Origin of the sequence: Rhodobacter maris (assembly GCF_900217815.1) — a bacterium.
GTDB lineage: Bacteria > Pseudomonadota > Alphaproteobacteria > Rhodobacterales > Rhodobacteraceae > Rhodobacter > Rhodobacter maris.
In genome coordinates this window covers 1-57,121 of the sequence record NZ_OBMT01000009.1, presented here as the reverse complement: position 1 = coordinate 57,121, position 57,121 = coordinate 1, and the positions used below count along the sequence as shown (strand labels likewise).

General features: G+C 64.5%; 51 protein-coding genes and 1 pseudogene (1 of these 52 cut by a window edge). 14 read left to right on the top strand and 38 right to left on the bottom strand.

Going from position 1 to position 57,121, the window contains the following annotated elements:
• Positions 1-79: the end of a single-stranded DNA-binding protein gene (gene ssb / locus CRO22_RS12575; RefSeq protein ID WP_097070508.1), read on the top strand. The gene continues 440 nt to the left of window position 1, outside the view; the window shows 79 of its 519 coding nt (coding positions 441-519); its start codon lies off the left edge, out of view; its stop codon occupies positions 77-79.
• 56 nt (positions 80-135) lie between these two features.
• On the opposite strand, the gene CRO22_RS12570 is transcribed toward ssb, so the two are convergent.
• Entirely contained in the window at positions 136-1,008 is an 873-nt protein-coding gene (locus CRO22_RS12570; RefSeq protein WP_097070507.1) for an NAD(P)-dependent oxidoreductase, read from the bottom strand.
• A 98-nt stretch (positions 1,009-1,106) separates the two neighbouring features.
• Here CRO22_RS12570 and CRO22_RS12565 point away from each other — a divergent pair, with 98 nt between their 5' ends.
• Entirely contained in the window at positions 1,107-3,581 is a 2,475-nt protein-coding gene (locus tag CRO22_RS12565) for a penicillin acylase family protein (protein ID WP_097070506.1), read from the top strand.
• Between the two features lie 54 nt (positions 3,582-3,635).
• Here the strand turns inward: CRO22_RS12565 and hflX are convergent, their stop codons facing one another.
• From hflX to dusB, 9 genes are all read right to left on the bottom strand, one after another.
• Positions 3,636-4,919 carry a GTPase HflX gene (gene hflX / locus CRO22_RS12560; protein WP_097070591.1) on the bottom strand — a complete coding sequence of 428 codons (1,284 nt, stop codon included), beginning with the start codon at positions 4,917-4,919 and terminating at the stop codon, positions 3,636-3,638.
• Complete coding sequence (gene hfq / locus CRO22_RS12555; protein WP_068766904.1) at positions 4,916-5,149, bottom strand: RNA chaperone Hfq; 234 nt, start codon at positions 5,147-5,149, stop codon at positions 4,916-4,918. Before hfq ends, hflX begins: the two co-directional genes overlap by 4 nt.
• A gap of 154 nt (positions 5,150-5,303) precedes the next feature.
• On the bottom strand, positions 5,304-6,830 hold the full coding sequence (locus CRO22_RS12550) for a TrkH family potassium uptake protein (protein WP_176518636.1): 1,527 nt from the start codon (positions 6,828-6,830) through the stop codon (positions 5,304-5,306).
• 8 nt (positions 6,831-6,838) lie between these two features.
• Positions 6,839-8,215, bottom strand: a complete 1,377-nt coding sequence (gene trkA, locus CRO22_RS12545) for a Trk system potassium transporter TrkA (RefSeq protein ID WP_097070505.1) — start codon at positions 8,213-8,215, stop codon at positions 6,839-6,841.
• 82 nt (positions 8,216-8,297) lie between these two features.
• Complete coding sequence (ntrX, locus tag CRO22_RS12540; protein WP_097070504.1) at positions 8,298-9,713, bottom strand: nitrogen assimilation response regulator NtrX; 1,416 nt, start codon at positions 9,711-9,713, stop codon at positions 8,298-8,300.
• Positions 9,710-11,956, bottom strand: coding sequence for a sensor histidine kinase NtrY-like (locus CRO22_RS12535; RefSeq protein ID WP_245860972.1), 2,247 nt, complete (start codon positions 11,954-11,956; stop codon positions 9,710-9,712). The genes ntrX and CRO22_RS12535 overlap by 4 nt, the downstream gene beginning before the upstream one ends.
• A gap of 78 nt (positions 11,957-12,034) precedes the next feature.
• Positions 12,035-13,408, bottom strand: coding sequence for a response regulator (locus tag CRO22_RS12530; protein ID WP_097070503.1), 1,374 nt, complete (start codon positions 13,406-13,408; stop codon positions 12,035-12,037).
• Between the two features lie 3 nt (positions 13,409-13,411).
• Positions 13,412-14,479: a two-component system sensor histidine kinase NtrB gene (locus tag CRO22_RS12525; RefSeq protein WP_097070502.1), complete on the bottom strand. Its 1,068-nt coding sequence runs from the start codon at positions 14,477-14,479 to the stop codon at positions 13,412-13,414.
• Complete coding sequence (dusB, locus tag CRO22_RS12520; RefSeq protein WP_097070501.1) at positions 14,476-15,450, bottom strand: tRNA dihydrouridine synthase DusB; 975 nt, start codon at positions 15,448-15,450, stop codon at positions 14,476-14,478. Before dusB ends, CRO22_RS12525 begins: the two co-directional genes overlap by 4 nt.
• Before the next feature lie 205 nt (positions 15,451-15,655).
• On the opposite strand from dusB, the gene CRO22_RS12515 reads away from it, so the two are divergent.
• From CRO22_RS12515 to CRO22_RS12505, 3 genes are read left to right on the top strand one after another with little or no spacing between them, the layout of a single operon-like run.
• Positions 15,656-16,795 (top strand): bifunctional 2-C-methyl-D-erythritol 4-phosphate cytidylyltransferase/2-C-methyl-D-erythritol 2,4-cyclodiphosphate synthase, encoded by a 1,140-nt coding sequence (locus CRO22_RS12515; RefSeq protein WP_097070500.1) that lies wholly within the window; start codon positions 15,656-15,658, stop codon positions 16,793-16,795.
• Position 16,796: 1 nt separating this feature from the next.
• Positions 16,797-17,387: a phosphatidylglycerophosphatase A family protein gene (locus CRO22_RS12510; protein ID WP_097070499.1), complete on the top strand. Its 591-nt coding sequence runs from the start codon at positions 16,797-16,799 to the stop codon at positions 17,385-17,387.
• Positions 17,384-17,860, top strand: coding sequence for a CinA family protein (locus tag CRO22_RS12505; protein WP_097070498.1), 477 nt, complete (start codon positions 17,384-17,386; stop codon positions 17,858-17,860). Before CRO22_RS12510 ends, CRO22_RS12505 begins: the two co-directional genes overlap by 4 nt.
• Here the strand turns inward: CRO22_RS12505 and CRO22_RS12500 are convergent.
• Positions 17,851-18,303 (bottom strand): type II toxin-antitoxin system RatA family toxin, encoded by a 453-nt coding sequence (locus CRO22_RS12500; protein ID WP_097070497.1) that lies wholly within the window; start codon positions 18,301-18,303, stop codon positions 17,851-17,853. The two genes, CRO22_RS12505 and CRO22_RS12500, sit on opposite strands and share 10 nt — an antisense overlap.
• Positions 18,304-18,392: 89 nt before the next feature.
• Here CRO22_RS12500 and hpt point away from each other — a divergent pair, with 89 nt between their 5' ends.
• Together hpt and CRO22_RS12490 are read left to right on the top strand one after the other, a co-directional pair.
• The gene (gene hpt / locus CRO22_RS12495) at positions 18,393-18,941 is read left to right on the top strand and encodes a hypoxanthine phosphoribosyltransferase (protein ID WP_097070496.1); all 549 of its coding nucleotides are present in this window, start codon (positions 18,393-18,395) and stop codon (positions 18,939-18,941) included.
• Complete coding sequence (locus CRO22_RS12490) at positions 18,938-19,117, top strand: hypothetical protein (RefSeq protein WP_097070495.1); 180 nt, start codon at positions 18,938-18,940, stop codon at positions 19,115-19,117. Before hpt ends, CRO22_RS12490 begins: the two co-directional genes overlap by 4 nt.
• Position 19,118: 1 nt before the next feature.
• Here CRO22_RS12490 and CRO22_RS12485 read toward each other — a convergent pair whose 3' ends face one another.
• From CRO22_RS12485 to CRO22_RS12415, 15 genes are all read right to left on the bottom strand, one after another.
• A complete protein-coding gene (locus CRO22_RS12485; RefSeq protein WP_097070494.1) occupies positions 19,119-19,649 on the bottom strand; it encodes a DsbE family thiol:disulfide interchange protein in 531 nt (176 codons plus the stop codon).
• Positions 19,642-19,800, bottom strand: a complete 159-nt coding sequence (ccmD, locus tag CRO22_RS12480; RefSeq protein ID WP_176518635.1) for a heme exporter protein CcmD — start codon at positions 19,798-19,800, stop codon at positions 19,642-19,644. Before ccmD ends, CRO22_RS12485 begins: the two co-directional genes overlap by 8 nt.
• Positions 19,797-20,525, bottom strand: coding sequence for a heme ABC transporter permease (locus CRO22_RS12475; protein ID WP_097070493.1), 729 nt, complete (start codon positions 20,523-20,525; stop codon positions 19,797-19,799). The genes ccmD and CRO22_RS12475 overlap by 4 nt, the downstream gene beginning before the upstream one ends.
• A gap of 87 nt (positions 20,526-20,612) precedes the next feature.
• Positions 20,613-21,269, bottom strand: a complete 657-nt coding sequence (gene ccmB / locus CRO22_RS12470; protein ID WP_097070492.1) for a heme exporter protein CcmB — start codon at positions 21,267-21,269, stop codon at positions 20,613-20,615.
• Entirely contained in the window at positions 21,266-21,910 is a 645-nt protein-coding gene (ccmA, locus tag CRO22_RS12465) for a heme ABC exporter ATP-binding protein CcmA (protein ID WP_097070491.1), read from the bottom strand. Before ccmA ends, ccmB begins: the two co-directional genes overlap by 4 nt.
• Positions 21,907-22,281 (bottom strand): Mth938-like domain-containing protein, encoded by a 375-nt coding sequence (locus CRO22_RS12460; RefSeq protein ID WP_097070490.1) that lies wholly within the window; start codon positions 22,279-22,281, stop codon positions 21,907-21,909. The genes ccmA and CRO22_RS12460 overlap by 4 nt, the downstream gene beginning before the upstream one ends.
• The gene (gene secF, locus CRO22_RS12455; protein WP_097070489.1) at positions 22,268-23,251 is read right to left on the bottom strand and encodes a protein translocase subunit SecF; all 984 of its coding nucleotides are present in this window, start codon (positions 23,249-23,251) and stop codon (positions 22,268-22,270) included. The genes CRO22_RS12460 and secF overlap by 14 nt, the downstream gene beginning before the upstream one ends.
• Positions 23,252-23,260: 9 nt before the next feature.
• Complete coding sequence (gene secD, locus CRO22_RS12450; RefSeq protein ID WP_097070488.1) at positions 23,261-24,928, bottom strand: protein translocase subunit SecD; 1,668 nt, start codon at positions 24,926-24,928, stop codon at positions 23,261-23,263.
• Between the two features lie 21 nt (positions 24,929-24,949).
• Positions 24,950-25,294 (bottom strand): preprotein translocase subunit YajC, encoded by a 345-nt coding sequence (yajC, locus tag CRO22_RS12445; protein WP_097070487.1) that lies wholly within the window; start codon positions 25,292-25,294, stop codon positions 24,950-24,952.
• A 385-nt stretch (positions 25,295-25,679) separates the two neighbouring features.
• On the bottom strand, positions 25,680-26,480 hold the full coding sequence (locus CRO22_RS12440; protein WP_097070486.1) for an iron ABC transporter ATP-binding protein: 801 nt from the start codon (positions 26,478-26,480) through the stop codon (positions 25,680-25,682).
• Positions 26,477-27,424 (bottom strand): iron chelate uptake ABC transporter family permease subunit, encoded by a 948-nt coding sequence (locus CRO22_RS12435; RefSeq protein ID WP_097070485.1) that lies wholly within the window; start codon positions 27,422-27,424, stop codon positions 26,477-26,479. Before CRO22_RS12435 ends, CRO22_RS12440 begins: the two co-directional genes overlap by 4 nt.
• On the bottom strand, positions 27,414-28,367 hold the full coding sequence (locus CRO22_RS12430) for an ABC transporter permease (protein WP_097070484.1): 954 nt from the start codon (positions 28,365-28,367) through the stop codon (positions 27,414-27,416). Before CRO22_RS12430 ends, CRO22_RS12435 begins: the two co-directional genes overlap by 11 nt.
• 4 nt (positions 28,368-28,371) lie before the next feature.
• Positions 28,372-29,268, bottom strand: coding sequence for a siderophore ABC transporter substrate-binding protein (locus CRO22_RS12425; RefSeq protein ID WP_097070483.1), 897 nt, complete (start codon positions 29,266-29,268; stop codon positions 28,372-28,374).
• 102 nt (positions 29,269-29,370) lie between these two features.
• The gene (locus CRO22_RS12420; RefSeq protein ID WP_097070482.1) at positions 29,371-30,213 is read right to left on the bottom strand and encodes an alpha/beta hydrolase; all 843 of its coding nucleotides are present in this window, start codon (positions 30,211-30,213) and stop codon (positions 29,371-29,373) included.
• Positions 30,213-32,324 (bottom strand): TonB-dependent siderophore receptor, encoded by a 2,112-nt coding sequence (locus CRO22_RS12415; RefSeq protein WP_097070481.1) that lies wholly within the window; start codon positions 32,322-32,324, stop codon positions 30,213-30,215. The genes CRO22_RS12420 and CRO22_RS12415 overlap by 1 nt, the downstream gene beginning before the upstream one ends.
• Before the next feature lie 122 nt (positions 32,325-32,446).
• On the opposite strand from CRO22_RS12415, the gene CRO22_RS12410 reads away from it, so the two are divergent.
• Positions 32,447-33,418: a helix-turn-helix transcriptional regulator gene (locus tag CRO22_RS12410; protein WP_102024757.1), complete on the top strand. Its 972-nt coding sequence runs from the start codon at positions 32,447-32,449 to the stop codon at positions 33,416-33,418.
• 100 nt (positions 33,419-33,518) lie between these two features.
• Here the strand turns inward: CRO22_RS12410 and CRO22_RS12405 are convergent, their stop codons facing one another.
• Entirely contained in the window at positions 33,519-34,835 is a 1,317-nt protein-coding gene (locus tag CRO22_RS12405) for an HlyD family type I secretion periplasmic adaptor subunit (protein ID WP_097070479.1), read from the bottom strand.
• Complete coding sequence (locus CRO22_RS12400; protein ID WP_245860971.1) at positions 34,832-36,952, bottom strand: peptidase domain-containing ABC transporter; 2,121 nt, start codon at positions 36,950-36,952, stop codon at positions 34,832-34,834. The genes CRO22_RS12405 and CRO22_RS12400 overlap by 4 nt, the downstream gene beginning before the upstream one ends.
• 284 nt (positions 36,953-37,236) lie before the next feature.
• Between CRO22_RS12400 and CRO22_RS12395 the strand changes: the two genes are divergently transcribed.
• A complete protein-coding gene (locus CRO22_RS12395) occupies positions 37,237-37,674 on the top strand; it encodes a glycine zipper family protein (protein WP_097070477.1) in 438 nt (145 codons plus the stop codon).
• Positions 37,675-38,209: 535 nt separating this feature from the next.
• The gene (locus CRO22_RS19060; RefSeq protein WP_217991900.1) at positions 38,210-40,084 is read left to right on the top strand and encodes a DUF4209 domain-containing protein; all 1,875 of its coding nucleotides are present in this window, start codon (positions 38,210-38,212) and stop codon (positions 40,082-40,084) included.
• A 21-nt stretch (positions 40,085-40,105) separates the two neighbouring features.
• On the opposite strand, the gene CRO22_RS12385 is transcribed toward CRO22_RS19060, so the two are convergent.
• From CRO22_RS12385 to CRO22_RS12365, 5 genes are all read right to left on the bottom strand, one after another.
• Complete coding sequence (locus tag CRO22_RS12385) at positions 40,106-40,993, bottom strand: HEPN domain-containing protein (protein WP_097070476.1); 888 nt, start codon at positions 40,991-40,993, stop codon at positions 40,106-40,108.
• Positions 40,994-41,003: 10 nt separating this feature from the next.
• Positions 41,004-41,687 carry a PIN domain-containing protein gene (locus CRO22_RS12380; RefSeq protein WP_097070475.1) on the bottom strand — a complete coding sequence of 228 codons (684 nt, stop codon included), beginning with the start codon at positions 41,685-41,687 and terminating at the stop codon, positions 41,004-41,006.
• A 5-nt stretch (positions 41,688-41,692) separates the two neighbouring features.
• The gene (locus CRO22_RS12375) at positions 41,693-42,349 is read right to left on the bottom strand and encodes a hypothetical protein (RefSeq protein WP_217991899.1); all 657 of its coding nucleotides are present in this window, start codon (positions 42,347-42,349) and stop codon (positions 41,693-41,695) included.
• Between the two features lie 31 nt (positions 42,350-42,380).
• Positions 42,381-43,562, bottom strand: coding sequence for a Fic family protein (locus tag CRO22_RS12370; RefSeq protein WP_097070474.1), 1,182 nt, complete (start codon positions 43,560-43,562; stop codon positions 42,381-42,383).
• 202 nt (positions 43,563-43,764) lie between these two features.
• Positions 43,765-44,712, bottom strand: a complete 948-nt coding sequence (locus CRO22_RS12365; RefSeq protein ID WP_097070473.1) for a hypothetical protein — start codon at positions 44,710-44,712, stop codon at positions 43,765-43,767.
• A 230-nt stretch (positions 44,713-44,942) separates the two neighbouring features.
• On the opposite strand from CRO22_RS12365, the gene CRO22_RS12360 reads away from it, so the two are divergent.
• Positions 44,943-45,707, top strand: a complete 765-nt coding sequence (locus CRO22_RS12360) for an autotransporter outer membrane beta-barrel domain-containing protein (RefSeq protein WP_141399446.1) — start codon at positions 44,943-44,945, stop codon at positions 45,705-45,707.
• A 693-nt stretch (positions 45,708-46,400) separates the two neighbouring features.
• Positions 46,401-47,663, top strand: coding sequence for a hypothetical protein (locus tag CRO22_RS12355; RefSeq protein ID WP_097070471.1), 1,263 nt, complete (start codon positions 46,401-46,403; stop codon positions 47,661-47,663).
• A 115-nt stretch (positions 47,664-47,778) separates the two neighbouring features.
• Here CRO22_RS12355 and CRO22_RS12350 read toward each other — a convergent pair whose 3' ends face one another.
• Positions 47,779-48,099, bottom strand: coding sequence for a hypothetical protein (locus tag CRO22_RS12350; protein ID WP_449314198.1), 321 nt, complete (start codon positions 48,097-48,099; stop codon positions 47,779-47,781).
• A 233-nt stretch (positions 48,100-48,332) separates the two neighbouring features.
• On the opposite strand from CRO22_RS12350, the gene CRO22_RS12345 reads away from it, so the two are divergent.
• Positions 48,333-49,877, top strand: a complete 1,545-nt coding sequence (locus CRO22_RS12345) for a Fic family protein (RefSeq protein WP_097070470.1) — start codon at positions 48,333-48,335, stop codon at positions 49,875-49,877.
• A gap of 12 nt (positions 49,878-49,889) precedes the next feature.
• Here CRO22_RS12345 and CRO22_RS19210 read toward each other — a convergent pair.
• From CRO22_RS19210 to CRO22_RS12325, 3 genes and pseudogenes are all read right to left on the bottom strand, one after another.
• Positions 49,890-50,059, bottom strand: a pseudogene (locus CRO22_RS19210) (antitoxin of toxin-antitoxin stability system); the annotation flags it as partial.
• Between the two features lie 751 nt (positions 50,060-50,810).
• Positions 50,811-52,916 (bottom strand): putative bifunctional diguanylate cyclase/phosphodiesterase, encoded by a 2,106-nt coding sequence (locus CRO22_RS12330; protein WP_176518634.1) that lies wholly within the window; start codon positions 52,914-52,916, stop codon positions 50,811-50,813.
• The gene (locus CRO22_RS12325) at positions 52,913-53,758 is read right to left on the bottom strand and encodes an alpha/beta fold hydrolase (protein ID WP_097070468.1); all 846 of its coding nucleotides are present in this window, start codon (positions 53,756-53,758) and stop codon (positions 52,913-52,915) included. Before CRO22_RS12325 ends, CRO22_RS12330 begins: the two co-directional genes overlap by 4 nt.
• A 201-nt stretch (positions 53,759-53,959) precedes the next feature.
• Here CRO22_RS12325 and CRO22_RS12320 point away from each other — a divergent pair, with 201 nt between their 5' ends.
• Positions 53,960-54,355, top strand: a complete 396-nt coding sequence (locus tag CRO22_RS12320) for an ArsC/Spx/MgsR family protein (RefSeq protein WP_097070467.1) — start codon at positions 53,960-53,962, stop codon at positions 54,353-54,355.
• Positions 54,356-55,072: 717 nt separating this feature from the next.
• On the opposite strand, the gene CRO22_RS12315 is transcribed toward CRO22_RS12320, so the two are convergent.
• Positions 55,073-56,821, bottom strand: coding sequence for an AAA family ATPase (locus tag CRO22_RS12315; protein WP_176518633.1), 1,749 nt, complete (start codon positions 56,819-56,821; stop codon positions 55,073-55,075).
• Positions 56,822-57,121: the final 300 nt, after the last annotated feature.

Below are 57,121 nucleotides of genomic sequence, written 5' to 3'. Positions count from 1 at the left end.
CTATGGCGGCCCCTCGGGCGGGGGCGCGGCCCCGGCAGGGGGCGGCCGGTCGGATTTCGACGACGACATCCCGTTTTGACGAAAAGGGGGCCTGACAGGCCCCCTTGGTCTTTGCCGTAACGCGTGCCGTGCGCTTCAGCCGCCCGCTCGCAGCCGCGCGATCAGGCTTGAAGTGTCCCAGCGCCCGCCGCCCATCTTCTGAACATCCTTGTAGAACTGATCGACAAGCGCCGTGACGGGCAGGCTCGCGCCGGTCTCGTTCGCCGTGGCGAGACAGATGCCGAGATCCTTGCGCATCCAGTCGACGGCGAAGCCGAAATCGAACTTGCCCTGTTCCATCGTGCCTGCCCGGTTCGCCATCTGCCAGCTTCCCGCCGCGCCCTGGCTGATCACCTCGACCAGCTCCGGGATCGAAAGCCCCGCCTTCTGCGCGAAATGCAGCGATTCCGCGAGCCCCTGCACGAGACCGGCAATCGCGATCTGGTTGCACATCTTCGCCATTTGCCCCGCGCCGCTCTCGCCCAGCCGTCGGCAGATTTTCGCGTAAGCCGCGATGACCGGTTCCGCCGCGGCATAACAGGCCGCATCGCCACCGCACATCACCGAAAGAGCGCCATTCTCCGCCCCCGCCTGCCCCCCCGAGACCGGCGCGTCGACAAAGCCCAGTCCCCGCGCCGCGGCCTCGGCGGCAAGTTCGCGCGTCACTTTGGCCGAAACCGTGGTGTGATCCACGAAGATCGCGCCGGGTCGCATCCCCGCAAAAGCCCCGGTTTCGCCAAGGCAGACGGCGCGCAGATCATCGTCATTGCCCACACAGGCCATCACGAAGTCCGCCCCCGCGGCGGCCTCGGCCGGGCTCGCGGCCATTGTCCCCCCGTGACGCGCCACCCAAGCTTCGGCCTTGGCAGGGGTGCGATTATAGACCTTGACCGTGTGGCCCTTCGCCGCCAGATGCCCCGCCATTGGAAACCCCATCACGCCGAGCCCCAGAAATGCCAGCCTTGCCATTGCCCCTCCTCGCGCGGTTTGCGCGTTGAAACTTCTGTTCCCCCGATCTAGTAACGCCCTCGCCTGCCCCGTCAACGCCCGGCCTCGCGAGGGTTTCGATGTATCGCCTGTTTCGCTGGATCGTCCGCCTCGTCTCGTTTGCCCTCGCCGCGCTGGGAATCGGGCTTGGTGGCCTTTGGTATTTCGCCGCCCGCTCGCTGCCCGATTACAACGCAAGCTACAGCCTGCCCGGGCTCAGCGCGCCGGTCGAGATCGTGCGCACGACTGAAAACGTTCCCCATATTTTCGGCGCAACCGATACGGATGTGTTTTTTGCCCTCGGCCTCGCCCATGCGCAGGACCGGCTCTGGCAAATGATGATGCTGCGCCGCACCGTGCAGGGGCGGTTGAGCGAAATCTTCGGGGCCAGAACGCTGAAAACCGACGAGCTGATGCGCAGGCTTGATCTTTATGGCGCCGCCGTCGCCTCGGTCCCCGCGCAGGATCCCGCCACCACGGCTGCGCTCGATGCCTATGCCCGCGGCGTGAACGCCTGGATCGAGACGGTGAACCAGGACGCTCTCGGCCGCGGCGCGCCGGAATTCTTCCTGTTCGACGCGCAGATCGCCTATTGGACCCCCGCGGATTCGATCGCCATCCTGAAGCTGATGGCCGCGCAGAGCGCAACCCAGATCGACACCGAGGTGCTGCGGGCCCGGCTCTCGCTGCTGGGTCAGGGCTGGGTCGAAGACCTGATGCCCGACGTGCCGGGCGCGGGCGTGATGGCGCTGCCCGATTACGCGGCGCTTTTCCCTTCTGCTCCGCGCGACAGCCGCGGCGCGAACGCAGATGCCGAAGGCGCGCTCTCACCCTTCGTCGAACCGGCTTTTGCCGCCGCCTCGAATGCCTATGCCGCGGCCCCCGCCCGCTCTGCCGCGGGCGGCGCGCTTTTGGCCAACGACCCGCATTCTCCCCTCACGGCGCCCTCGCTTTGGTATCTCGCCCGGCTCGAGCTGGCCTCGGGCGGTGTGATCGGGGCCACGATCCCCGGTGTGCCGCTGATCCTTTCAGGACGCAGCGCGAAGCTCGGCTGGGGCATCGCCGCGTCTTATGCCGATGACGAGGATCTCTTCGTCGAAGAACTGGATCCGCAAAACCCCGAGCGTTACCGCACGCCCACGGGCTGGGCCGAGTTCCGCACCCGCAAGGTGATCGTCGCGGTCAAGGATGCCACGCCCGTCACCCTCACCCTGCGCTGGAGCGAGAATGGCCCGGTTCTGCCCACGGGCCATTTTGACCTCGCCACCGTCACCCCCCCGGGGCATGTGATGAGCCTGGCCTGGTCGGCGCTTTCGCCCGCCGATACTTCGATGAGCGCCGCGCTTGCGATCATGAAGGCGCAAAGCGTTGACGCGGCAGTGAATGCGGGCGCGGGTTTCATCGCCCCCTCGGTCACGCTCACCCTCGCCGATCAGAAAACCGTCGGCATGGTGACCCTCGGCGCCTTGCCCAAACGCGATGCGGCCCATGCCACACGCGGACGGATGCCCGCACCGGGCTGGATCGCCGCAAACCGCTGGCAGGGGCGGCTGCCCTATGCCGAGAACCCGCGGGTCGAGAACCCCGAGGGCGGCATTGTCATCACGACGAATAACAAGATGATCGACCGCCCCTTCCCCGCGCATGTGAGCTACGACTGGGGCGATACCGAGCGGGTGACCCGGCTCACCCGGCTGATGGGGGAGCGTGAGGTGCATTCGCGCGAGAGCTTCATCGCCGCCCAGCTCGACACTGTTTCGCCCGCCGCGCGGGGGCTGCTGCCGCTGGTGGGGGCCGATCTGTGGTTCACCGGCGCACCCGCGCCCGAGGGCACGCCCGAACGCTTCCGCCAGCGCGCGCTGGAGCTTCTGGCGGCCTGGGACGGAGACATGAACGAGCATCTGCCCGAACCGCTCATTTATGCGGCCTGGATGCGCGAGTTTCAGAACCGGCTCCTGCGCGACGAGCTTGGCCCGGAGCTGGCCGCGAAATTCATCCATCTCCAGCCGCTTTTTCTCGAGCGGGTGCTGCGCAACACCAATGGCGCAGCGCGCTGGTGCGACGTGCTGCAATCCGCCCCGCAAGAGAGCTGCACCGATATCGCGCGGGTTTCGCTCGATGCGGCGCTCCTGAGCCTGAAGGAAAAATACGGCCCCAAGATCGAGAGCTGGCGCTGGGGCGACGCGCATGAGGCGCATCACGATCATACGGTGCTCGGTCACAACCGGCTGCTGGGCTGGATCATGAACATTCGCCAGTCGACCTCGGGGGGCGATTTCACCCTCAACCGTGGCGTGACAGAAGGCGACGGCCCCGAACCCTTCGCCAATGTGAACGGCGCGGGCTACCGCGGCGTATACGATTTTGCCGATCCGGACAGCTCGGTTTTCGTGATCTCGACCGGTCAATCGGGCCATCCGCTCTCGGGTCATTACGACGATCTGGCCGATCTGTGGCGGCGGGGCGAATATGTGCCGATGTCGCTCGACCCGGAGCTGGCGCGCGCTGCCGCCTCGGGCATCACACGGCTCACCCCCGCCGAGCCGGAGCCCTGACCGCCAAGAGCGTCATCTGAACTTTTTCGCCCTTGGCTTTGATATTAAAGGGTTTCAAACCTTTTGAAACTGGGCTTTCTGCGCCTCTGTCCAGCTGACCGAGAGCGTCCATCCCTCCTTGCCTTGCCGCTCATCGCGCACGACGCCCTGCGCATGCAACCAGGCATGGGCCCGGCCATCGGTGAAAGGAAGCGTCAGCTCCTCATCGATCCGTTCTTCGCCGAGCCGCGCCTCGATCGTCGCCAGAAGCGCGGCAAGCCCTTCTCCCGACAGCGCGGAAACCGCCTGCACATCGGCGCGTCGCGCATCTTGCACTAGAAGCGCCGCGCGGGTCTGCTCGGAGAGCGCGTCGATCTTGTTCCAGACCTCGATCAGCGCGACATCTTCCGCGACGCCGAGGCTTTCGAGGATCTCGCCGACATCCTCGGCCTGCTCCTCGGTCTCGGGATGCGAGATGTCGCGAACGTGCAAGATCAGATCCGCCTCAAGCACCTCTTCGAGCGTGGCGCGAAAGGCGGCGACCAGCTCATGGGGCAGATCGGAGATGAACCCCACCGTATCCGAGAGGATCACACGCCGGCCAGAGGGCAGCACGAGGCCGCGCATCGTCGGGTCGAGCGTGGCAAAGAGCATGTCTTTGGCCATCACGTCAGCGCCGGTCATGCGGTTGAAAAGCGTGGATTTTCCGGCGTTCGTATAGCCCACGAGCGCGATGACGGGAAACGGCACCTTGCGCCGCGCCGCGCGGTGCAGCTCGCGCGTTTTCACCACTTTGGAGAGCTGCCGCTTGATGCGGATCACCTGCTCGTCGATCGCGCGCCGGTCCGCCTCGATCTGCGTCTCGCCGGGGCCGCCCACAAAGCCGAAGCCTCCGCGTTGCCGCTCAAGGTGGGTCCAGGCGCGCACCAGCCGCGTGCGCTGATAGCTCAGCGCCGCCAGCTCCACCTGCAACACCCCCTCGCGGGTACGCGCGCGGTCGGCAAAGATTTCGAGAATGAGCCCGGTGCGGTCCAGAAGCTTCACGCCCCAGGCCTTTTCGAGGTTGCGTTGCTGGATCGGCGAAACGGGGCCATCCACCAGCACGAGATCGACCTCGGCCGCTGAGAGGCGCTCCTTCAGTTCGGCCAGTTTGCCGGTGCCGAAGAGATGCCCCGCATGCGGTTTGGGCAGGCGCACCACCTCATGCCCCATGATCTCGAGATCAGGCAGCGCTGCCGCCAGCGAGATTGCCTCAGCCAACCGCAGTTCCGGTTCACGCCGGGTATCAAGCGCCTTTAGATCCGGGTGCAGAACCCAGACCCGGGTCGGGCGCTCTTTCGAGATGACGGGATCGCTCAGTCTTCGCCCTCGTACAGAGAGATCGGCGCGCCGGGCATGATGGTGGAAATCGCATGTTTGTAAACAAGCTGCGACTGGCCATCGCGGCGCAGCAGCACGCAAAAGTTGTCAAACCAGGTGATGACGCCTTGCAGCTTCACCCCGTTGATGAGGAAAATCGTGACCGGAACCTTGGTCTTGCGAACGTGATTGAGGAAGGCGTCCTGAAGGTTCTGTTTGTCGGCAGCCATTTTTATTATGCCTTTTTCTAGTCTTGTATGTCCTGTCGCAGGGCCTCTTGGTCCCCGTAGGCCAGTATGCGCAAGCGCGCGGCAGTTTCCAGCCCTAATGCGGGCGGGGGCGTGCAAACGCAAGAAAATTACTCATCTCTGCGGCAGCTTTGGCTCAGTTGCGCCAGAAATCGGGGTTGAAAAGCGCGATGATCGCGAGCGTCTCGAGCCGTCCGAGCACCATCGCGAGCGCCAGCATCACCTTGGGCGCATCGCCCAGCACCGCCCAGTCGATCGGTGTGTCCACCGCGACCGAGGCGAGCTGGCCGGTGTTCGAGAGGGCCGCGATCGAGAGGATCAGCGCGGGTTCGAAGTCGATGCCGAAGGCGGTGACGGCAAGCATCACCCCCGCGATCGAAAGCGCGAAGAGCATGAAGAAGATCCAGGCGATATAGGCGCCCTCGCGCCGCAGCCGGCGCGCCACCGACCCGCCGCCCGCCACCGATTGCGGATGGACGAGCTTCTCCAGTTCGCGCTGGCCCAACCGAAAGAGCGCATAAACCCGCAACAGCCGCACCCCGCCCGCCGTGGTGGCGATGCCCCCCCCGGTGATGGTGAGCCCGGCCAGGATCACCCCCGGGGTGCCCAGACCGGACCAGGAACGGGCATCGTTCCAGCTCGTGCTCTCGAACCCGGTGGTGGTAAGAAAGGAAAGCGCGGTGAAGAGGCTCCCCCAGAGCGAGCGCAGGATCGCTGGCAACGCCTGTTTCGAGGTCTCGAGATCGAGCGCTGCAATCCAGTGCCGGGCAAAGAGGAACATTGTGACGAGTGTCACCAGCGCCGCGGCCAGCAAGATCTCCGGATCGTCGCGCAGCCGCTCGGTTGCGCGCAGCTCCCCCCCGCCCGGCCAGAGCCGCCGTGACAGCGCCGGGATCAGGAACAGGAAAATCAGCACCTCGCCGATCAGCCCGGAAGGCGCATCGCCGGGCCGGACGAGGCTGGTGATGCCGGAGGTGGAGAGCGTCGAGAAGGCATGGATCAACGCCACCTGCGCCGGATCGCCCGCAAGGATCAGCGCGCCCCAGAGGATCACGGTGAGCCCGCCGTAAGCCGGGCCCAGCACCCTCAGATAATGGGCGATCCGCTCGCCCGGCTCGGAAACTCCGTCGCGCAGAAACGAGGGTGCAACGCCACTTTGCTGGCCGAAACCGCCCGCAAAGAAGATCTCGAAGCCGCCGATGCGCAACGGCGCAAGCACGGCAATCGCCATCACGAGGATGAAAAAGCCGCCCATCCAGCCCACCATTGCACGCCACAGATGCAGGCTCGGCGGCAGCCGTTCGGGGGTATAAAGCGTGGCACCGGTGGTGGTGAAGCTCGACACCATCTCCCACCAGGCATTGAGCAGCCCGGTATCGCGCACGGCCTCGTCAAACGGCACGGCCAGCATCAGCGGCAGCGCGAGGAAGGCGGCGAAAAGCGTGAGCAAAAGCGAGCGCTCGCGGTTTTGCTTCGGGTTCGCGGCCGCCGCGAGCGCGACGATCAGCGAGAGCATGGTGAAGAGGAGCGCGGATTGGAAAAACACCCGCGCCACCCGTGCCTGCCCGTCGATCGCCGCCGAGGCCGCGGGCGCCAGCATCGCCAGCGCGGCAAGCAACATGAGCTGCACCAGAAGGGGAAGCTGACCGAAGCGGCGCAGCATGTGCGGGCTCAGAAGAAGTCGATGGAGACCTGCAACAGCCGCTCCACCTCCGGAATGTCATGCGCGAGCGCGAAGAGCACGATCACGTCGTTCTCTTCCACCTTGGTATCGCCCGCCGGTTTCATCACCTTGTCGCCCTTGCGGATCGCGCCCAGAAGCACACCTTCGGGAAATTCGATCTCGCGCACCGCACGCCCGGCGATGGGCGAGGTGGAAAGCACCACCGCTTCGATCACCTCCGCCTCGGCATCGCCGATCGAATAGACGCCACGCACCTTGCCATGCCGGATATGGCGCAGGATCGAGGAAACGGTGATCGCGCGCGGGTTGATATAGGCGTCGATGTCCAAAGGCCCCATCAGCGGCACCAGCGTCGGATCATTGACGAGCGAGATCGCCATCTTGCACCCCACCTGCTTGGCGCGCACCGAAACAAGAAGGTTCGTCTTGTCGTCATCAGTGACAGCGAGCACGGCGTCGGCGCGCGCCACATTGGCTTCCTCAAGCATTTCGGTACTCATCCCGTCGCCATGCAGCACGATGGTGCGCTCCAGCGCATCGGCCGCAGATTCCGCCGTGCGCCGGTCGCGCTCGATGATCTTCACCCGCACCCGGTCCGAGCGCGCCTCAAGCGCGCGCGCCACGCCAAGGCCAACGATGCCGCCGCCGATGATGGTGATGCGTTCTTGCTTTTTTGTTGCTTTTCCAAAGATTTCGAGCGTTCTGTTGATATCTTTGGACAGCGTGAGCACATAGATCTGATCGCCGGTGAAAAGCTGATCGCCCGGCTCGGGGGCAAACAGCCGCCCCTCGCGGCGTACCCCAACGACCATCGCGCCGAGCGTCGGGAAAAGGTCGTTCAATTGCCGGAGCGGCGTATCAAGCACCGGGCAATCCTCGTCAAGCGCGATGCCCAGAAGCTGCACCGCGCCACTCAGAAAGCTCTCAGTGTCGAAGGTTGCCGGCGCCAGAAGGCGTTGCAGCGCGGCTTCGGCCACCTCGCGTTCGGGCGAGATGATCACATCGATCGGCAAATGATCGCGCCGGTAGAGGTCGGCATATTGCGGCGCCATATAGGTTTGCGCGCGCAGCCGGGCGATCTTGCGGGTGATGCCGAACACCGATTGCGCGACCTGACAGGTGACCATGTTCACCTCGTCGGAATGGGTTGCGGCAATGATCAGGTCGCAGTCGCGCGCGCCTGCACGGTCGAGCACATCGGGATGCGAGGCAAAGCCGACCACGCCTTGCACGTCGAGCAGGTCCGAGGCGCGGCGCACCAGTTCCGGGTTGGTGTCGAGTACGGTCACATCATTGCGTTCCCCGGCCAGATGGCGGGCGATCTGCCAGCCCACCTGCCCCGCGCCGCAGATGATCACCTTCATCGACCGTCCTCCGTTACCATGCCCCCCGTTTTATGCTGCGGCCGCGGCGGGGTCAATCGACCGCCCCGCAGGCCCTCCGGGCTCACGCCTCCTCGGCTTCCTCCTCGCCCTCGTCGAATTGCGCCATCCGCCCGCCCGCCTTGCCCGCAGTCACAACGCCAAGTGATTTCAGCTTGCGATGCAGCGCCGAGCGTTCCATGCCGACAAAGGCCGCCGTGCGCGAGATATTGCCGCCAAAGCGGTTGATCTGGGAGAGCAGATATTCGCGCTCGAAGAGTTCGCGCGCCTCGCGCAAAGGGAGCGCCGCAAGCTGACCGCCGAGCACGATCCGCCCCTCCTCGGGCGCCGCCGCGTTGCTGGCAAATTCGCGCGCCTCGATCGGCCCGGAGCCTTCGCCCAAAATCAGCACCCGCTCGATCACATTGCGCAGCTCGCGAATGTTGCCGGGCCAGTCCATCGTCTGAAGGCTCGCTTCCGCCTCTTCCGAAAGCGCGCGAGCGGGCAGACCCTGTGTGCTGTTGAACACCTCGATGAAATGGCGCGCCAGCAGCGGCACATCCTCGCGCCGCTCGGAAAGCGGCGGCACCGCAATCGGCACCACGTTGAGGCGGTCATAAAGCTCTTGGCGGAACCGTCCGGCGGCGATCTCGGCGGCGAGATTGCGCGTGGTGGACGAAATCACCCGCAGATCGACGCGCACCTTGTCCGTGCCGCCCACGCGGGTGAATTGCTGCTCGGTGAGCACCCGCAGGATCTTGGCCTGTGTTCCCGCCGGCATCTCGGCCACTTCGTCGAAGTATATCACCCCGCCATGCGCTTGTTCCAAAAGGCCTTTTTCAACCCCGCGCTCTGGCGTCTCGCGGCCAAAGAGCACGTCCTCCATGCGGTCTGGCGCAATCGTGGCGGAGGTCACCGTCACAAAGGGCGCGGCAGTGCGGGTCGAATGCTGGTGGATGTAGCGCGCCGCCGATTCCTTGCCCGAGCCCGGCTCGCCCGTCAGCATCACCCGCCCGTTCGATTTCGTCACCTTGTCGAGCTGGTCCTTCAGCCGTTTGAAGGCGACCGAATTGCCGAGCATCTCGCCCACATGCAGATCGCGCCGCCGCAGGCTCGAGTTTTCGCGCCGCAGCCGCGAGGTTTCCATCGCGCGCGAGATCACCACCATCAGCTGATCGATGTTGAAAGGCTTGGCGATGTAATCGTAGGCGCCCTGCTTGATCGCGGCGACGGCGATCTCGATATTGCCATGCCCCGAAATGATGATGATCGGAATATCGGGGTTGTCGCGCTTGACCGTTTTCAGAATGTCGATCCCGTCCATCCGGCTGTCTTTCAGCCAGATGTCGAGGATCACGAGCGCGGGTGGCTCCGTATTGATTGCCTCCATGCATTCGTCGGAATTGGCGGCGGTGCGGGTCGCATAGCCTTCGTCGCCGAGGATATCGGCGATCAGCTCGCGAATGTCCTTTTCGTCGTCGACAACGAGAATATCGCTCATGTTTCACTGTCCTTGATGGCGCGCAGGCCGGAGCGGGCGCGTGGCAGCCGGATTTCGGCCAGCGCGCCCAAATGGGCACCCGGCGCGAAGGCGGGGGCGTCGGTCAGCATCAGCGTGCCGCCGTGTTCTTCGATGATCTTTTTCACGATGGAGAGGCCAAGCCCGGTGCCCTTGGCGCGGGTCGTCACATAGGGCTCAAAGAGTCTCGCACGGTCGGGCGGCAAGCCGATGCCGTTGTCGGCGATGTCGATCACGATCAACTCGTCATGGGCGCGCAGGCTCACCTTCACTTCCGGCACCCAGCCCTCGGGCGCGCCCTTGTCGGCAAGGCTCTCGATCGCTTCGCCCGCATTCTTGATCAGGTTCACGAGCGCCTGCGAGATCATCGTCGCATCGAGTTCGACCACCTCGGGCCCCTCGGGCAGATCGGCACTGAGCTTTGCGCCATGCAGCGCGCCTTCCTGCAGCAGCACGGCATCACGGGCAAGCTGGACGATATCATGGTCGCGCCGGTCGGGTTCGGGCATGCGGGCAAAGCGCGAAAATTCGTCAACGATGCGGCGCAGGTCATCGGTTTGCCGCACGATCACGCCAGTGAGGCTGCCGAGCACCTCGACCTGATCGGGGGCAAGCTGGCGCGTGAACTTGCGCTGGATCCGCTCGGCCGAAAGCTGGATCGGCGTGAGCGGGTTCTTGATCTCATGCGCGATGCGGCGGGCAACATCGCCCCAGGCGGCCATGCGCTGCGCCGAGACGAGGTCGGTCACATCGTCAAAGGCCACCACGAACCCCTCGCGCGCGCCCGAGGCGCGGCGGCGCTCCGCCATCCGCACCAGCAGGCTCTCAAGCCGCCCACCGCGTGAAACCCGCACCTCCTCCTGCACGACCGTCAGAAAGCCGTCCCGCAAGCGATTGAAAAGATATTCGAACTCTGGAACGGCTTCGGCCAGGGGGCGGTCCGTGTCGCGTGTGGTGTCCAGCATCAAGAGCTGGGTCGCGGAGGGATTTAGAAAGTCGATTCGTCCCTCGGCATCAAGCCCGATCACACCGGAAGTGACCGAGGAGAGCACGGAATCGAACATCCGGCGCTGTTCATCGGTCTCGTGATGCGAGGCGATCAATTCGGTGCGTTGGGTCTTGAGCTGCGCCATCATCCGGTTGAACACCTGCCCGAGCGTGGCGATTTCGTCATCGCCCTGTTCCTCGATCACCCGCGCGTCGAGATCGCCCTTGCCAACCCGCTCCGCCGCCGCCGCAAGCCGCCCGATCGGGCGCGAGAGCCGCTCGGCGAACCAGAGCCCGGCCCAGACGGCAGCGAGGATCAGGATCAGCGCAAAGCCGATGTAGACCAGACCGAACTCGAACAGCAGCCGCCCGCGCGAGGCCTCAAGCTGCTCGTAAAGATGCACCGTTTCGCGCGTGTCATCCAAAAGCGAGAGGATTTTGCCATCGACCGTGCGCGAGACGTAAAGATAGCGGTCGACAAAGGCATCGAGCTTGATCAGCGCGCGGAATTCCGAATTTGGCCAATCCTCGAACAGCACCGTCTCGCCGCGCGCGGAAGCCACGATCTTTTCGGGTGCAGGCTGTTCATAATCAAAGAGATAGGAGCGATCGCCGCGGGCGACGATCTGCCCCGTGCCATCGATCACATAGGCTTCCTTCAGACCGCGCTGAATGCCCTGCTGCCCCGCCACCAGCCATTCGCGCAGATCGCCATCGGTGGCGAACGTGGCCGCCTGACGGCGCAGGTTGAGGAATGCCGCGAGCGCCGTCGCATCCTGCACGAGGTCGCGGCGGTGCTCGTCCTGATAGGCCTCGGCCGCGGAAAGCGAGGTGCCGACGACCATCCGCACCCGGTCGGAGAACCAGCCCTCGAGCCCGATATTCACCGTGAGCCCAGCAAAAAGCGCCACGAGCACGGTGGGCACAAGCGCGATGCCCGCAAACACCCCGGTGAGCCGCAGGGTGAGGCGTGAGCCGGTGGCGCGGGCGCGGCGTGCAGCGAGAATCTGCGCGAGGCGCAGCACGATGAGCCCGCCCAGCGTGAGGAAATAGACGAAGTCGGCCAGCAGCGTGAGGCGCAGGGCGGTCGAATCTGCCCCCTGCCCCAGAGGGCCCAGCACCACGAAAGTGGTCAGCGCAAGCGCCGGGCCGAGCACGGCAAGGCCCAGAACAAAACCGTTCTGAATCCGGCGCTGGCGGCGAAACCGCGCCAGCCGCTCCCAAGCGGTGCTGTTCAACGCGCTCTGCACGATGCCCTCGGTCCGTCGCTCGGGCGAATCCGCGCGACGGATTTGCCACAAATACCTGTGGCGCTTTTACATCAGTTTGCGGCGGCGTGTCACCTGAATATCCAGATCGGTGATCTTTTTGCGCAAGGTATTGCGGTTTATCCCAAGCAGATCCGCACATCTGGCCTGATTGCCACCGGTGGCATCAAGCGCGATTTCGATCAGCGGCGCCTCCATTTCCGCGAGAATCCGGTCATAAAGGCCGGGCGGTGGCAGGTTGCCGCCGTGGAGGTCAAAGTACCGCCGCAGATGCCGCGCGATCGAGGCGGAGAGCTTCTCGCCCTCGCCGCCCGCACGCAGGGGTTCGATCGCAGGCTGGTTGCCGAGCACGAATTCGACCTCGGCACGGGTGATCTCTTCCTCGGTTGCCGTCACCACAAGGCGGCGCACGGTGTTTTCGAGCTGGCGCACGTTTCCGGGCCAGGCATAGGCGCGCACGAGCGCCATCGCCTCATTGGAAAAACGCCGCAGCCCGAGCCCGTCGCGCTCGCAGCGGGTCAGGAAATGTTCGGTCAGCAGCGGAATATCCTCGACCCGTTCGCGCAGCGCAGGAACGGCGAGCGTGACACCGCCCAGCCGGTAGAACAGGTCTTGCCGGAATTTCCCCGCCTCCATCAACGCGGCAAGATCCACCTGCGTGGTCGCCATGATCCGCGGGGCGGGGTCAGGCAAAGCATCGAGCATCCGCACGATCCGGCCCTGAGTGTCATCATCGTAATCGCCCACCTCGTCGAAAACGAGCGAGCCGCCCTTGACGCGGGCGACAAGGCTCGAGGGGCCATCGGCCCCGGCAAGATCTGCCGCCTGCGCCACCACGAAGGGCAGCGTCCGGCGGTCCGAAAAGTCATGAATTGCCCTCGCAATCAAAGACTTACCAGTTCCAGATTCGCCCATTATCATCACCGGCAGATCGGCGTTCATCACTCGGGCAACGAGCCGGTAAAGCGCCTGCATCGCCGCGGTGCGGCCCACCAGCGGCAGATCCGAGGTTTCGGGACGCACCGGCTCCACCGCCTTCGGCACCACTTGCGCGCGGCGCTTGAGTTCAAGCGCGCGGGCGGCGCGTTTCATCAGATCGGGCAGGTCGAAGGGCTTGGGCAGATAATCATAAGCATCCGCCTCGGCGGCCTGAATCGCCGTCATGATCGTGTTCTGCGCAGAGATCACGATCACCGGCAGGCCCGGCCGCTCGCGCGCGATCCGCGGCAGCGCTTCGAGCCCGTTGCCATCAGGCATGATCACATCGGAGATCACCAGATCCCCCTTGCCTTCCTCGACCCAGCGCATCAGCGTCATCAGCGAGGCGGTGGCATGGACTTTGCAGCCCGCACGCGTCAGCGCCTGGGTCAGAACGGTGCGGATCGTGCGATCGTCATCGGCGACGAGAACGGTGCCATCCATGGATCAGACCTCCTTAGGGGCGACAGGCAGGGAAACGCGAAAAACGGTGCGGCCGGGAACGCTATCAACGTTGATCCAGCCATTATGCTCGGAGATGATTTTCGAAACGAGCGCGAGGCCAAGCCCGGTACCGTTCTCGCGGCCGGAGACGAAGGGCTCGAAAAGCGCCCCCGCAATATCGGGCGGGATGCCGGGGCCATCGTCGATCACCTCGATCTGAAGCGGCAGACGCTGGCCATGGCCATCGGGGCCGCGCAGGCGCAACGAATAATCATAAAAGCTGCGCAGGCGGATCGTGCCCTGCCCCTTCGCCGCCTCGGCCGCATTCTTGAGAAGGTTCAAAAATACCTGCGTCAACTGGTCGGCATCGCCGAGCGTGGGCGGCAGCGAAGGGTCGTAATCCTCAACGATCAGCATATGCGCGCCAAAGCCAACAGCGGCAGATTTTCGTGCGCGGTCAAGCACATCGTGGATATTCACTGGCTTCATCTCGGGCGGGCGCACATTACCGAACTGCTCAACCTGTTCGAGCAGCTTCACCACGCGGCGGGTCTCGTCGACGATCAGATCGGTGAGTTCCAGATCATCGCCCGAGAGGTTCATCGACAAAAGCTGCGCCGCCCCCGCAATGCCCGCGAGCGGGTTCTTGATCTCATGCGCCAGCATCTCTGCCATGCCAATGGCCGAGCGCGCTGCCGATTTCACCTGGCTCGCGCGGCCGAGCCGGTCGGCGATCTCGCGCGGCGAGATCAGCAGCAGCACCGTTTGCGGGTCATCGCCCAGAGGCGCGGCCTGAAGATTGCATTGCACCGGGGCGCGCTCGCCCGTGGTCAGATCCACATCATTGACGAAAAGCGCAGAGCGGTTCTTGCGCACCCGGGCAAAAATTTCCTCAAGCGGCGCGGCAATGGCGAGCCGTTCGCCCAGCACCTGTCCCTTCAACGCACGGGCCGAAAGATTGAGGAACAATTCCGCCGCCGGATTGATCTCGATTACCCGGTCCGTGCCGTCGATCATCAACGCCGGAAGCGGCAACGAAGCCCAGATGATGCCGGGGGCCGGAAGGGTCATGCCGCAGCCCTTTCGCTGAACGCGGCGCGGATGAGCGCCAATGCCGCCTCGGGGGTCTGGGCGCGCATCATCTCGGGGACCAATGCCGCTCCTGCGACCTCCGCATACCAGCGCAGATGCTTGCGCGCGAGGCGCAGCCCCACCTGCTCTCCGTAAAAGCCCAGAATCGCTTCATAATGCTCAGAGACCAGATCAACGAGCCCCGCCCCCTTCGGCAGCTTGGGCGGGGCCGCGCCGTAAAGCGCCGCAGCGATCTGCGCAAGCCGCCAGGGTGCCCCCTGCGCCCCGCGTCCCACCATCACGCCCGCCGCGCCCGCCCGCGCCAGCGCCATCCGCGCCGAGGGCGCATCGACGATGTCGCCATTCGCCACCACTGGCACCGAGACGGCCTCGGAGACAGCGGCAATCGCGCCCCAGTCGGCCCGGCCCTCGTAAAACTGCATCCGCGTGCGGCCATGCACGACGATCATCCGCACGCCCGCAGATTCGGCGCGCCGCGCGATCTCGGGCGCGTTGATCTGCCCCTCGTCCCAGCCGAGCCGCATCTTCAGCGTCACGGGCAGATCGACTGCCCCCACCACCGCTTCGATCAATCGCAGCGCATGGTCCGGGTCGCGCATCAGCGCCGCCCCCGAGGCGCCGCCCGTCACCTTCTTCGCCGGGCAGCCCATGTTGATGTCGATGATTTTTGCGCCCATGTCCGCCACGACCTTCGCCGCCTCGGCCATCGGCCGCGCCTCGCGCCCGGCCAATTGCACCGAGGACGGCAGATCGAGACCGAGTTCGCTGCGCGCCTTCGCCCGCACCGAGGGCTTGGCCGTCAGCATCTCGCCGCTCGCCACCATCTCGGACACCACGAGACCCGCGCCAAAGCGCGCCACGATCCGGCGAAACGGCAGATCGGTAATGCCCGCCATGGGCGCCAGCAGCACCGGCGGATCAAGGCGAAAGCTGTCGAGCGTAATCGTCACGGTTGTTCCTGTAGCATTTGCCCAAGGAAGTAGCGGCTTGATTTGGGAATCACAATTGCAAGGAGAGCGTCGCCACTCACAAGGGCGTCAAAATTCGGCACCTGCTTAAATATTGCGCTTTCAGCATGCGGCGCTGTGCACATTGCGCCCGCGCGCAGACTGGCCTAAGCCTTTGTCAGGTAAAAAGCCGGAAGAGCGAGGGCGGATGAGCGTTGCAGTGATCATCGTGGCGGCGGGCCGTGGCACGCGCGCGGGCGAGGGGCTGCCAAAGCAATGGCGCGATTTGGCGGGCCGCCCGGTGCTGGCGCAGACGGTCGAGGCGTTCCGCACGCTCGGCCGGGTGATCGTGGTGCTTCATCTAGACGACATGGCGCGCGGCCTCACCCTCTTTGGCGGATCCGTGACTCTGGTGGCGGGCGGCGCGAGCCGCTCCGAGAGCGTGCTCAATGCGCTCGTTACGCTTGAGGGCTCTGAAATCACACGCGTTCTCATTCACGATGGCGCCCGGCCGCTGGTGCCGCAAGCGGTGCTGCAAGCGGTGCTCGTCGCGCTTGAAACCCACCCGGGTGCGGCGCCTGCACTTGCCGTCACCGATGCGCTCTGGCGCGGGGAAGCGGGGCTCGTGGCGGGCACGCAGGACCGGGAGGGGCTTTTCCGGGCGCAAACGCCGCAAGGCTTCCGGTTTCCCGAGATCCTCGACGCCCATCGCGCCCATCCGGGCGGCGCGGCCGACGATGTGGAAGTGGCCCGCGCGGCCGGCATGGCGGTCGCCATCGTGCCCGGGCATGAAGACAATCTGAAGATCACCTACGCGGAAGATTTTGCCCGCGCCGAGGCGATCTTGCGCGAAAGGAAAGGCTTGAAGATGGATGTGCGGCTTGGCAACGGCTATGATGTGCATGCGTTTACCGAAGGCGATCATGTGATCCTGTGCGGGGTCAAAGTACCCCATACCAAGGCGCTGCTCGGCCATTCGGATGCCGATGTCGGCATGCATGCGCTCACCGATGCGATCTATGGCGCCATGGCCGAAGGCGACATTGGCCGCCACTTTCCGCCCTCCGATCCGCAATGGAAGGGCGCGGCAAGCTGGATCTTCCTCGAGCACGCCGCGAAACTCGCGGTCTCCAAAGGCTTCAAGATCGGCAATGCCGATGTCACCCTGATTTGCGAACGCCCGAAGATCGGCCCGCATGCCATTGAAATGGCGGCCGAACTTGCGCGCATCATCAACGTCCCGGCCGACCGTGTCTCGGTCAAGGCCACCACCTCGGAACGGCTCGGCTTCACCGGCCGCGAAGAGGGCATTGCCGCTATTGCCACCGTCACTCTGATAGGAGTCTGAAATGCCTCCCCGTGAACTTCCGACCCGTGAATTGCCGCTCCACGTTCTGCAAGCCATCACCACCTTTGCCTTCGTCGGCAAGCTCGTCCCCGCGCCCGGCACCTGGGGCTCGATGGTCGCCGCTGTCGCCGGCTGGGGGCTGGTGAAATTCGGCGGCCTTTCCTACCTCTACCTCGCCGCGATCCTCGCCTTCATCATCGGGCTCTGGGCGCTGGAGCAAGAACTGAAGCACCGCGAGGATCAAGACCCGAAAGAGGTGATCATCGACGAGGTGGCCGGCATGTGGGTGGCGCTTGCCTTCCCCGCCTCGGCCTTTGCTTATTTCAACATCGAGATGGTCTGGCCGGGCCCGCTCGCCGCCTTCATCTGGTTCCGCTTCTTTGACATCTTCAAACCGGGCGTGATCGGCCGGGCCGACAAGCAGGGCGGCGCGATGGGCGTGATGATGGATGACATCTGGGCCGGCGTCTTTGCCGGTGTGTTCACGCTGATCACCGCTGTGGCCTATCATCTGGGTCAGGATTACTGGCCGGTGCTTGGTGCGCAGATCATCGACTGGCTGCCGCCCCTGCCCTTCACCGGTCAGGCATGAGCGTAGAAGAGCTTCTCGCCTGCGCGCGGGACAGAGGCTGGCGCATCGCCACCGCCGAAAGCTGCACAGGCGGCATGGTGGTGGTGGCGCTGACAGACGTGCCGGGCTCCTCGGCGGTGGTGGAGTGCGGCTTTGTCACCTATTCCAACGCGGCGAAAGTCGAGATGCTGGGCGTGGCCGAGGCCACGCTCAGTGCTTTTGGCGCGGTCTCCGAGGAGGTGGCGCGCGAAATGGCCGAGGGGGCGCTGGCACAGAGCCACGCTGACCTTGCTGTTTCGATCACCGGCATCGCCGGGCCCGGCGGATCGGAGTTCAAGCCCGAGGGGCGGGTTTGCTTTGGCCTTGCCCTCAAAGGCGCCGCGACCCGCACGCAAACACAGGAGTTCGGTGCGCTTGGCCGGGGCAATGTCCGCGCCGCCGCGCGCGATCATGCGCTTGCCCTTCTGGGCGCCGCGCTCGGGCTTCAACCGTAAAGCGCCTTCGCCCGGTCCTCGAACGCCTGCACGATCATCCGCATCGCCTGATCGAAGACGATGCCGATCACGCCCTGCAGGAGCGCGTTCTTGAATTCGAAATCGACGAAGAAGTCGACCTTGCACCCGCCCTCGGGCCGGTCTTCGAACTGCCACCAGCTGTGCATGTATTTGAACGGGCCGTCGAGATAGCGGGTATCGACGCGCTTTTGCCCCGGGTCGAGCACCACGCGCGAGCCGAAGCGCTCGCGAAACACCTTGAAGGAGATCACCAGATCCGCCTCCATCACCTCGGTGCCGGGTTCGGGGCCGGGCTTGCGGGTGCGGATGCGGGCGGCGGAGTTCCAGGGCAGGAATTCGGGGTAGCGCGCCACATCGGCCACGAGCGCATACATCTGCGCCGCCGAATAGGGCATCGTGCGTTTTTCCGAATGCTGCGGCATCGGCCGGTCTCCCTTTTACCGGCCCCGTTCTTGCGATAAAGCACGGGAATTGCAAGGGCCGGATGGCCGCACCAGAGGCAGGAGAGAGCATGGCAGAGCCCGGATATGTGATCGACCAGATGATTTCCGCAAAGGCCATCGCGGCGCGGGTCGAGGCGCTCGGCGCCGAGATCACCGAAGCCTTCAAGGATACCGACCGGCTCGTGGTGGTCGGGCTTCTGCGCGGCTCCTTCGTGTTCATTGCGGACCTCATCCGCGAGATCGGCGTGCCCTGTGAAGTCGATTTCCTCGAAGCCTCTAGCTATGGCAACGAAACCACCTCCACCCGCGAGGTTCGGGTGCTGAAAGACCTGCGCGGCAATATCGGCGGGCGCGACGTGCTCGTGGTGGAAGACATCGTCGATACTGGCCACACGATCTCCAAGGTGATGGAGATGCTGCGCGCCCGTTCGCCGCGCCGGATCGAATGCTGCGCCATGCTCGACAAGCCCTCGCGCCGCGAAGTGGATGTGAAGGCGCGCTGGACCGGCTTCGAGATCCCCGACGAATTCGTCGTCGGCTACGGGCTCGACTATGCGCAAAACCACCGCAACCTGCCCTTCATCGGCACGGTGCGCTTCACCGGCCGTGAAAAATGAACCCGCTCTGGCTGATGCGGATGGCAAAATGGGTGCGCCATCCGCCCTCGCTGCGGCAGGTGCAGATTGCTGCGGTGGTGATTGCCCTCGTTGCGCTGATCTGGGGGCTTGATCATTTCGGCTTCTGGCCGGACTGGGCGCGGGTGGAACGCGCCCCGCGCGTTCCACGGCTCTGAGTTACTCGCCCTCGCCCGCAAGCAGCGGCTCGACCTGATCCTCGATCACCTTGTCGGTGAGCGGGCCGGCAATGCGGGTGATGATATGCCCCTCGCCATCGACCACGAAGGTCTCGGGCACGCCGGCCACGCCCCAGTCAAGCCCCATCTGGTTCTTCGGATCGGCGCCGAGCTTGGCAAAGGGGCTGCCCATCTCGGCCAGGAAAGCCTGCGCCTTCTCGGGCGTATCCTTCCAGTTCACGCCGAGGATCTCGACCCCCTCTTGCTTCAGCCCGATCAGGTTCGGATGCTCAACCCGGCAGGGCGCGCACCAGGACGCCCAGAAGTTCACGAGCTTGATCGTGCCATCGCGCAGATCGGCATCCGTGAAGGGCGCCTCCGGCCCCAGAGACTCGAGCCGCACCGGCGGCGCCTCCTTGCCCGCAAGGGCCGTGGGCATATCGTTGGGGTCTTTGGTTTCCATCGCCACAAAGGCCGCGGCCACAAAGCCGACGATCACCACAAGCGGAACGAACATCAAAGGCTTAGCCATTTTTCTTCATCCGTTTTTCCTGCGCTTCCAGCGCCCGTTTCACCTGTGCACCCCGGATCAGGGTGAGCACGATCAGCGCCGCCAGCAGGGCCAGCGTCGCTCCCCAGGAACCGAGGATCGTGACGGTATATTTGCCGAGATCAGGGATCATGCCATGCGCTCCCGCTGTTCGAGGGCCTTGAGGCGACGGCTGCGGATCTCGGTGCGTGTGCGCAACAAAAGCAGGGTCACGAACAAAAGCCCGAAGCCCACGATGGAGAGCACGAGCGGTTGCCAATAGACATCCGAGATATGCTCCTCACTGTCGAGGCTCAAGGTCGAGCCTTGGTGCAACCCCTGGTTCCAGAAGATCGCGGCATAGCGCGACAGCACCGCAAAGACCGAGCCGACGAGGCAAAGAACGCCCGTCAGATCCGCCGCGGTATCAGGGTTTTCGATCGCCTCCCAAAGCGCCATATAGCCGAGATAAAAGAGAAAAAGGATCAGGAAGGAGGTCAGCCGCGGATCCCATTCCCACCAGGTGCCCCACATCGGCTGGCCCCAGAGCGCACCGGTGATGAGCGCGATCAGCGTCATCACCATGCCGATCGGTGCCGCGGCCTTGGCGGCCAGCGCGCTCACATGGTGGCGGCGAATGAGCCAGATCAGCGAAGTGACAAGCATCATCACCCAGATATTGATTGCGAGCGTCGCCGCGGGCACATGCACATAGATCACCTTCACCGTGGCGCCGAATTCCTCGGCGAGGGGGGTGAAGAAAAAGCCCCAGACGAGCCCCGGCACGAGGGTGAGCACGGTTGCCCCGAAAACCCAGGGCAGAAGCCATCCCGAGGTCTGCATGAACTTGACCGGGTTTGCATATTCCCAGATCGACATCGGTCGCTCTCCTCCCTCTCGTCTTCTCGCCCCGCTTGCCACGATTTGCACCGTGCCGGTTTGACACGCATCAACTTAGAACGTTTCTCACCGCAAATTGACCCGGATCGCCGCGGCGGAGGCAAAGGGGACAAGGGCGATGGTGGCGGCGGTGATGCCCGCGAGCATGGTCAATGGCACTTCGATCGCCATGCCCTCGGCGCCGCGGCGCACAAGCTCGGCACCAAAGATCAGGGTCGGCACATAGAGCGGCAGCACCAGGAGCGAGAGCAGGAGCCCGCCGCGTTTGAGCCCCACCGTGAGCGCGGCGCCAAAGGTGCCGAGCACCGAAAGCGCTGGCGTGCCAAGGAGCAACGAGACCTCAAGCCAGAGATAGGCAGGCCCCGGCAGGTGCAGAAGCACGGCAAAAAGCGGCGCGGCCAGCACCAAGGGCAGGCCGGTGGTGATCCAATGCGCGAGCGCCTTCACCGTGACCACGGCCTCAAGCGGGATCGGCGCGGTGGCCAGCAGATCGAGCGAGCCATCCTCGTAATCGAGGGCAAAAATGCGGTCGAGCGACAGAAGGCAGGCCAGGAGCGCACCGAGCCAGAGGATACCTGAGGCGATGCGGGCAAGAATATCGCCCTGCGGACCGACGCCGAAGGGCACGAGCGTCACGACAATGAGGAAGAAGGCAAGCCCGAGCCCGAAGCCCCCGCCCGCGCGGATCGCGAGCCGCAGATCGCGTGTCAGAAGCGCGATCACAGGAAGGCTCCGTCGAAATCATGATCAAAGGCGCCGCGGTGCCCGCCCTCTTCCGGTGGCCGCGCCTTGAAAGGCGCGAGATCGAGAATTTCGGCCTCCTCAAGGCCAAGATCGATATGGGTGGCCATGAGCGCTGCCCCACCGGAGGCCAGATGCGCGCGCACCGCAGCGGCGAAAAGCGCGACCGAGGCCGCATCGAGCGAAACGGTGGGTTCGTCGAGCACCCAGACCGGGCGCCCGGTCACCAGAAGCCGCGCAAGGCCCAGACGGCGCTTTTGTCCCGCCGAAAGGCTCATCGCGGCGCGGTGTTCGAGCGCGCGCAGGTTCATCTGATCGAGCGCAGCTTCAACCGTGTCGGTCTCGTAGATCGCTGCCCAAAAAGCGAGGTTCTCGCGCACCGAGAGCGTGGCCTTCAGCCCATCCGCATGAGCGGCATAGGCCATCGCTTCGGGTGGCATCGAAATCGTGCCCGCAAGCGGCGGTTGCAGCCCGGCCAAGGTGCGCAAAAGCGTGGTCTTGCCGATGCCGTTGGGCCCCCGCAACACGAGCGCCCTGCCCGCTTCGAGCGAAAACCCCACCCCCTCCAGCACGGCGAGGCCGCCGCGGCTGACGGTGAGGGTTTCGACCGAAAGCAGCGTCATCCGCGCGGCACCTCGCCCGGCATGGGCAAAAGCGCTGCGGCGACCCGGCGGCCCTCGGAGAGAAGCACATTGTAGCTGCGCGCGGCCGAGGGCGTGGCCATCGCCTCGCAAAAGACGCCCACGGCCTCAAGCTCCGCCACGAAGTCGCGCGGCAGGTGCGCGATTTCCGCACCCATGCCGACAAAGAGCACATCGACCTTGCCCGAAAGCGCCAGAAGGCCCGCGCGGTCCTCGAGCCCGGCCCAGCTCAAAGCCTCTTCGGCGCGGATCAGAAGGCCCCCCTCATGCACCGCCCCGGCGACGCGAAAGAACCCCGGCCCGTAGCCATCGACCGGCAGCGCCCCGCCGAAAGAGGCCTCACGGATTTGCATCTTGCGCGCCTTCGGTGAAGAATTTCGCCGCCGGATCCTTGGGTTGCTTGTTACGGTCGAGCCCGAGGAACAGCACGATGTTCTTCGCCACATAGACCGAGGAATAGGTGCCGACGACAACGCCCCAGGTCATCGCAAACACGAAGCCGCGGATCACGTCGCCCCCCAGCACCAGAAGCGAGATCAGCGCAATCAGCGTGGTGCCCGAGGTCATCACGGTGCGGCTCAGCGTTTCGTTGACCGAGAGGTTCATCACCTCCTTGAGCGGCATCGTTTTGTATTTGACGAGGTTCTCGCGCAGCCGGTCGAACACGACGACGGTGTCGTTGATCGAATAACCCAAAATCGTGAGCAGCGCGGCGATGATCGCGAGGTCAAACTTGATCTGGAAGAGCGAGAAAAGGCCGATGGTGAGGCCGACGTCATGGACGAGCGCAGCGAGCGCGCCCACCGAATATTGCCACTCAAACCGCAGCCAGACATAGACGACAATCGCCGCAACGCCCGCCAGCACAGACCAGACAGCGGTCCAGATCAGCTCGCCCGAAACCTTCGGGCCGACGGATTCCGTCGAGACGAATTTCACCGACGGATCAACTTCTTGCAGGGCGTTCTCAATCTGCGTCATCTGCTCGGGGGCAATTGCGTCCTGCCCCTCCTGCGCCTGAATGCGGATCGAGGCGACATGCTGGTCTTCCCGGAAATTCGGGTCGAACACTTCAGTGATCGCCACATCGCCCAGCCCGAGCGGGCTCAGCGCCTTGCGGTAAGCGCCGATGTCGAGCGTTTGCGTCGATTCCGTGCGGATCGTCGTGCCGCCCTTGAAGTCGATGCCGAAGTTGAGCCCCATCACCAGCGTCAACACCAGCGCGGCAATCGTGGCGACCGAGGAGAGCCCGAAGGTCAGCCATTGCCAGCGGAAAAAGTCGATTTCGGTATGGTCGGGAACGAGTTTGAGACGGAAGGCCATGGTCGTTCCTCACACGATGATGGTTTTCGGGCGTTTCCACGCGAACCATGTCACCACCATCAGGCGGGTGACGAAGATCGCGGTGAAGACCGAAGTGGCGATGCCGACGATAAGGGTGACGGCGAAGCCGCGCACCGGACCGGCGCCGAGCACGAAGAGGATCACGCCGGTGAGGAAGGTTGTCACGTTGGCGTCGATGATCGCCGACATCGCCTTCTCATAGCCCAGCTCGATCGCGCGGGCGGGGCTTTTGGTGTTGCGCAATTCCTCGCGGATCCGCTCGTAGACAAGCACGTTCGCGTCAACAGCGGTGCCCATGGTGAGCACGATCCCCGCAATGCCGGGCATCGTGAGCGTGGCGCCCACCGCGGACATGAAGCCGAAGATCATCACCACGTTGAGAATGAGTGCCACCGCGGCAAAGGTGCCAAAGAGCCCGTAAGAAGCGATCATCCAGACCACGACGAGGCCAAAGCCCACCGCCGCCGCCTTTTGGCCCGCCGCAATCGAGTCGGCGCCGAGTTCCGGGCCGATCGTGCGTTCCTCCAGGAAGGTCATGCCGGCAGGCAGCGCCCCGGCGCGCAACAGGAGTGCGAGGTTTGTGGCTTCCTCAACGGTGAAATTCCCGGTGATGATGCCCGAGCCGCCCGCGATATGCGCCTGGATCGTCGGCGCCGAGATCACCTTGCCGTCGAGCACGATGGCGAAGGGCTCGCCGATATGGCTTGCGGTGTAATCGCCAAAGGCGCGCGCGCCGGTCGGGTTGAAGCGGAAGGCCACGGCCGGATAGCCGTTCTGGTCAGTATCGGGGCGCGCGTCGGTGAGGTCGTCGCCCGTCACCACCGGCACATCGTCTAGAACGTAATAGATCCCCTCGCGGTCGGCCGAAGGCAGAAGTTCGCGGCCCATGCCGGGGTTGGCGTTCGGGTTCGAGCCCGGCGGCCCGTAGACCTGATTGAAGGTCAGTTTCGCCGTGGTGCCGATCAGATCCTTCAGTTCCTGTGCCGAACCGATGCCGGGCACCTCGATCAGGATCCGGTCGGTGCCCTGACGCATGATCGTGGGCTCGCGCGTGCCCGCGGCATCGACGCGGCGGCGCACGATTTCAAGCGATTGCTCCATCGTGCGGTCGTCGGTGGCGGTTTTCTCGGCCTCGGAGAGGCGGAAAGTGATGGTGTCTCCGACCCCGGTCACCTCATAGTCGGACTGACCGACGCCGGTGAGGCTGACCACCGGGGCGGTGAGGGTTTTGGCAACCTCGACCGCTCTGGCGATCTGGTCAGGCTTGCCGATCTGGATGCGCAGTTCGCCCTCGGGCGCGGCAACGCGGCGGATCGAACCGATCGTCGCACGTTCGGCGGCCAATACCTTGCGGGCCTCGGGCCAAAGCGCATCCAACCGCGCCTTGTAGACCTCGCTCAGATGCACCTCGGCAAGCAGATGGGCGCCGCCCCGCAGGTCGAGCCCGAGATTGACGAGCCCGGAGGGCAGCCAATCGGGCCAAGCCGCCTTGGCCGCGGCTTGAGCCTCCGTCATCGCGCCACTTTTCTCGAAAGCGGAGACGGCGTCATTATGGCTCTCGACGCGGGAGTAAAAAAGGTTGGGCGCCGCCAGCACCAGCGCTGCAAGACAGAGCGCAAGGATGACGGCACGCTTCCAAAGCGAGATCTGCAGCATGGCGGCGCGGCCTTTTCGGGATCAGTTGTCGTTCGAAGCCGGTTCGGTCTTCGAGAGCACCTGGATGATCGTCTGTTTGAGCACGCGCACCTTCACATTCGCCGCGATCTCGACGTCAAGCTCGCCATCTTCGCGCACATGGGTCACTTTGCCGATGATGCCGCCCTGCGTCAGCACCATGTCACCGCGCCGGAGCGTTTCAACCATCTGCTTGTGTTCTTTGGCTTTTTTCTGCTGCGGACGGATCAGCAGGAAATACATGATGACGAAGATCAGGATCAGCGGCAGAAACTGGCCGAAAGCGGCGAAACCACCGGGGGCGCCGGCGGCACCGGCAGCCTGGGCATAGGCGGGGGTAATGAACATTGCTTGGTCCTCTCTTTGGGGCCGTGTTCTTCTGGCCTTGTGCAGGGGCGCGAAAGGCACCCCGGTTGTCGGCGCGCACCCTAGCCGCGGCTCCGGACCTTGGCAAGGCAATCACGCCTCGCGCAAAAGCCGATCACGCTTGTGTCAGGCAGGAACCGGGGGAGACAGGATGAAGAGACGGAAGCGTGGCCGGGAGTTCAGGATCGAGGCCGTGAAGCTGGTGAGCGGACGTAAGCATTTCGCTCGCCGAGGCGGCTTGCGATCCGGCTTTGGTGGACCGGGTTTTACGCCGGGGGGGGAGGCTCCCCGCCGCACCTGCCCATGCGTTTCGCTGCGCCGGGATGGTCCTCGCGCAAGAGGCTGCAGCCGAAGGCGAACGGGGCGCTCACGCTTCCTGCCGCCTTTCGGCAACTCCGCCGAGATGATGCAGCACGAGCGGGCGGCCGCAGTGCTCGGTCACGGCAATTTCGGTTTCATAAAGCGCGCTCAGGCCCGGCGCGGTAAGCACCTCGGCGGGCGGGCCCTCGGCCACCACAGCCCCCGCCTTCATCGCCACCACATGATCGGCCCAGCCGGCGGCGAAGTTGAGATCATGGAGCACGATCAGCACCGAGCCGCCGGCCTCACGCAGCCGCGCCAGATGTGCCATCAGCGCGCGGGCATGGGCAAGGTCAAGATTGTTGAGCGGTTCATCAAGGATGAGCCAGGGCGTCTGCTGTGCCGCCGCCATGGCGAGATGGGCGCGTTGCGCCTGCCCGCCCGAGAGCGTGTCGAGAAACCGCCCCGCAAGCGGCTCAAGCTCGAAATCATGGAGCGCGCGCGCGATAGCGGCGCTGTCGGCGGGCCCGGGGCGGCCCGCGCAATGCGGCCAGCGTCCAAAAGCCACGAGCTCGCGCACCCGGAGCCGCGAGGCAAGGCCGGTGTGCTGGCCCATGAAGGCGAGCTCGCGCGCGAGCCGTGCGCCGGGTGTTTGCGCCACATCGAGCCCGTTCACTAACACGGTCCCCTCGGGCGGCGGCTCGATCCGGGCGATGAGCCGCGAAAGCGTGGACTTGCCCGCGCCATTGGGGCCGATGAGCGCGGTGATCTTGCCGCCCGGCAAGGTGAGTGTGGTGGGGGCCAGGATCTCGGTGCGCTGTACCGCATGGGAGAGGCCGGTGATCTCGATGGCGGACCTGGTCTTCATCGGATTTTTCCCCGCATCAGGAGGGTGAGGAACAAAAGCCCGCCCGCAAATTCGATCACCACGCTGAGCGTGGCCTTGAGCCCGAAGAGGCGCTCGAAGGCCCATTGGCCGCCCACCAGCATCAGCGCCGCCAGAAGTGCGGCGAGGGTGAGGAGCGTGCGGTGGCGCGCGCCCGGCGCCAGCCCATGTGCGAGCCCCGCCACGATCAGGCCAAGAAAGGCCACGGGGCCCACGAGCGCCGTCGCCGCCACGGTGAGCAGCGCGACGAGGAAGAGCGCGGCCAGCACCATCGCGCGGTAGCGCAGCCCAAGCGAAACGGCGCGGTCCCGGCCGAGCGCCATCACATCGAGCCGCGGCCCGAGCCAGAGCGCGGCAGCCATCGCGGGCAGCGCCACGAGTGCCGCCCAACCCAGCGCTTCGGCCGAGGGGCGAGAGAAATTGGCAAAGCTCACCGATTGCACCACGGCATTGGCGTTCGGGTCGAGCAGCCGCGCAACAAGCGTGGCGCCGGCGCGGAAGAGGATGCCGAGGATCACCCCGCTGAGGATCGTACGGCCGATGTCGCGCCCGCCGCCACGCCCCAGAAGCGTGCCGAAGAGCGCCACGGCGAGTGCGGCCATCACCGCGGTTTCGATCAGGAATTTCGGCCCTGCGGGGAGCGTGACGAAGCCGGTGATGCCAAGCGTGGCCAGCGCAAGGCTCTGCACCAGCAGGTAAAGCGCATCAAACCCCATGATCGAGGGGGTGAGGATGCGGTTTTGCGCGACGCTTTGGAAGAGCACCGTCGCCATGCCAACCGAGGCGGCCACGAGCATCAGCGCGGCGAGTTTTTTCGCGCGCAGGCTCAGCACGAAGCCGGTGTTGCCGGTCAGCCCCTGAAAGAGCCAGAGCGCGATCACGGTTGCGAGAAGCGCCCCGAGCGCGCCCCAGAAGCTAGTGCGCATCACGATCTCCCCGCCAAAGGAGCCACAGGAAGGCAAGCGCACCGACAACACCCAGAATCGTGCCCGCCGGGATCTCGTAGGGATGGATCAGGAGCCGGCCGACGAGATCCGAACCAAGCACCAGGATCGCGCCGCCCAGCGCCACGACGGGGAGTGCCGCGCGCAGATTGTCCCCCATGATACGCGTGACGAGATTGGGCACGATGAGCCCCACGAAAGGCACCATACCCACCGTCACCACCACCATCGCGGTGACGAGTGCGACGACCAGCAGACCAAGCCGCAAGACCGCGCGCGGGTTGAGGCCGAGCATGGTGGCGGCCTCGGGGCCAAGGCCGAGGATGGCAAAGCGGTCGGCCGCGAAAAAGGCCAGAAGCGTGGCGGCGCCCGCGAGCCACAAGAGCTCGTAACGCCCGGCAATCACGCCCGAAAACTCGCCCGACAGAAGCCAGATCGAGATATATTGCAACAGATCCGTCTCCCAGGCGAGGAAGGTGACGCCCGCGCCGATCACCCCCGAAAGGATCAGCCCAGCCAAGGGCACGAGGAAGATCTCGCGCGCCGGAAGCCGCCGGATCAGCGCCGCAAAGAGCGCCGCACCGCCAAGCGCCGAAATGGCCGCCACCGCCATCTTCCCCCAGATCGGCGCATCGGGGGCAATCAGGGTAATGGCGAGCAGCCCCGCCGCCGCCGCCTCGGGCGTGCCCGCGGTGGCGGGTTCGACAAAGCGGTTGCGCACGATCTGCTGCATCACCACGCCTGCCACGGCGAGCGCCGCGCCGGTGAGGATCGCGGCAAGCGTGCGGGGGATGCGCGAGACCCAGAGCAGCAGCGCCGCATCCGGCGCGCCGGGGGTGAGACTGGCCGCGCCGGTCAACAGGCTCGCCACGCTCAGCGCGCACAGAAGCGCCAGCGCAAGAAGCCACAGAGGGCGCGGCGCCACCGGCTCAGCCCTTCAGAGCCGCAAGAAGCTCGGCCAAGTTTGCCATCAGCGCCTGATAACCGCCCCCGGCAATATAGAGATTGGCCGCGTTCAGATAGACCACCTGCCCGGCCTTCGCCGCTTTCGTGCCCGCCACGAGCGGGTTGTCGAGCGTTTCGCGCGCCGAGACGCCCGCGGCACCGGTGGCAGCGCCACGATCGACGACAATGAGCCAGTCCGGGTCCACCTCGGCGATGAATTCAAACGAGATCGCATCGCCATGCACCTCGGGCTTGAGCGCCGGCCAGGCCTCGGGCAGGCCCACCGCATCATGCAGCCAGCCAAAGCGCGAGCCGCGGCCATAGGCCGAAATTTTCGGCCCGTTCGTCAACACGATGAGCGCATCGCCCCGCCCCTTCGCAGCCCCTTGCACCTCGGCCAGACGGGCGTCGAGCGTGGCTTCGAGCGCGGCCGCCTTCGCCTCGCGGTGAAAGAGCGTACCATAGGTCTCAAGCCGGGCGCGGGCATCGCCCAGCACATCGGGGGAGATCGTCATGTCGATTGTCGGCGCCACCTGCGCCACGGCCTCGAATTGCGCCGCCGAGCGGGAGCCGATCACGATCAGATCGGGCTCGAGCGTGGAAAGCGCCTCCAGATCGGGCTCGAAGAGCGTGCCGATGGGCGCCGCTGCGCCGCGGTCGAGATAATCGACGTAAAGCTGCGTGGGCAGGCCCACCGGCGCGACGCCGAGCGCCTCCAGCGTATCGGCGGCGGCAATGTCGAAGACGGCCACTTTTGCGGGCGGAGCGGCGAGCGTGACCGGGCCGCGCGCGGTGGCGATCTCGACCGGATCGGCCTGAAGGGGGGCGGCCATCAGGACGGCTGCCATCACAAGAGCAGAGGCAGGGGCGAAGCGTTTCATTCTCTTTCTCCGGGTCTTGCGTGGCTGAAACTGGCTCCGCACCGCCCTGACATAAACCGGGGCGCGGGGCGCGACCAGTCATTCCCGAGTGAAAAAGTCATTTTACCACGATCCCTGCCAGAGGAACGTCAGCGCTGCGGCAAGGAAGGGAGCGACGGAACCGCCATGCCCCTGACCGGGGAATTCGTGAAGAGCGACGCCAAGCTGGCGGGCCAGCGCCTCGGCGCGCCCGGCCATGTCGCGCGCGGCAAGCCGCGCCACCCGCTCGGGCGCCTCGCCCGCGACGGCCGCCGCTTCGGGGCGCTCAAGCGCGCCGATGCCCAGAAAAACCCGCGGCCCGGTCTCTGGCCGGAGCGCCGCGAAGGCGCTGGGATCGGTCCAGAGCGAGGGGCTGCCCGCGGCCACATGGCTGAAGAGATCGGGCCGGGCGAAACCCGCGGTAAGCGCGAAGGCACCGCCATAGGAATGGCCGAGCAGCATCCGGTGCGCCGGATCGACCGGCAGCACCGCCTCGACGCGCGGCAGGATCGCTTGTGCGATCAGATCGCGCGTGGCCGCAGCCCCGGCAGGGTCGATCAGGTCGGGGCCGCGGCGCTCAAGGTCGATCAGATCGGGGCCGGGCCAGCCGATGCCGACGATCACCGTCGGCCCGACCGCACCCGCCGCCTGCGCCCCGCCCTGCAGCCGCGCCGCCTCGCGCAACGTGCCGAAAGTCCAGCCCGCGTCGATCGCATAGATGATGCCGTAGCCCGCCGCGGGCGGCGGCCCCTCGGGCCAGCTCACCACGACGGCGAGCGGGCCGTTCGGCCCCTCGACCTCGAACCTGGCGGTGCGGGCGAGGTCAAGCGCGGGGCCGAGCCCCTGTGCCCCACCCTGCGCCCCTGCCCCGGCCGGGCCAGCGCCCATCAGCATCAGCCCGATCATCAGGACCGCCCCGAACCGCATCAGAACCGCCGCGTGAGCGAGACGGTCAGCGCCCGCGGCGCGCCGCGGAAGTTGAACACCGTGGTGCCGCCGACGCGGGTGTAATACTCCTTGTCAAAGACGTTGGAGACGGTGAGCCGCAGATCGGTGTTTTCGTCGAGCGCGCGTTTTGCCGTCAGATCGAGCACGCCATAGCCCGGCGCACGGATCGTCGTTCCGCCAGAAACCGATGAAAATCCCGACATCGCAATTAGTTGCCCGCCAAAGCTCCAGTCATGGAACATTCCTTCGGTGACATCATAGGCGAGCGAGAGCTTGACCATATGCTTGGGCGTGTAGGTCGAGAAGGTATTCCCCGAAGTTGTGCCGTTGAGGTATTCGGATTCGCTCCAGGTGTAGCCGCCTGCCAGATGCAGATGCGCGCCGATCTCGCCCGCGGCCTCGATCTCGACCCCCTGCACCCGCACTTTGCCGGAGGCTTCCGACCAGGTCTCGCCGGTCACGCTCTGGGCGCGGTTGACCTGTTCCAGCCGGAACAGCGCGGCCGAGACATCGAGCCCGTTCGCGAGGCTCGCCTTCGCGCCAAGCTCGACCTGCTGGCCCTCCAGCGGCTTGAGCACATTGCCCGCCGCGTCGAGTGCGGTCTGGGTCTGGAAGATTTCGGTATAGCTCGCATAAAGCGTGGTGGCGGGCGAGATGTCCCAGGTCACGCCAGCGAAGGGGGTAAGATGGCCGTCTTCCTTCACCTCGGAACTGACGCCCGCCGAAGAGACGGAATCGACGTCGACCCAGCTCAGCCGCGCGCCGCCCAGAAGCGTCAGCTTCTCGACCGGCTTGAGGCGGAACTGCGCGTAAAGTCCCTCGGATTTGGTCTCGGTGGTGGTCGGGGCGCCATAGCTCACCGTGGGCTCGGCCACGCCCGAAACATCCCAGTCGTCGAGATCCCAGCTGCCGGTGATTGCCCCCGAAGTGGCGTAGAGCGTGGTCTTGGCGCGCTGCGCATCTGCCCCGAGGATCGCAAGGCCCTCCCAACCGCCCAGCATGAAGGGCAGCTCGGCATGGGCATCGAAGGCGATGGAATCATTGGTGAAATCGCGCGAGAGCCAGGAAAGCCGCGAGACGGTATTGTCTGCTGCTGCCACCGAGCCGGTATAGGCATAGAGGAAATCGCCGGTCTGATGCGAGCGGCGCAGGCTCGTTTTCACCCGCGCGCCATTGTCGAAATGATGCTCGAGCGCGACCACTGCATCGGTCACCTCATTGTCGAAGCGGTTCCAGTCCGCTGCGGTCGTGGTGCCCGCATCGAGCCAGATCAGCGAGCCATCGGCATAGCTCGGAAGGCCGTTATAGGGCGCGATATCGCGGCTCATCTTCGAGGCGGAGAAGGTCAGCGTGGTATTGGCCGAAATGTCCCAGGCGAGCGCACCATAAAGCTGATCGACGCCGTTTTCCTGCTTGTCGACGAAACCGTCGCCTTCGGCATGGGCGGCGACCAGCCGGCCGCGCAGGCTGCCGCTTTCATTGAGCGCCCCGCCGTAGTCGACCTCGAGCCGCTTCTGGCCATCCGAGTCCACTGTCGCGGTCACATAGCCGCCCGGCTCGGTGCGGCTGGCCTGCTTGAGGCGCATGTTGACGGCCCCGGCGGGCGAGCCCTGACCGATGAAGAGCCCCGAGGGGCCCTTGAGCACCTCGATATGATCCATGATCGAGAGATCCGGCTGGGTGCCATAGATCGAGCTGACCGGTGCGGGCAGCCCGTCGTAATAGAGGTAGTCGAACTCGAAACCGCGCGAGAAGAGCGAGGAGCGGCCCACATCGTTTTGCAGTACCAAAAGCCCGGGCACATTGGCCACCGCGGTTTCGAGCGCGGTATAACCGCCGTCCTCGATCTGCTGGCGTGTCACCACCGAGGTCGATTGCGGCACTTCGCGCGGGCTCATCGCCGCCTTCTCGCCCACCGAGATCAACCCGCTCTTGTAGCTTTTCGTGCCCTCGGTCTCGTAGCTCGCGCCCTCGACGGTGATCGCGTCAAGCACCATGGGCTCCTCGGCCCGCGCCCCCCCCGCCAGCATCGGCGCCACCAGCGCCGTGCCCAGAACCAGAGCGCGGCGGATCCTTCCTTCATATGTCATCGAGAGGCTCCTTCATTTCCGATTATTTTTGTAATATATTACCCGGGACGCGCCGCGCCGCCATCGGCCGGGCTTGCGAAAACGCTCAGAATGCTTGCCGAAACTGTCAAAGCGGGGCCTTGATGACGAAACCGATCCTGCTTGGGGACATTGCCGCCGGGGCGCACCACTCGGGGGTGGATTTCGGCGCCACGATTCGGCCCGAGCGGGTGGCGCTCGAGGGACGTCGCCGCGCGGGGGAGATTGCCTCGGGGCTCAGGCTGCATACGCTCGATGCCGTCGCCGCGACCGATTTCGAGACGCGGCTGATGCGCACAGCGGGGCTGGTGCTGCATCTGGTGCTCGCGGGCGAGGTGGAGGCCTTCATCGGTCCGCACCCCTTGCGGCTGACCCGGCAGGGTGATGCACCGGTGCGGATCGCCTTTTACGCGCTCGCCGCCCCCGCGCCGTTTCGCCGCCGTGCGCGGGCGGGGAGCCTGCTGCGCAAGGTCAGCATCGACCTGAGCTGGGACTGGCTCGCGGCCCGCGGCGTCCACGTCGAAACCGTGCTCGATGGCGCCGCCTTCCGCCATGAAGACTGGCCCGCCACCGCCGCCGAGATCGGCATGGCAGAGCGATTGCTCGCGCTCGACCGCGCCGAGCCGGGCCCGCAGGCGGCGCTGGCGCGCGAGGCGCTGGCGCTCACGCTGGTGGCGGGGCTCGCGGAGCGGCTCCTGAGCGCGCCCGGCGCGCTCCGTCCGAGCGAGCGCGACCGGCTTTCGCGGATCGAGGCCGCCGCGTTGCGCCCGGGCCCGGTGCCTGATCTGGCGCAGATTGCCGCGACGGCGGGGCTCAGCCTCTCTTCGCTGCAACGGCTTTTTCAGCGCGCCTATGGCGTCTCGGCCAAGGAGCGGCTGCGCAGCCTGCGCATGGAGCGTGCGGCCACGGCCCTGCGCGAGGGCGTAGCTGTGGCGCAGGCGGCCGAGGTGGCGGGCTTTGTCTCGGTGGAAAGCTTCGCCACCGCATTTCGGCGCCGCTATGGCATCGCCCCCTCCTCCGTGCTCGGTCCCGCGCCATCGGGTGACGGGAAACGGCCACGCGCGTTCCGCTGTTAGCGGGATACCAAAATCAGCTTTCCTGCCGGGGCCACTGGCGTCCCGAAGGGGTGCTGATGCGCCGCGGGTCGGCCGACCCGTCACCTTTGCGCCGTCAGGCTCAGGGTTCGCGCAGGGCTTCGGAAAGGCCGCGCAGCACCGGTTCGAAGAACGTGGCCAGAAGCGTGCGATTGCCGACATGGATTTCAGCGGAAAGCGTCATCCCCGGCAGAAGCGCCGCCCCGGGCGGCAGCGCGTCGAGATGACTGTCGGCGTCGAAGTTGACCCGGGCCCGGTGCCGAGCCTCCGCACTGCCTTCCTGGCTGAAGCTCGCATGACCAACCTCGGAGAGAACCCCGGTCATCTGCCCATATTGGCGCCAGGGAAAGGCATCGATCTTGATATGGACCGGATCACCGGCCACCGCGCGCCCGACATCGACCGAGCGCAGCCCGACTTCGGCGATCAGCGGCACATCGGTCGGCACGAGCACCACGACGGGCTCGCCCGAGGTGATCAGACTGCCCGCCCCGCCTTCCGCCACACTCAGCACGACACCCGGCCGCGGCGCGACCAGATCGGACATCTGCCGCAGCAGGCGGGCTTTCGCGATCTCTTCGTCGATGATCGCCAGCCGCGGCCGGGCGTCGGCAAGCGCCTCGGTGGCCGTGCGGGTCTGGCTCGCCTCGAACACCTCAAGCTCGGAAAGCGCCCGCGCGCGCTGTTCGTGCAATTGCTGCAGCCGGGAGTCGTGATCGCGCAGATCGGCCTCGGCACGCAGCCGCGTCATCCGCGCCTCGAGCACGGCAAGCTGAGAGCCGCTCTGACGTTCGACCAGGGTCTCCCGCATCGCCTCGACGTCGCGCGCTATGCCGAGCTGTTCGGCCAAGCCCGCCCCATCGGCCGTCGCGGCGGCAATCAGCTTTTCGGCGGCAGCGATTTCGGTCTGCAAGGCGGCGCGACGGCTCTGCGCCTCGCGCCGGCTTTCTGCAAGGGCCAAGGCTTCGCTGACGAATGCGGGCGTGTGCGTATCGAGGTTGCTGCCGTCGCGTTCCGCCTCGAAACGGGCAATCCGCGCGCGCAGGGATTCCCGTTCCGTCAACAGCGCGGCGAGATCGGCCTCGGGCAGGGTCGGGTCAAGATGGGCCAGAATCTGGCCGGGCTGAACGATGTCGCCAGGATGGACGGTAACCATGTCAAGCCGGGCCGTTGCGCCCGAGCGCAACAGGAGCGGCGGTTCCGCCGCGGCCAGCTGGCCGGGGGCGACCACCACCACATCGACCGGCAGAAACGCGGCAAGCAGCAACACTCCCGCGATGAGCGCCGCCGCAAGGCCGGGCCAGAGCCGCAGCAGAAGCGGTGCAGGTTCGAGTTGCAACCGCTCGATATCGCTTTGAAATTCGACTGCGTGACGGTCAACGGCACGGGGGGCGGTCATGCGCTGTGCCCTGCTTGCTGCTGCCAGAGGTGGCGATAGGTTTCCGAGCGCTGGAGCAGCACGGCATGCGGCGCGAAATCCTCGATCCGGCCGCGATCCAGCACAAGAATGGCATCCGAGCGAGAGAGCGAGGAGATCCGGTGCGACACCACGATCACCGTCCGCCCCTGCGCGATGGCCGCGATATTGCGGTTCACCAGCGCTTCGGATTCCGGATCGAGCGCGCTGGTCGCCTCGTCAAGGATCAGGATCGGCGGGTCGGCCAGAAGCGCGCGCGCAAGAGCGATGCGCTGCCGTTGCCCCCCCGACAGGTTGGCCCCGCCCTCCTCGACAACCGTATCGAGGCCGCGGGGCAGACGGTCGATGAATTCCGTGGCGCCCGCCAGCTCGGCTGCGCGCAACACGGCCTCATGACCCGCATCGGGGCGCGCCATCGAGATGTTCTCGCGCAAGCTACCGCGGAATAACACATTTTCCTGCAGCACGATGCCCACCGAGCGGCGCAGGTGATCGAGGTCGATATGACGGATGTCTTCACCGTTATAGAGAATGCGCCCCGATTGCGGGCTGCCGATGCCTTGCAAAAGGCGCGTCAAGGTCGTTTTGCCCGACCCGGACCGGCCGACAACGCCAATCACCTGACCGGCGGCAATCTCGAGGCTGAGGCCGTCGAGTGCGGGGGCGGAGGAGCCGGGGTAGCAAAACCGCAGATCCTCGATCCGGATTGCGCCGGTCAACTGCGGCTTGATCGGGCGCACCTCCGGGCCGCGTTCGGGCGGATGGTCCATCATGCCGCGAATGGTGCGCACGGCCAGCGCCGCCTCCTGCCATTCGTTGATCAGCCCGACGATCTGCACCAAAGGCCCGGTAACCCGCCCCGAGAGCATCATGAAGGCCACGAGCGTGCCGACAGAAATCTCGCCCTGCAACACCAGCCCGGTGCCGAGCCCGAGAAGGGTGACCTGCATCAGCTTTTCCATGAGCCCGGTGAGCGCGCCCACCGAGGCCGAAAGCTCGCCCACCGCCCACTGGCTGCGGATCGAGCGCGAGAGCGCATTTTCCCACAGGCTGCGGCGCGTCCCTTCGAGCACCAGCGCCTTGACGGTTCGCATGTTGTGCAGCGTTTCAACCAGATGCGCCTGCCGGTTCGCCTCGGCATCGTAAAGCGCGCTCAGACGGCGTTGCAGCGCGGGCAGAAAGGCGGCCAGCAATCCGGCAATAGTGAGCGCAAAGCCCAGAACCGTGAGCGTCATCATCCCCGAGAGCAGCGCCATCAGCGTCAGCAGCAGCGGCAGAAGAGCGGCATCCAGCAGTGTCTGGAACAACCGACCCGAAAGGAAATGGCGCACCTTCTCCGTCAGTTGCATGTTGCGTGCGAGCACCCCGGACGGCGTCGTCTCGAACACGGAAAGCGGCAGCGAGAGCAGATGCGCATGCACCGCCGCGCCGATTCCGGCATCGATCCGCCCGCCCGCAATGAGCATCAGCCGGGAGCGGACATAGGTGAAGGAGGCATCGAAAACCGCGAGGAAGACATAGACCCCGACGATTGAAAAGAGCGTGTTCCAGGTGTGATGCCCGATCACCTTGTCGATCATCACCTGGGTCAGGAACGGCAGGCAATAAGAGATCAGGTTGCCCACGATCACCGCGGTGGCCACGCCGGCAAGTGCGCCCCGTTGCCTCCAGAGCGCGGGCAGGAACCAGGCAAGCCCGAACGGACGCCGCGCCGTGGTTGCGGTCTTTTTCAGTTGCGCAAGCAGGATCTTGCCGCTCCAGCGCGCCTCGAATTCTGCTTGCGGCAGAAGCTGGATCCCTTTGGCTTCCTGCGCCGGATCCAGAATCGCCGCCTGCGCTCCGCCCGGCAGGTCGACCACATGCACCAGAATGAACCAGCCGCCGTCACGCCCCTCGCACAGGGCCGGATAGGCGCCGCCGAGTCGCGAGGCCAGGCGCCAGCCGGCACCGCGCAGCGAACGCACGCGAAAGCCCGTGCGGCGCAGCGTCGCCTCGATCATCGGCGCAAAATCTCCCTCCCGCAGCGCGGGAAATTCCTGAACCGGCAGCGTGACCCCGTGATGGAGGCACAACAGGAACAACGCGCGGAGCGTCGTCATCGGCGCGTTTCCGATGGCGAATTCTTCCTGCAGGCGGGGAGGCGGTGCGATGCTCATGGCGCGACGCTAGCCGAGCTTCGTTAATGGCGCCTTTCCCGCATCAACTTTCCTGTTGGCAGGCTCCGCGCCGAGGGCTGCTTCCGGCGACCTGCCGCCCCGGCACCGGCCCGCTTGCAGCGGAGGCGCCACGGGTATCCGCCTGCGCGCCCGGGTCACACTGAAACCCTTTGCGAATCAGGGCGCCCGTCATCAATCCTTCGCGCATTGCCATTCGGAGCGCTTTCATGAAACGGATACCTGTCACGATTTTTCTCGCCGCGACCCTCGGGCTCACAGCTTGCGAGCCCGTGCAAACGCTGCAGGACTATCGCCCTGTCGTCGATACCGCCAAAATTCGGCCCGCCAAATATGAAGCCGACCTCGCGCAATGCCGCGCGATCGCGACGCAGGTCGAGGCCGAGTACAAGGAGCGCCAGCAGAAGGAAATCGGCCAGCAGATGGTCGCGGGCCTGATTGTTGGCGCGCTCGTTGGTGCGGCAGCCGGCTCGCACTCTCATTATCAGGGCAGCTATATTGCGCAGGGCGCCGCCGCGGGCGCCGCGATTGGCGCGACTTCGGGCGATTATGACCACGATCTTGTCACCTATGGTCCGCGCCGCGTCGTGGACCGCTGCATGACAGGCCGGGGCTACATCATTCTCAACGACCCCGGCAGAGCGTAAGCGCCTGGGCGGCGCGGAAGATCGGGAATTCCGAAAAAGCCGGACCCGCGCGGCCCAACGCATGCTGAGAAGGTGTCGGCGCTTTCGAAAGGCGGTGCGCGGTTACCGCCTTTCAGGCGAGCCGTTTACGCCGCCGCCCGGGCCTCCTGTGGAAACTGGCCCCTCTGGCTGTTCAGTCCCCGCCTCTGGTGGATCGGATCTAGGATGAAACTGCCCGGCTCGGATGGCGTGGGGGGCGGGGCGCCGCCGTGACCTATCTGTCCCATAGGGCTTCCTTCCATTCCTGCGAAAGGATCGCAGCAACAAACCGTGGGATGAAACACGAAGAACAATGGCCGACAAAACGCCGCGCCAACAGTTTTTAAAAAGTGCGTTAGTATGGGATTTGGCGCGCCGCGCCGGGGTGAAGATGAGAACTATGTCTACGCTATAGCCCTCTAATGCCGCAATATATCTCATGCCTGTCACTGCGACCATCGCGTCACAGGCCTTTACTGTGCGAGGATCAGCGGAACCTCCACCGAGTCTTACATTCATGTCCGACGCGCCGCAGACTGAACAGAAATCCGAACCCTCCTTGATCGTGCTCGCGGCTATTCTATCGGCCGACCCAGAGATGCCGATCTCTGGCGAGCGTTCAGTCGACTGCTCGGTGCTGTGGCGACACTATTCGACGGCGCGCGACGCGGCCGAGTTGGCTGGCGATGGAGAGAAGGCTGCCGTCTACAATCTTCTGGGCGGTGTTTGTACGATGGGTCTACAGGCAGGCGAGCCATTGAAACCGTTCACCCCGCTGATGGCGTGGGCGACCGGATCAAGTCCAACGCCCCTCACATATAGAGGCAAACAGTCACTGGTATTCGGCGAGCTGGCGGCTGAGGTTGCCCACCCCGCCCTCAAAGCGCGGCTGGCTGATCTCGCATGGGTGAACACCAAGCAGCACGAAGCCGCTCGACTGGCGATCGAGAGCTATATCGAATGCGTCCGCCGACTTTTGGCGGGCAAGGCCGAGATGCGAAGCCACCGCAATGAGGCAAGCGGCCCTCGTGCGCTTGACCTGCTGCGCCGCGCTAGCGTCCTGCAACGGCAGATCGGCTGGGGCGGCGGGCGAACCGATGATCTCGTTTCACTTGCCAAGAAGGTCCGGCAGCGGGCGATGAAGCGAGAAGATGTGTTCGGTTTCGTGCGGGCGAGCGATCTGGAACTGGACTTCCAGACGACAAGGGCCGCAATTCTTGCAAAAGCGGCAGAAGCGTTTGCCGTCTCCAGGGCGGCGGCTGGCGACGAAGACGGATCGGAGCAGCTTTGGCGTCTGACCGCTCGCGCTTATTCGCGTGCCGATCGAAAAGTCGATGCCGACCGGGCGCTAGTTCAGGTCGCGGAGCGGCTCGTCGAAACTGCCGATCGCATGGCGAAAAGCCCTATGCACGAGACCCACTGGCTTGAACAGGCGATTGCGACGTTGCGACGAGTTCGAGGCACGAATGCAAGACGCGCTGATCTGCAAGCGCGTTTGGTGCGCAAGCAGGGTGATATCGCCGATTTCATGGCGCCAATTTCGTCCTCGACCGACATCTCCGAGATTGTCGAGGGGACCAAGGCACAATTGGGCGGCAAGGAACTGGCGGATGCTCTCCTCATCTACGCTGTCCAAAGTCGCTCACCCGCCGTCGCCGACCTGCGTCGCGAGGCGGAGGAATCCATTGGACGATCTCCCTTTGGCAGCCTGTTCGCCTCGGTCATCTATGATGAGACCTTCAAGCCGACCTCGCGGACGCCACCCGCCGGCGATTTCGCGAGTCCTCCCAATGAGGCGAACATTCGGGTCCAGATCATCCAGCACGAGCAGATGAGGCGTGGTTTGGTTGTAGCAGGGCAGATCGAGCCAGGCCGCTACCAAATCGTGTTCGATCATGCCCCAGATGAGCTGGTACTGACGACGCTCGCGGCAATGAGCCCGTTCGTGCCGCCGCACCACGAAGCACTCTTCGGGCGCGGCTTCGCCCACTTCTTCAACGGTGATTTTATCGAGGCGGCACACCTTCTTGTGCCGCAACTCGAAAACTCCCTGCGCTACGTGTTGAACGCCGCGGACGTGGACACGACGCGTTTGAAATCCGATCTGACACAATCGAGCGCAACGCTTTCCACACTGCTCAATCCGTCGGGTGAATGGCGCAAACCGCTGGAAGACCTTATCGGCGATGCTGTCATGTTCGAGATCGAAAACCTGTTCGACCACCAGGCTGGGCCGACGCTCCGTCACAGAATGGCGCACGGGCTGCTGCATCAGTGGGTATTTGGCGGACGGGATGCGATCTACGCTTGCTGGTTTATCTACCGGCTTTGCATTGAGCAGCTCACGCCTCATGCGGACGAGGTGCGGCGCCGTTTGCGCTCGCTCACCTGAGCATGAGCGGCCAACGTCACTTCAAGGGATTCCGTGTTTAGCCTGAGCCGCCTGTATGGCGGCCACAATCTGTTCTGTCACGCTGGGATCGTCAGGCTTACCTTTCGGCACCTGCACGTTGGCAAGGAACCAGCGCGCAATTTCGACGCCTTCCGCTACCCGCCGGGGGTCGGCATTCTCCAATGGGTCGAGAATGCGGCGTATGATGACCGGATTGCGTGACGAACTGCCGGACCGAAGTGGTTCGTGCGGATAGTCATCCGGCGCAAACGCCATATTGAGATTTAACGCCGCCGCGCGCTTCGCCGATTCCTCCTTGGCGCCAATCAAATCGTCCAGCGGCATGAAAAGGCGTCCATAGTATTCTGGCTGACGGACGAGCAGTTCGCGGTTCGTAAACGTCGGCGCGTCCGGCTCTCTACTCGGCAGCCAACGCTCATCCAAAGTGCAAATGAGACGCCGAATGGCAAATACCATCGCGTCCAGCATGTGCAGATCCTGACTGCGGGTGACGTAGCCATAGATCAGGTAGCGATTGTCAGCATTCCCGTTGCGAAGCAGGTGTTCCATGAACTGCTCGGGCGTTCGGTCGGACCAGTGATAGATGTCGAGATCGGCGGGCTTGGCAAGATTGTCTGGCAGCAACTCGCCAGCCAGTGTTTTCACATCCGCGTAAAGCCGAACGATGTCGTGGCTGTATGCTTTCTGATCGGAAGCGCTCCGTCTGGACGAGCCGCCGTTGAGCAAAAGCACAGCCTTGAGATATTTCTCAAGCGCATGAAGCGATAGCCAAAGAAAATCTGTGTTGAGCTGATTGATCGCACACCAGCGGGCAGTGATGTAGTTTTCGTCGGCCGTGCGGACAAAGAGTTCGAGAACAAGATTGTGTTTCGATGCCGCGACGCTCATGCTGCTTTCCCTAAAGGCCGAGCGCGTACTTGGCCGCACTCATATTGGGCGCATAATCAAGGTTGATCGCACTGAACTCCACCGCGATTTCGGGCTTCAAGACCCTGCCCTCGGTCAAATACTCATTGGTATTCGACGACAAGAAAACGATCGGCGTCGCCAGCCCTGCACCTCTCAAAGCCGATACCGCCTCAAGATAGGTTTCGTAGACCAGGCAATCCTTGGAGGACTCCTTGCCGCGTCTCGCTGGGGCGATGCCGGCGTTGACCCGCGCAAATGCTTTGGCAGGCGTCTGAGGGCTGGGTACGACCTTGTCGAGTTTGGCAAGCCAACGCCCGACAACCGCTCTTGCGCGACCGACATGATCGTCGAGATGAGTGAGGTCAATCGTGCCCGGAGCGCCATAAACGGCGGAAAGGTTGTTGATGCGCTCGACCTGTTCCCGGACTTTCTTGAGATTGCGTTCAGCCTCATCCTGGACAGGTTGGTCGTGATCGGCAAACTCGATCGCCACCTGTTCTGCCATGAGGCATATGAGACGGTCGGATTCCGTCGCCACCACGAGATCGATGGCTGCTTGCCGATCATGCGGTTTCGCCGTCTCGCGTGTCGGATCACGCATGATGTCCAAAATAGAGCATGTATCGATGCACAGCACCGGAACGCCCGCTGATGCAATCGCCTGTGCGTCCATCCGGCTCAGTGCTCATCGTAATAGGCAAGAAGAGCGATCCCTGTCTCAAAATCGCCTGCAAGATTGTGGGCGGACTCCTCGTCCCAGCCGTCCACTTCATGCAGCCAGCGCGCCAATCTGTCGGTGCCGGGCTGGTCACGGCTGCGATGCACGGCGACGAGAAAATCGAACCAACGACGTCGATCCATTGGGTGGCTTGCACCGGTCGATTTGTTCGCCGCGCCGGAAAAGCGCCTTAGCTTTAGCGCGGCATCCGCTGACAACCAGTCATCAATTGTTTGCCGTGGCTCCGTCGTCGTAACGGTGAAGCCGAATTGAGCCGTGACCGGCGCGGCGATACGCGTGATGAAGTCCGCGAGCACGGCATTATATTGGGCAAAGGTAAGGTTTCCCGTCTCTAAGGGAACAATATTCGGGACATAGTAGCCATCACCGGTTCCCCATAGGGTCAGCCCAACCGCCGGATGGTTTTGGCCGGCATCTCGACGAAAAAGAACGACATCCTCCGAGGTCACCGCATTACGCGCGACCTCAGCCGACCTTTCCAGGTCCACTCGCCAGGGATCGATCGCCGCTGCGATTAGTGCTTCGCGCAATTCAGGCCGCTTTGCGATCGGGCCGTGGATGGCCATGTCTTGGAAAACTTCGAGCTTGTCTGTCATACCTCTTCTCTCGATAGATATCGGGTCGCCTTCAGGCCGTCGTGGGGAGCGGGTCGGTTCCCTCGCTCAAGATGGCGAGATATCGCCGGTAACTGAACACGCGGCCCCGTTTCCGCCCGGTGATTTCCTCGACGATGCCGAACCGCTCCAGATCGGCGAGCGCAGCATTGACCGTAGGAGCCGAAAGCCCAGTTTGTTGGACGAGTTGGTTGGCCGTCAGATAGGGGTTCTGCTGAAACAAATCGTGGATACGCAGCGCAGAGCCGGCACGGTCACTCTCCGCCGTGATCCGCTCGCGATCTTCCTTGAACAGATCGACGATCCGGGTTGCGGCGTCGAAAGCTTGATTTGCGGTATCCGCAACGCCGGTGAGGAAGAAATCGAGCCACGCTTCCCATGCCCCGTGCTCGCGCACCTCCTGGAGTAGGCGATAATAGTCCGCGCGATGCGATTTCAGGTACAGGCTCAAATAGAGAAGCGGCTTGCGCAGCACGCCGTTGACGCAGAGATACAGCGTGACCAGCAAGCGGCCGATCCTGCCATTGCCGTCCAGAAACGGGTGGATGGTCTCGAACTGGACATGCAGCAGCCCGGCCTTGATGAGGGCGGGCAGACGCGAACCGTCCTCGTGCATGAAGCGCTCAAGTGCGTCGAGACAAGCATCCATCTCGGTCGGCGGCGGTGGCACGAACAGCGCGTTGCCTGGACGTGAGCCGCCGATCCAGTTCTGCGAGCGCCGAAACTCGCCGGGATTTTTCGTGCCGCCGCGCCCGCTTTGCAGCAGGCGCTGGTGCATCTCGCGGATGAGACGCAGCGACAGCGGCAGGTCTTCCAGCCGGTCCAGCCCGTACATCAACGCATCGACGTAGTTCGACACTTCGCGGATGTCGTCGATCGGCTGGCCCGCCTGTGCCTCAGTTTCGAAGCGGAGCAGGTCCGAGAGAGTCGATTGCGTGCCCTCGATCTGGGATGAAAGGACGGCTTCCTTCCGCACATACATATAGAGGAACAGCTCCTGGCGTGGCAGCAGCATGGTGATGCCGTCCAGCCGCCCCAACGCCCGTTCTGCGAGGCTCAGTTTCTCCAACAGGGCCAGCACGTCGATCGATGGCTCCGGCGGCAATGGGGGCGGCACGAAAGCGCGCACGATCTCACCCGCGACCGGGGTCTCGACAAAACGGCCTAGACGGAGGTTGGGAGCTGATTCGGACATGCCCCATTATGGGCGCGCGTCGTTATTTAAGCAATGGCCGCTTGGCTTAAATAGGGAATGAGCTAAGGTAAGCACTCTTAAATAACGGGCGATACCATCTTGATCAAATGACGGCGGCCATTCCGGATGTTTGACGGAGTATCTCCCGCCTTGACCGCTGATTGCGGTCACTATGCAGCCCCATCCTGATTTGTCCATTCGCCTAAAAAAGCTCGGGCAGACCTGCTTCCCACCTGACCAAGGCATATTGCTCGATGGCATAGTGGGCGCGCAGATGATCGCCCCAAGCAAACCAGTGGCGAAGTGGGCCGTCACCTTCCAACAGGTATCGCGTCATATCTTCACCACTGTCGCCATAAACTGCACCAATCAACTCGGTCAGTGTATCATTTGATTGGTCAGGAGAAAGCTTTTCACCGCGAAGGAAGCCGTTCACGAGCTTCCCGAGAAAGTCGGCAAGGCTCATCGACCCCTCCGGCAAAGCCTGCGGCGAGTGGAAACAAAGTTCCGTTCCCTGCTCAGTGAAGCTGTAGCTGTGCGCCGCCGATGTGATGCGTTTGTGCGGAGGCACCGTGACATGCTCGGCCAACACCGGAATACGCTCAAAGCGCGCGGTGCGCCCACCGTCCTCCAACAGGATGTCTTCCCACTCCCACGGATGATGGCGCCAGAAGCGCGGCCAGCGTGTTAAGCCGGACCAGTGCAGGCTCAATCGATAGGCCGAACGGTCAAGGAATAACGGACATACATAGGCGGCATCGCCCAAATCACGGTGAAGAAGCTTCTCGCGCAGGCGAAGCAGCACATTGTGCTGAAAGTCTCGATGGCTTTCCTGTTTCTGGCGCAGGGGAAAATAGAGTGCGCGGGGTGCGATACTCAGTTCTGCCTTGCGGCGATCGCGGATGATTTTCGAGGTGCTAAAGTCTGGGTAAGCAGCGGGCCGCTTGAACTGCATATAAAAGGGGCGAAACCCGCGAATAGCGCTATGCAATCGCGCATCCGCACCCAGCCATCGCTCCGCCGCCCATGAGAAGGGTTCAATTGTAAAGCGTTGACGTGGAAATCCGAGCAGCGTCAGAAAGGACTCTAAAGCAAAGCCCACGACATCCTCAGTGTAATTCGCATCAATCCGAAGCCCGTTTTTCTTCATAACTTACTCAGTCGATTCGCACGTCGAAGTGTGGGATGATTCTACTGAGCCGTCCGAGCATTTGGGTTCGCTCACGATCCAATTCGGCGGCGGCACTAGGTTCCACCATGAAGGTCGGACAGTCAGGTTGACCGCACTGACAATGCCGGATGCTGCCCTCGTCCAGCCCGCGTTTGAAGAGGCGACGCAGTGCATCTAGCGCACGCACCGTCTGTTGTAATTCGCCACGTATGCCCGATGAAATGCGGCTGAACGGGCGGTTCTTCGGGGTCTATGGCAGCCATTCGGCAGTTTCTGCCGCCACCGCGGATGGCGCGATCAACGGGCTCGGTGTCTTTGGCGGGCTTTACGGCGCGCGCCGGTTCGCGGGCGAGGGGATGTTTGATTATTATCTTGGCGCGGCAGCGGGCCGGCACAGCTTCAGCTTCGATTTCGCGCGCACGACCACGATCACCGCCAAGGGCGATTACACCTATTTCGCGGTTCTCGCGGGCGGGGCTGTGTCGCGCCAGTATCGCACCGAGCGCTGGCTGGTGACGCCGCGGCTCGGCCTCGATCTGGCCTATGCGCCGAGCGCGAATGTCTCAGTGACGGCGCGACAGGGCGGCTATTCGGAAACCGGGGGCTTAGGGCTTGGCGCGGTCGGCAACTGGCGGATATTTTTCGAGACCGAATTCAGCAACGCCCTGTCGGAAGCCGAAAGCCTCCCTTATCAGCTCTCCCTGATCCCCGCGCTTCTGTGCGAAGGCGGGATCGAACAGGGCAGCGACTGCGGTTTCGGCCTCGGCCTCGGGCTTTTCAGCCAGGATCCGGATCAGGAAAGCCGGTGGTCGGCCGAGATCGACGCGAGTGCGACGCAGACGCGACGGACGATTGCGCTAGAGCTGACCTACACGCGCAGGATCGAGGCTCTCAAGGGCGAGCTTGAGGCCGGGGTCTCGCTTGAAAGCGGCACCCGCCCCTTAGCGACAGTCAGGCTCAATTCGCGATTCTGAGCTTTCCCGTTCGAGGTATCTGCTCATGCCCGGTCCTCGCGCCTTCCGGTCTTCACTGTTGGCAGTCGACCGACGGCTTGGGCTGAGTCTGGCAATGACCTATGTTAGGCTTGAATGTCCGAAGAGCGCAGGGAGCTGCCCTTGCGGGGCTCCGGTGCCGAACGGCGCAGATCCACGTGCCCGCCCCTTTGCGGACATTCGTGGGTGTCGCTGCGGATGGCCGGTCACAGCCCATCCCGGCCCCTCGTGCGCGACGCAGCGCGAATCATGGCACAGTCACAGGGGGCGGATTCCGGTCGCTCGCTACGGAGTCGACGGACGGCCGCTTTGGGGCCGCCAGGCGACTGTCGGCTTCAAAACTGGTGTAGCTAGAAGCGGCCATTCGTTCAGGCTGCTCGCCCTAACGCGGAGCACACAAGCACCATTCGGAGCGCCTTACCGGCTCCTCAAATTCGTTCGTTCATTTGGTTCGCCGCGCCGCTCGAGGCGAAAAATAGACGTAGATGGGCTGGCGGAAGGGCGCTCGGGGGTTAGCGCGCTGGGCTGTGACTAGCGGATTGGTTCAAACGGCTGTTGCCGCCGCCAGCGCGGAAGGGATAGCTTTGACAACAAAATCCGGACGTGAGCCCCAGCTGGTTCGCGATGCACCTGGCGATTAACCAAGCGCCTGCAGGTGATAGAGAGGAACGAGCATTGAGCGCGAGGCCAGGCGACTTTACCGAGACGATCAAGAAGCTCCTGGCGGATCGCGCCGGACACGAGTGCAGCATGCCATATTGCCGGGTCCGGACCGTCGGTCCGGGTGCTGCCGCGACCCAGACCGCCAAGGTCGGGCAGGCCTCGCACATTTACAGCGCTGGATTGAATGGGCCGCGCGGCCGGGGCGGATTGTCCGATGACCAGCTCGCCGACCCAAGCAACGGCATCTGGACCTGCGAGTTGCACGGCAAGGACGTGGACAATAACAAGGGCGACGCCTTCCCCGCCGGCCTCCTACGAAGCTGGAAGGAACTGCATGAGGCGCGGGTCAAGCGAATGAGCACGGGCGCTCCAGCGGAGCGCTGGGTCGAACGCGTCCGGTTCATGAGGACGCCGCTGTTCGAGCCGGACAGCGTCCTCTATCTCGGCAAGGTGACAGTCATCGGCGGGACCAATGGTGCCGGCAAGACTGCGATCTGCGAGTGGGTGGGAGCCGTGCGCGACAAGGGATTGCTCGATCGCTGGACCGGGAGTCTCGCGTTGCACGCCATCAACCTCGAGATCTCTTTCACCTCCGACAAGGAGCACGTGCTCGGCATGGGCATACCAGTTGGCGGGACGGCTCGGTTCACGCTCGACGGGGCGCCGCAGCTGGCTCCGCCGCTGGCCATCGACACGGTGTTCCTAAGGGAACGCTACCTCCCGCCCGACGCCGAGGACGACCTCCGCGGCCTCGCGAAGTTCTTCTCGGTCGACGCCGACACGATCCGCCTCGTCGCCGAGGAGGTAGGCGCGAGCGGGAACAAGCGCTTTCGCCACATGGGATTCGAGCCGGTCCCCCTAGATGAGGGAGAGCCGCCGGAAAGCGTCATTCACGAAGACGGGGCGCCGAAGATGCAGCTCATCGTCGAAACGTATTCGCCGGCCGAGCGCTACCCGCTCTCGAACTTCAGCGGCAGCGTCCATACGGAGGTGCTGCTTTCGATGGCCATCGAACTTGCGAAGTTCAAGAGCCGATCTCTGCCAACCCTGCTGCTAATCGAGGCTGCTGGCTGGGGGTTCGCGAAAGAGGTCTTCAGGCAGGTGGCAGGCCCGATCGATGAATGCGCAAAGCACTGCCAGGTCATAATTATCGAACCACACAACAGGCTGGATCGTACCCGGATGCACGAACACGAGTGGGTTCAATACGAGATCGACATGCCTCCGATCACGCGTGGCCTGCCCCGACCTCCGGCGAAGCTGAAACTGCAGTGAGGTGCCGCAACCCCTTGCCCATCGCGGGATCGGTTTCCCCGACCACGGCCCTCTCTGTCTATGACGCAAGCGCCATGAAGCGGCTGACGTCCTCGGGGGCGATCTGCACCCGGATCTACGTGGGCAGCAACCCCGCGATCTTCTCCAGCAGCGCGAGCCGGGAAACCGGAGAGCCGGCTTTGCGGAAAAGCGCCTTTCCGTATTTGCGCAGGAAGAGAACCGTAGCGCCTTCGTCGGCCTCATAGGCGAGCTTCCAGTCCCAGGCGCCAATGGCGTCGGACGCGCCGAAAGCGGTTTCCATCGCATCGCGCAGGATCGCAGTATAGACGCGCTGGCCGCGTTCGAGATGGGGAAGGAGGAGATTGGCAGTGGCCAGGATCGCGGGTGCGGCGCCGAACGGCGTGACCGGATCGGTCACGGGAGACGAGATGTTCATGTCGGGGATCCTCGGAAAGCGGGAGGGACAAGCCCGGACAGCGCTCTCGCTCGACCACCCGGTCTCAACCCGTCCCGGCCCCTCTCTGACTCGGCACCTCATGCCCCATCACCTCGCAGACCCGAGGGCGGCAGCGCTCCGCCATCAACTTTCGCAAGGCTTCATTGATTGTAATCGATATTCATGAGATACACCGACTTAAGATCAATCATCGGAGCCAAGAACTGAATTTCATGGGACGGTCGCAAAAGAATCCATTTTCAGGCGCCGTAACCGTTTTTCACGAGCGCTGGCTCCCTGAGGAGGCTGCACCTGCGGGCTATGCTGCTCTGATCGATGCCTATGCGCTCGCAACACCCCTGCCCCGCATAATTTCCGCGATCGGCCCACGTCACAAAGTCTACGAGGCCGAAGGCTGGCGGCTCTACACGCCCCGCCATGCACCCGAAGCGAGCCTCATCGGTCATCTGACCTTCGCGCTGCGCTACGAGGGGCTGGATCTGGCGGTTCTCAAGCGGCTGTTCAAGGCAACCGGGCCGGAGCCGATCCAGGCCATTGTCGAGGCTGCCCCGACAGGCAGCTACGCGCGCAGGATCTGGTTCCTCTACGAATGGCTCCTCGGCGCGGAATTGGATCTGCCCCACGCCACGCGCGGCAATTACGCGCCCGTGGTCGATGCCAAGCTCCAATGGGACGCAGAGGGCACTCCCTCGCCGCGCCACCGGGTCCGCAACAACCTGCCCGGCACCCCGGATTTCTGCCCGATGATCTTCCGCACAGCGGCCATCGAAGCCTTTATCGCCCGCGATCTGGCAGCCGAGGCCCGCGCGGTGCTGGCCGAGGTGCCCTCCGATCTGCTCGCGCGCACGGCGGCCTTCCTGCTGCTCAAGGATTCACGGTCCAGTTTCCAGATCGAAGGCGAGAACCCGCCCCAGGATCGTATCCGGCGCTGGGGCCAGATCATCGGTGAAGCCGGACGGCATCGGATCGACCGGGCAGAACTCGAACGTCTGCAACGTATCGTCATCGGCGATGCCCGCTTCGTCCATCTGGGCCTGCGGCAGGACGGCGGCTTCATTGGCGAGCACGACCGCACGACCGGCGCCCCCTTGCCCGATCACGTCAGCGCCCGGCATGAAGACCTGCCTGCGCTGATCGCAGGGCTCGAAGCGTTCGACCGCGACATTGCCCCGGGCCTCGACCCTGTTCTGGCGGCTGCCGGCCTCGCCTTTGGTTTCGTCTATATCCACCCGTTTGAGGACGGCAACGGGCGCCTCCATCGCTACCTGATCCACCACGTGCTTGCTGCACGCGGTTTCAATCCGCCCGGGCTGGTCTTCCCGGTGTCGGCGGTGATCCTCGAACGGATCGAGGCTTACCGGCAGGTGCTCGAGAGCTATTCGCGTCGACTGCTGCCCCATGTCAGCTGGCGCCCAACCGATCGCGGTAACGTCGAGGTGCTGAACGACACCGGCGATTTCTATCGCTTCTTCGATGCCACGCCCCATGCCGAATTCCTCTTCGCCTGCGTGGCCCAGACAATCGACCATGACCTGCCAGCAGAGACCCGGTTCCTGCGTGCCTACGACGGGTTCAAGTCCCGCGTCTCGGGCCTGATCGACATGCCGGACCGCGTGCTCGACCTGCTGTTTCGTTTCCTGCACCAGAACGGCGGCAGACTCTCCGGACGCGCCAGAGCGAAAGAGTTCGCCGCTCTGACCGACGTGGAGGCCGACCGGATCGAAGCCATCTATGCGGAGTTGCGGGAGGAGTTCTGAGGCCGAACCTCCTCACCCAAACCGTTGGCCGGCTTCGGTGAAGGTGTAACCGTTGGCGATGATGGCCTCATCGACGACCTCATCCGAGGCAGATAGTCGTATTCGCGCTTGAACTGGCGGTAGAGCCGGCGGGCCAGATCGCGCAACGCCTCGATAACCACCTCCTCGGCATTGGCGGTCACCCGTGAGCCAGAATTGAGAGTCAGATACTGCTGATGCGTACCACGGTGCTCTTGGCGAACGGAGGCGCTTCAGCGATAGGTATCAGAGGCTCTCGCTCCGGCCCTTGATCCGATGTGGGAACAAATCCCCTCCTCCGTCTCGACCCGCATTGTTCGACGATACCGAGAGCCTTCCGAACCGCACCTCTGAGCTTTGCCGCCAACCTTTAGTGATGCCCACCTACTTTAGGCCACGGCGCGCATGGGCTCAATCGCGGGAACAGACCACGCAAATGTTTTGGAATTTTGAGGTTAATGGCGCACCCGACAGGATTCGAACCTGTGACCCCTGCCTTCGGAGGACTGTTTTGGCCTCTCCGTTCCCCTCGTGTTCACCTTTCTCACCGCGTTTTGTTCACCTTCAGAATGTACTGTTTTGCGTCAATCTGTTACGCGTAACAGTTACTCCACGGCGCAGATCTCGCCGCCCGAAAGCCGCCGCGCGCCCCCAAGAGAGCGATGCAAAGCGAAGGACGCGGACGGAGCAGAGCTCAGGTGCCGTGCGGCGCGGATCCGCGTGCTCGGCTCATTGCCGCCGGTCTGCCCTTCTGGCGCATGTCGCCAGAGCGGCCGGTTGATCGTGCTGCAGCGAGGAAACGAGCAACCCAAAGCGCCCGGTCATGCGAGGCGCGGCGCAAGGTCTGGCGTTTGCACGAGAGACAAGGCGGACGGTCATCGTGGGCGGGCCGTGCCCGCCTTTCCGGCGCTTGGCTCACCCTCGCGCCGCCGCCGCCCCGCCCGAAGCGCAAATCTGCGCCAGTGGCTGCGGCCGGCCAAAGCGGAACCCCTGCGCCTCGTCGCAGCCAAGGCCCCGCAACAGATCGGTCGCCTCTTCGGTCTCCACCCCCTCGGCCACGGTCGCCAACCCCAGCCCCCGCGCCAGATCCGTGATCGCGCGCAGGATCGGCAGGTTGCGCCCCTGCGCCGCCAGCCCCAGCACGAAGGATTTGTCGATCTTGATGCGGTCCACCGGCAGGTCGCGCAGATGCGTGAGCGAGGCGAAGCCGGTGCCGAAATCGTCAAGCGCGATCGTCGCCCCGGCCGCGCGCAGCCGCTCGAACCCGGCGATCAGATCCTCGGTGCTCTGGCCCAGCAGCGCGGTCTCGACGATCTCGAGCTCGAGCTGCGCCGGCGTCAGCCCTGCCGCCGCGATCCGGGCCAGCAGATCGGCGGCGAAATCGGCCCGGCGCAGGCTGTGATCGGAGAAATTCACCGCCACCCGGCCCAGCGCCGCGCCCTGCCCGGCCAGATCGGCAAGCACCCGGCGCAGCACCGCCGCGTCGATCAGCGCGGCGCAATCGGGGTCGTCGAACGCCACCCACCAGGCGCCCGGCGCGCTGATCGTGCCATCGGCAAGGCGGATCCGCGCAAGCGCCTCGTGGCCGGTGACACCTCCGTCGGCCAGCCGGATCTTCGGCTGATACCAGGCCTCGATCCGATCCTCGCGCGCGGCCTCGCGCACGGTGGAGAGGGCCGCGGCCAGCGCGGCGCGCCGGGCCTCGGCGGTGGCCAGCGTGGCGCCGCGCAGAAAGGCCGCACCGCTGTGCCCGGCGCGCCTGACCTCGCTCAGCGCCGCCTTGGCACGGGCCCAGAGCGCCTCGGCGGTGCGCGCATCGGCGGGCCGCGTCGCCATGCCAAGCGCCACGCGCAACTGCACCGCCGCGCCCGAGCTGGCCAGCGGCACCCGCAGTGCCGCCTGCACCGCCCCGGCAAGCCGCTCGGCCAGCGCATCGGGGTCGGTGCCGGGCGGCGCGGGCACCACGAGCGCGAATTCCTCGCCCGACAGCCGCGCCGCAAGCCCCTCGGCGGGCATCAGCGCGGCGAGCCGCCCGCCGATTTCGCGCAGCATCGCATCGGCGCGCGCCTCGCCATAATCCTGCACCCGCACGGCGAAATCGGGCAGATCGACCAGGAGGAGCGCCAGCCCCCGATCCTCGGCGCAGGCCTCGGCCAGCCGCGCGCGACACCATTGCCGGTTCGCCAGCCCCGTCACCTCGTCGACATGCGCCAGATGCCAGAGCCGCTGACGATCCTCCTGCGCGCGGCTGATATCGGCGAGCACGCCCTGCACCCGCGCCACCTTGCCCTTCTCCCACAAAGCCTCGCCATAGATGCGGATCTGCCGGCGCTGGCCCGCCGGGGTCACGATCGCCGCCTCGACATCGAGCGGCGCGCGCAGGGTCTCGGGCGCCTCGAACAGCCGCGCGAGCCGCGCCCGCAACGGCTCCGAGGCGAGCCGGTCGAGCACATCGGCCAGCCCGGGCGCCGCCGCGGGCAAAAGCCCCAAAATCCGCAGCACCTGATCGGAGGCGTCGAACACCCGCAGCGCCGGATCGAAGGACCAGGCGCCGACCTCGGCCATGCGCTCGATCTGCCCCAGCCAATGCGCCCGCATCCGCGCCAGCGCCTCGAGCCGGGCCTGCCCGTCCGCGTCGCTGTGCCGCCGCGCGGCATCGACCAGCACCAGCGTGGCGCCCGTATCGCCCTCCGTCTCCGCGCCCCCCAGCCGCCGCGCGCTCAGAAGGCAGCGCCGCACGCCCCCCGCGGCATCGGGCAGGGGCAGCGAGATTTCGTCGAGCCGCCCGGTCAGGCGCAGCTGCGGCGCCAGATGGGTGAGCCAAAACACCCGCCCCGCCGGCGACAGAACCTGCGCCAGATCGCGCCCGAGCACCGCCTCGGGCGCGCGCCCGACCCAGCGCAGGAATTCGGCATTGGCGGCGCGAACGCGGCCCGCGGCGTCGATCTCGACGAGGCCACAGGGCGCGCGGTCGGCCGCGGCGCCAAACGGGGGCCCGCTTTGCCCCGAGGCCGGACTCACCGGTCCGCGCCCCCCGTTTTCGTGCCCCCCGGTTCCACCCCCTCGGGCGCGGGCGCAAGCCCAGCGAGGATCGCCTCGGCGACGATGTCGGGATGGCTCAGATGCGGGCAATGGCCGTGGCTTTCGAGCCGCATCAGGCGGCTGCCGGGGATCGCGCGATGCACGAACTCGACCGCCGGATCGGGGGCGATCGGGTCGTCTTGCGATTGCAGGATCAGCGTCGGCACCTGCAGCTTCGGCAGCGCGGCACGGGCATCGACGAAGAAGGTGGCGCGGGCGAAGGCCGAGGCGATCTCGGGGTCGTTGCGGCGCAGCCGTTGCGCGAAATCGCTCGCCAGTTCGGGGCGGTCGGGGTTGCCGGTGGCGATCGGCGCGAAGCCCTTGACCCAATCGGCGAAATTGCTGTCGAGCAGGTCGAGCAGGTCCTCGACGGTGTCGCGGCTGAAGCCGCCGGTATAACCCTCGGTGTCGATGTAGCGCGCCGAGGGGCCGATCATCACCAGCGCGGCGAAAAGATCGGGCCGCTCGATCGCGGCGAGGGCGCCGATCATCGAAGAGACCGAATGGCCGACGAAGCGCACCGGGCCGAGCCTGAGCCGGTCGAGGAGCGCCAGCAGATCCTCGACATAGCCGCGCAGGGTGGCGTGGCGCCGGCGGTCGTACAGATCGCCCGCCGCCTGACCGCAGCCGGCATGATCGAACAGCACCACGCGGTAGTGCGGCGCGAGCAGCGGCGCCACCGCGCGCCACACCGACTGGTCGCAGCCATAGCCATGCGCCAGCATCAGCGGCACCTCGCCCGCGCCGATCTGGCAAAGGTTGTGGCGGCCATCGTCGAGCATGGCGGGCAAATCTCCTTCAGGTTGACTCGCTCGGGCGAGGAACAGCTTAGGACGGAAACTGCGGCCTGAAAACGGGGCGAAAGAGAAAACGTTCGCGTTTTGGGCTTGTTTTGGCGCGCGCCCCAAGCGGCATCAGGTCTCGGCATGGTTCTTGCTGCGCGGTAGCGAGGCGATGGCGAAGGCGTCAGGAAGGGTGACAGGATGGATGTGATCTTTTGGGAAAAACCCGGTTGTGTCGGGAATGCGCGGCAAAAGGCGGTGCTTGAAGCCGCGGGGCACCGGCTCGAGGTGCGCGATCTGTTGCGCGCGCCTTGGACCGCGCAAAGCCTGCGGCCCTTCTTCGGCGCCCGGCCGGTGGCGGAATGGTTCAACGCCGCCGCGCCGCGGGTCCGGTCGAGCGAGTTGCGCCCCGACAGCCTCACCGAGGCCGAGGCGCTGGCCTTGATGCTCGACGATCCGCTGCTGATCCGGCGCCCGCTGATGCAGGTGGGCGAAGACCGCCGCGCCGGGTTCGAAACCGCGCAGGTGGCGGCCTGGATCGGCCTGGACCCCGGCGCGCCCTCGGTGAACGATGCCTGTCCGCGCCGCGAGGGGTAAGGGCTGAGGGGAGGGCGCTTGCGTTACCCGATCTGCGCCGCGAGCGCGCGGTCGAGCCGCGCGGCAGTGGCGCGAAAGGCGGCCAATGGTTGCCATCGTCGCGCTTATGAGAAAGCTCCTCCTGACTGCCAACGCCCTCCTCAAGGCCGATCGCCTTTGGCCCCCGAAACCCGCTTGACCAAGACGGATACTCACTGTCCGCAATCTGCGCGTCGCGCTCTGCGCGAGACGTGAACGACCGCATTCCCGGATTGCTGCGGGTGCAATGCCGCAACCTCACCGTCGGCTCTCCGCCCGTTGCGAAGGCTCCATGATTCGCTCTGCGTCCCGCACGAGGGGCCGGGATGGGCTGCTAGATCCCCACGCTGCGGCGCGTCCGAATGGCTTCTGAAGGACACCAGCCGCTCAGTGCCGCTTCGCCCAGTTGATCACGGTCGGCAATCAATTGAGCTGGTCACTGCCACCGATCGCACCGCCGAGCATGGTCGCCAAAGCTGCCGCTCCGACGAATCGCAACGATAGGGCCGAGCAGCCCATTCCGGCCCCTTGTGCGGGGCGCACCGCGAGTCATGGCGCAGTCACAGAGGGCGGTCTGCCGACGGTGATGTCGCGGCATCGCGGGCGCAGCAATCGGCGATAGCTGCCGTTCGTAACCACCTCGAGGCGGATGCTACGCGCGCAACGCGGCGGTTCGCTCAACTAGGTGGGGCAATTCATTCAGGTAACGCCGTTCGCGCGGCGGATCATGGCTGCCAACTCTCCGATACGAGTCCTCAAATCGAGAATTCCTAAGTCAGCGGGTTGCCCACATACGTGCATAGCTGCACCGACTTTGTCTCCCTTAGTGTAAAGCACATCCCCAGCCGATGTCGTTTTCCTTCTGACAAAGTAAAATGCGTGATCAAACTGGCCGACCTTGTCCGGTCTCTGATAGATGGTCGGATGACAGGCTTTAAGGGCTTCCTGCAGCACAGTGGCGTCTACGTAGTTTTCGATCTCCCGCCCTTTGGTTATCCAAACAACACATTCGCTGTCTTTCATTTCCTCGCGAAGTCGCTGGGCAGCAGGCTTAAGCGGAGCTCGCGGGCTGCTCTTATCGCTATCGATCACAATGGCGAGGTTTCGGTTCAGTTGCCGCAGCCTGATAAACTCCTCCAGCGCATTGTCATCTGCGCTGAGGTGCCTGATCAAACTGCCTCCGTAAAACAAAATGCTGTAGTGGATGCCTTCGATCATTTCCGGAGCCATGTCTTGCAGCCAATGGCGGATATAAATGCGATCTGATGGCCCCTCTACCCAAACGACAGCGTTGGCCTGTACGATGTCCGATGCGCGGTATCCAAGTTCATCAACTACGCGACGCTGATCTGATTTAAGGACGGCGCTTTTGATATAGGTCTGGCTACCATCGTTGCGTACGTGAAACACCGACGCTCCTAGTGTGTCAATAAAGGCCGCAGAATGCGTCGCAATGAAGTATTGGTTGGTCGTGTGTTTTTGAAGATACCTGATCAGCTTGCGCTGCAGGACTGGGTGAAGATGTATCTCCGGCTCCTCGATGCACATGATCCTGTTCTGGTGGATCGTGCAAAATGCCGCGATCAAGATAACCTCATGAATGCCCGTTCCTAGTGAGGAAAGGGGAAGCACTTTGTCATCCATGTGGACCAAGAGGTGCTGCCTCCCGCTTGGCACCTCCAGTTCAGCATCCGTCTTGCCCGTGACCACACGCAAGAATTCGTTGATCTGATCGAAGGTCTTTTTCCTCTCTCTTTCATGATGGTCAGGGTTCTGCAGCTCTGCGAGATGGTCAATGAGCCCCTTCCCAGTAAGGTCATCAAAGGTCTCATTTTTCGGGCCAAGCTGTCGCTTCGCTGGTATCAACATGCTTTCCGGAAGGCTCACTTGCGAAAACTTAGCGATTTGGGCCAATGTTTCCGGAACCCAATGTCGCATTAAGCCACCGCCGCTGCTCCCAGTAAGGGCGTTCCACAATTCATACCAGGCGTCCTCACTCACCCAACTGACTGCAGATTTCTCATCTGGATATTTCAGTAAACTACCTGTCTCGGCGTTGCCTGTCGGTTTGATCCACAGATGGTCTTTGAAGCTCATATGATGTATGATCTCTTTGACAGTGGCCGCGAGATTGGTGTTGCGAATAGGGATTTTCGACAGTTTCTCATGGAAATGAGACACTGCGAAGGCAGCAGGAAAACCGACGGCCGCCATAAATTCACCACTGGTCGACCCTCGATAGCCATCTACGTTAAAGTTCAACGGTCTCGACGCTATATTGCCTTTGCGAAAGGGAAGACGCTCGTTGAGGAAATTGAGAACAATGGACTTGCCAGCGTTGTTCGCTCCGATGAAAAAATTCATCTCGGAGAACGGTGCAACAAACTGCGTTTCAGGGCCGATCCCCCTGTAAAATTGTAGTGCTATCGCGCTGAGATAGATAGGCATGAGGAATATTCCAATGTGCTGCAGCCACCTTCTTGTACCACCTTGAGGCAGAAAGACCATATCAGGAAGGATTTCTGCGAACTCTACAGGTGATGTAAGGCATGAGAAACCACAGTTAGATGCGTCACGAAAGGTACATTGGTTTGAGTGGCCGCGATGAGGCTGCGTACGCCTTACGCCGCGCCACACTCAAGCGGCCGCTTAGCAGGTCGCTGAAATAGTCGGCCTCGACCTTGGATGCAGAACATGATTCACCCCTTCTCACGGCGAGAGGGGATCATGATGCGGGGCACGGACGAG

Coding starts and splice junctions, on each gene's coding strand:
- CRO22_RS12570 (WP_097070507.1), bottom strand. CDS start 1,008: ATGGCAAGGCTGGCATTTCTGGGGCTCGGCGTGATGGGGTTTCCAATG.
- CRO22_RS12565 (WP_097070506.1), top strand. CDS start 1,107: ATGTATCGCCTGTTTCGCTGGATCGTCCGCCTCGTCTCGTTTGCCCTC.
- hfq (WP_068766904.1), bottom strand. CDS start 5,149: ATGGCTGCCGACAAACAGAACCTTCAGGACGCCTTCCTCAATCACGTT.
- CRO22_RS12550 (WP_176518636.1), bottom strand. CDS start 6,830: ATGCTGCGCCGCTTCGGTCAGCTTCCCCTTCTGGTGCAGCTCATGTTG.
- trkA (WP_097070505.1), bottom strand. CDS start 8,215: ATGAAGGTGATCATCTGCGGCGCGGGGCAGGTGGGCTGGCAGATCGCC.
- ntrX (WP_097070504.1), bottom strand. CDS start 9,713: ATGAGCGATATTCTCGTTGTCGACGACGAAAAGGACATTCGCGAGCTG.
- CRO22_RS12530 (WP_097070503.1), bottom strand. CDS start 13,408: ATGGATGGCACCGTTCTCGTCGCCGATGACGATCGCACGATCCGCACC.
- CRO22_RS12525 (WP_097070502.1), bottom strand. CDS start 14,479: ATGACCCTTCCGGCCCCCGGCATCATCTGGGCTTCGTTGCCGCTTCCG.
- CRO22_RS12515 (WP_097070500.1), top strand. CDS start 15,656: ATGAGCGTTGCAGTGATCATCGTGGCGGCGGGCCGTGGCACGCGCGCG.
- CRO22_RS12510 (WP_097070499.1), top strand. CDS start 16,797: ATGCCTCCCCGTGAACTTCCGACCCGTGAATTGCCGCTCCACGTTCTG.
- CRO22_RS12505 (WP_097070498.1), top strand. CDS start 17,384: ATGAGCGTAGAAGAGCTTCTCGCCTGCGCGCGGGACAGAGGCTGGCGC.
- CRO22_RS12500 (WP_097070497.1), bottom strand. CDS start 18,303: ATGCCGCAGCATTCGGAAAAACGCACGATGCCCTATTCGGCGGCGCAG.
- hpt (WP_097070496.1), top strand. CDS start 18,393: ATGGCAGAGCCCGGATATGTGATCGACCAGATGATTTCCGCAAAGGCC.
- CRO22_RS12490 (WP_097070495.1), top strand. CDS start 18,938: ATGAACCCGCTCTGGCTGATGCGGATGGCAAAATGGGTGCGCCATCCG.
- CRO22_RS12485 (WP_097070494.1), bottom strand. CDS start 19,649: ATGGCTAAGCCTTTGATGTTCGTTCCGCTTGTGGTGATCGTCGGCTTT.
- ccmD (WP_176518635.1), bottom strand. CDS start 19,800: ATGATCCCTGATCTCGGCAAATATACCGTCACGATCCTCGGTTCCTGG.
- CRO22_RS12475 (WP_097070493.1), bottom strand. CDS start 20,525: ATGTCGATCTGGGAATATGCAAACCCGGTCAAGTTCATGCAGACCTCG.
- ccmA (WP_097070491.1), bottom strand. CDS start 21,910: ATGACGCTGCTTTCGGTCGAAACCCTCACCGTCAGCCGCGGCGGCCTC.
- CRO22_RS12460 (WP_097070490.1), bottom strand. CDS start 22,281: ATGCAAATCCGTGAGGCCTCTTTCGGCGGGGCGCTGCCGGTCGATGGC.
- secF (WP_097070489.1), bottom strand. CDS start 23,251: ATGGCCTTCCGTCTCAAACTCGTTCCCGACCATACCGAAATCGACTTT.
- secD (WP_097070488.1), bottom strand. CDS start 24,928: ATGCTGCAGATCTCGCTTTGGAAGCGTGCCGTCATCCTTGCGCTCTGT.
- yajC (WP_097070487.1), bottom strand. CDS start 25,294: ATGTTCATTACCCCCGCCTATGCCCAGGCTGCCGGTGCCGCCGGCGCC.
- CRO22_RS12440 (WP_097070486.1), bottom strand. CDS start 26,480: ATGAAGACCAGGTCCGCCATCGAGATCACCGGCCTCTCCCATGCGGTA.
- CRO22_RS12435 (WP_097070485.1), bottom strand. CDS start 27,424: ATGCGCACTAGCTTCTGGGGCGCGCTCGGGGCGCTTCTCGCAACCGTG.
- CRO22_RS12425 (WP_097070483.1), bottom strand. CDS start 29,268: ATGAAACGCTTCGCCCCTGCCTCTGCTCTTGTGATGGCAGCCGTCCTG.
- CRO22_RS12420 (WP_097070482.1), bottom strand. CDS start 30,213: ATGCGGTTCGGGGCGGTCCTGATGATCGGGCTGATGCTGATGGGCGCT.
- CRO22_RS12415 (WP_097070481.1), bottom strand. CDS start 32,324: ATGACATATGAAGGAAGGATCCGCCGCGCTCTGGTTCTGGGCACGGCG.
- CRO22_RS12410 (WP_102024757.1), top strand. CDS start 32,447: ATGACGAAACCGATCCTGCTTGGGGACATTGCCGCCGGGGCGCACCAC.
- CRO22_RS12405 (WP_097070479.1), bottom strand. CDS start 34,835: ATGACCGCCCCCCGTGCCGTTGACCGTCACGCAGTCGAATTTCAAAGC.
- CRO22_RS12400 (WP_245860971.1), bottom strand. CDS start 36,952: ATGACGACGCTCCGCGCGTTGTTCCTGTTGTGCCTCCATCACGGGGTC.
- CRO22_RS12395 (WP_097070477.1), top strand. CDS start 37,237: ATGAAACGGATACCTGTCACGATTTTTCTCGCCGCGACCCTCGGGCTC.
- CRO22_RS19060 (WP_217991900.1), top strand. CDS start 38,210: ATGTCCGACGCGCCGCAGACTGAACAGAAATCCGAACCCTCCTTGATC.
- CRO22_RS12385 (WP_097070476.1), bottom strand. CDS start 40,993: ATGAGCGTCGCGGCATCGAAACACAATCTTGTTCTCGAACTCTTTGTC.
- CRO22_RS12380 (WP_097070475.1), bottom strand. CDS start 41,687: ATGGACGCACAGGCGATTGCATCAGCGGGCGTTCCGGTGCTGTGCATC.
- CRO22_RS12375 (WP_217991899.1), bottom strand. CDS start 42,349: ATGACAGACAAGCTCGAAGTTTTCCAAGACATGGCCATCCACGGCCCG.
- CRO22_RS12370 (WP_097070474.1), bottom strand. CDS start 43,562: ATGTCCGAATCAGCTCCCAACCTCCGTCTAGGCCGTTTTGTCGAGACC.
- CRO22_RS12365 (WP_097070473.1), bottom strand. CDS start 44,712: ATGAAGAAAAACGGGCTTCGGATTGATGCGAATTACACTGAGGATGTC.
- CRO22_RS12360 (WP_141399446.1), top strand. CDS start 44,943: ATGCCCGATGAAATGCGGCTGAACGGGCGGTTCTTCGGGGTCTATGGC.
- CRO22_RS12350 (WP_449314198.1), bottom strand. CDS start 48,099: ATGAACATCTCGTCTCCCGTGACCGATCCGGTCACGCCGTTCGGCGCC.
- CRO22_RS12345 (WP_097070470.1), top strand. CDS start 48,333: ATGGGACGGTCGCAAAAGAATCCATTTTCAGGCGCCGTAACCGTTTTT.
- CRO22_RS12325 (WP_097070468.1), bottom strand. CDS start 53,758: ATGCTCGACGATGGCCGCCACAACCTTTGCCAGATCGGCGCGGGCGAG.
- CRO22_RS12320 (WP_097070467.1), top strand. CDS start 53,960: ATGGATGTGATCTTTTGGGAAAAACCCGGTTGTGTCGGGAATGCGCGG.
- CRO22_RS12315 (WP_176518633.1), bottom strand. CDS start 56,821: ATGCCTATCTATCTCAGCGCGATAGCACTACAATTTTACAGGGGGATC.